The organism is Shewanella sp. GD03713 (assembly GCF_029843705.1).
Taxonomy (GTDB): Bacteria; Pseudomonadota; Gammaproteobacteria; order Enterobacterales; family Shewanellaceae; genus Shewanella.
This window is the reverse complement of sequence record NZ_JAOCIW010000002.1, coordinates 173015-230685: the sequence shown is the minus strand read 5'-3', so window position 1 is coordinate 230685 and position 57671 is coordinate 173015. Positions and strand designations below refer to the sequence as shown.

At 42.4% G+C, this 57671-nt stretch carries 49 protein-coding genes and 1 pseudogene (2 of these 50 running past the window's edge); 28 read left to right on the top strand and 22 right to left on the bottom strand.

What is annotated here, in order from left to right; genetic code table 11:
• The 3 genes and pseudogenes from N5E87_RS22350 to N5E87_RS22340 all read left to right on the top strand — a co-directional run.
• A pseudogene (locus tag N5E87_RS22350) lies at positions 1-1974 on the top strand (Tn3-like element ISKox2 family transposase) (its annotated part extends 279 nt beyond the left edge of the window); the annotation flags it as partial.
• 111 nt (positions 1975-2085) lie between these two features.
• Positions 2086-2565, top strand: coding sequence for a hypothetical protein (locus N5E87_RS22345; protein ID WP_279776040.1), 480 nt, complete (start codon positions 2086-2088; stop codon positions 2563-2565).
• A complete protein-coding gene (locus N5E87_RS22340; RefSeq protein WP_279776039.1) occupies positions 2540-3091 on the top strand; it encodes a hypothetical protein in 552 nt (183 codons plus the stop codon). Before N5E87_RS22345 ends, N5E87_RS22340 begins: the two co-directional genes overlap by 26 nt.
• A 72-nt stretch (positions 3092-3163) precedes the next feature.
• Here N5E87_RS22340 and N5E87_RS22335 read toward each other — a convergent pair whose 3' ends face one another.
• Positions 3164-3535, bottom strand: a complete 372-nt coding sequence (locus N5E87_RS22335) for a hypothetical protein (RefSeq protein ID WP_279776038.1) — start codon at positions 3533-3535, stop codon at positions 3164-3166.
• A gap of 198 nt (positions 3536-3733) precedes the next feature.
• Here N5E87_RS22335 and N5E87_RS22330 point away from each other — a divergent pair, with 198 nt between their 5' ends.
• Both N5E87_RS22330 and N5E87_RS22325 read left to right on the top strand, forming a co-directional pair.
• Positions 3734-5032: an EAL domain-containing protein gene (locus tag N5E87_RS22330; RefSeq protein WP_279776037.1), complete on the top strand. Its 1299-nt coding sequence runs from the start codon at positions 3734-3736 to the stop codon at positions 5030-5032.
• An 831-nt stretch (positions 5033-5863) separates the two neighbouring features.
• Entirely contained in the window at positions 5864-6211 is a 348-nt protein-coding gene (locus N5E87_RS22325) for a hypothetical protein (RefSeq protein ID WP_279776036.1), read from the top strand.
• Positions 6212-6291: 80 nt separating this feature from the next.
• Here the strand turns inward: N5E87_RS22325 and N5E87_RS22320 are convergent, their stop codons facing one another.
• The gene (locus N5E87_RS22320) at positions 6292-6795 is read right to left on the bottom strand and encodes a hypothetical protein (protein WP_279776035.1); all 504 of its coding nucleotides are present in this window, start codon (positions 6793-6795) and stop codon (positions 6292-6294) included.
• A 13-nt stretch (positions 6796-6808) separates the two neighbouring features.
• Positions 6809-8014 (bottom strand): hypothetical protein, encoded by a 1206-nt coding sequence (locus tag N5E87_RS22315; RefSeq protein WP_279776034.1) that lies wholly within the window; start codon positions 8012-8014, stop codon positions 6809-6811.
• Between the two features lie 743 nt (positions 8015-8757).
• Here N5E87_RS22315 and N5E87_RS22310 point away from each other — a divergent pair.
• Positions 8758-9399 carry a hypothetical protein gene (locus N5E87_RS22310; RefSeq protein WP_279776033.1) on the top strand — a complete coding sequence of 214 codons (642 nt, stop codon included), beginning with the start codon at positions 8758-8760 and terminating at the stop codon, positions 9397-9399.
• A 172-nt stretch (positions 9400-9571) separates the two neighbouring features.
• On the opposite strand, the gene dsr1 is transcribed toward N5E87_RS22310, so the two are convergent.
• Positions 9572-13402, bottom strand: a complete 3831-nt coding sequence (gene dsr1, locus N5E87_RS22305; protein WP_279776030.1) for an anti-phage defense-associated sirtuin Dsr1 — start codon at positions 13400-13402, stop codon at positions 9572-9574.
• A gap of 448 nt (positions 13403-13850) precedes the next feature.
• Positions 13851-15185, bottom strand: coding sequence for a site-specific integrase (locus tag N5E87_RS22300; RefSeq protein ID WP_279776029.1), 1335 nt, complete (start codon positions 15183-15185; stop codon positions 13851-13853).
• Positions 15186-15483: 298 nt separating this feature from the next.
• Between N5E87_RS22300 and N5E87_RS22295 the strand changes: the two genes are divergently transcribed.
• Positions 15484-16422, top strand: coding sequence for a chemotaxis protein (locus tag N5E87_RS22295; protein WP_279776028.1), 939 nt, complete (start codon positions 15484-15486; stop codon positions 16420-16422).
• 162 nt (positions 16423-16584) lie between these two features.
• The gene (locus tag N5E87_RS22290) at positions 16585-17070 is read left to right on the top strand and encodes a hypothetical protein (RefSeq protein ID WP_279776027.1); all 486 of its coding nucleotides are present in this window, start codon (positions 16585-16587) and stop codon (positions 17068-17070) included.
• 68 nt (positions 17071-17138) lie between these two features.
• On the opposite strand, the gene N5E87_RS22285 is transcribed toward N5E87_RS22290, so the two are convergent.
• On the bottom strand, positions 17139-17732 hold the full coding sequence (locus N5E87_RS22285; RefSeq protein ID WP_279776026.1) for a hypothetical protein: 594 nt from the start codon (positions 17730-17732) through the stop codon (positions 17139-17141).
• A gap of 1399 nt (positions 17733-19131) precedes the next feature.
• Here N5E87_RS22285 and N5E87_RS22280 point away from each other — a divergent pair.
• From N5E87_RS22280 to N5E87_RS22270, 3 genes are read left to right on the top strand one after another with little or no spacing between them, the layout of a single operon-like run.
• Entirely contained in the window at positions 19132-21819 is a 2688-nt protein-coding gene (locus tag N5E87_RS22280) for a DNA methyltransferase (RefSeq protein ID WP_279776025.1), read from the top strand.
• Positions 21809-23860, top strand: a complete 2052-nt coding sequence (locus N5E87_RS22275) for a DEAD/DEAH box helicase (protein WP_279776024.1) — start codon at positions 21809-21811, stop codon at positions 23858-23860. Before N5E87_RS22280 ends, N5E87_RS22275 begins: the two co-directional genes overlap by 11 nt.
• A gap of 15 nt (positions 23861-23875) precedes the next feature.
• Positions 23876-25129 (top strand): GIY-YIG nuclease family protein, encoded by a 1254-nt coding sequence (locus tag N5E87_RS22270; RefSeq protein WP_279776022.1) that lies wholly within the window; start codon positions 23876-23878, stop codon positions 25127-25129.
• A gap of 345 nt (positions 25130-25474) precedes the next feature.
• On the opposite strand, the gene N5E87_RS22265 is transcribed toward N5E87_RS22270, so the two are convergent.
• The 4 genes from N5E87_RS22265 to N5E87_RS22250 form a co-directional block, all read right to left on the bottom strand.
• Complete coding sequence (locus tag N5E87_RS22265; protein WP_279776020.1) at positions 25475-26047, bottom strand: hypothetical protein; 573 nt, start codon at positions 26045-26047, stop codon at positions 25475-25477.
• Positions 26048-26155: 108 nt separating this feature from the next.
• Positions 26156-26851 (bottom strand): hypothetical protein, encoded by a 696-nt coding sequence (locus tag N5E87_RS22260; RefSeq protein WP_279776018.1) that lies wholly within the window; start codon positions 26849-26851, stop codon positions 26156-26158.
• Between the two features lie 152 nt (positions 26852-27003).
• Positions 27004-27570, bottom strand: coding sequence for a hypothetical protein (locus tag N5E87_RS22255; RefSeq protein WP_279776016.1), 567 nt, complete (start codon positions 27568-27570; stop codon positions 27004-27006).
• 733 nt (positions 27571-28303) lie between these two features.
• A complete protein-coding gene (locus N5E87_RS22250; RefSeq protein ID WP_279776015.1) occupies positions 28304-29695 on the bottom strand; it encodes a hypothetical protein in 1392 nt (463 codons plus the stop codon).
• A gap of 357 nt (positions 29696-30052) precedes the next feature.
• On the opposite strand from N5E87_RS22250, the gene N5E87_RS22245 reads away from it, so the two are divergent.
• Positions 30053-30988, top strand: coding sequence for an ATPase domain-containing protein (locus N5E87_RS22245; RefSeq protein ID WP_279776014.1), 936 nt, complete (start codon positions 30053-30055; stop codon positions 30986-30988).
• A gap of 205 nt (positions 30989-31193) precedes the next feature.
• On the top strand, positions 31194-32255 hold the full coding sequence (locus N5E87_RS22240) for a tyrosine-type recombinase/integrase (protein ID WP_279776013.1): 1062 nt from the start codon (positions 31194-31196) through the stop codon (positions 32253-32255).
• Between the two features lie 283 nt (positions 32256-32538).
• Here the strand turns inward: N5E87_RS22240 and N5E87_RS22235 are convergent, their stop codons facing one another.
• Positions 32539-33006, bottom strand: a complete 468-nt coding sequence (locus tag N5E87_RS22235; protein WP_279776012.1) for a hypothetical protein — start codon at positions 33004-33006, stop codon at positions 32539-32541.
• A gap of 144 nt (positions 33007-33150) precedes the next feature.
• Here N5E87_RS22235 and N5E87_RS22230 point away from each other — a divergent pair, with 144 nt between their 5' ends.
• Positions 33151-34452 carry a DUF945 family protein gene (locus tag N5E87_RS22230; RefSeq protein WP_279776011.1) on the top strand — a complete coding sequence of 434 codons (1302 nt, stop codon included), beginning with the start codon at positions 33151-33153 and terminating at the stop codon, positions 34450-34452.
• A gap of 77 nt (positions 34453-34529) precedes the next feature.
• Here N5E87_RS22230 and N5E87_RS22225 read toward each other — a convergent pair whose 3' ends face one another.
• Together N5E87_RS22225 and N5E87_RS22220 are read right to left on the bottom strand one after the other, a co-directional pair.
• Positions 34530-35054, bottom strand: a complete 525-nt coding sequence (locus N5E87_RS22225) for a hypothetical protein (RefSeq protein ID WP_279776009.1) — start codon at positions 35052-35054, stop codon at positions 34530-34532.
• The gene (locus N5E87_RS22220; RefSeq protein WP_279776008.1) at positions 35044-35715 is read right to left on the bottom strand and encodes a hypothetical protein; all 672 of its coding nucleotides are present in this window, start codon (positions 35713-35715) and stop codon (positions 35044-35046) included. The genes N5E87_RS22225 and N5E87_RS22220 overlap by 11 nt, the downstream gene beginning before the upstream one ends.
• Before the next feature lie 75 nt (positions 35716-35790).
• Between N5E87_RS22220 and N5E87_RS22215 the strand changes: the two genes are divergently transcribed.
• Positions 35791-36192, top strand: a complete 402-nt coding sequence (locus N5E87_RS22215) for a hypothetical protein (RefSeq protein WP_279776007.1) — start codon at positions 35791-35793, stop codon at positions 36190-36192.
• Complete coding sequence (locus N5E87_RS22210; RefSeq protein ID WP_279776005.1) at positions 36189-36677, top strand: lytic transglycosylase domain-containing protein; 489 nt, start codon at positions 36189-36191, stop codon at positions 36675-36677. Before N5E87_RS22215 ends, N5E87_RS22210 begins: the two co-directional genes overlap by 4 nt.
• 49 nt (positions 36678-36726) lie before the next feature.
• Here the strand turns inward: N5E87_RS22210 and N5E87_RS22205 are convergent, their stop codons facing one another.
• Positions 36727-37038: an integration host factor subunit beta gene (locus tag N5E87_RS22205; RefSeq protein ID WP_279776004.1), complete on the bottom strand. Its 312-nt coding sequence runs from the start codon at positions 37036-37038 to the stop codon at positions 36727-36729.
• A gap of 854 nt (positions 37039-37892) precedes the next feature.
• On the opposite strand from N5E87_RS22205, the gene N5E87_RS22200 reads away from it, so the two are divergent.
• Positions 37893-38390 (top strand): H-NS family nucleoid-associated regulatory protein, encoded by a 498-nt coding sequence (locus tag N5E87_RS22200; protein ID WP_279776003.1) that lies wholly within the window; start codon positions 37893-37895, stop codon positions 38388-38390.
• Between the two features lie 170 nt (positions 38391-38560).
• On the opposite strand, the gene N5E87_RS22195 is transcribed toward N5E87_RS22200, so the two are convergent.
• From N5E87_RS22195 to N5E87_RS22180, 4 genes are all read right to left on the bottom strand, one after another.
• A complete protein-coding gene (locus N5E87_RS22195) occupies positions 38561-38935 on the bottom strand; it encodes a hypothetical protein (RefSeq protein WP_279776002.1) in 375 nt (124 codons plus the stop codon).
• 59 nt (positions 38936-38994) lie between these two features.
• Positions 38995-43305 (bottom strand): hypothetical protein, encoded by a 4311-nt coding sequence (locus tag N5E87_RS22190; RefSeq protein ID WP_279776001.1) that lies wholly within the window; start codon positions 43303-43305, stop codon positions 38995-38997.
• Between the two features lie 130 nt (positions 43306-43435).
• Complete coding sequence (locus N5E87_RS22185; RefSeq protein ID WP_279775999.1) at positions 43436-43909, bottom strand: hypothetical protein; 474 nt, start codon at positions 43907-43909, stop codon at positions 43436-43438.
• A 159-nt stretch (positions 43910-44068) separates the two neighbouring features.
• On the bottom strand, positions 44069-44323 hold the full coding sequence (locus tag N5E87_RS22180; RefSeq protein ID WP_279775998.1) for a hypothetical protein: 255 nt from the start codon (positions 44321-44323) through the stop codon (positions 44069-44071).
• A gap of 275 nt (positions 44324-44598) precedes the next feature.
• Between N5E87_RS22180 and N5E87_RS22175 the strand changes: the two genes are divergently transcribed.
• Positions 44599-45453, top strand: coding sequence for a hypothetical protein (locus N5E87_RS22175; RefSeq protein WP_279775997.1), 855 nt, complete (start codon positions 44599-44601; stop codon positions 45451-45453).
• A 64-nt stretch (positions 45454-45517) separates the two neighbouring features.
• Positions 45518-46594 (top strand): hypothetical protein, encoded by a 1077-nt coding sequence (locus N5E87_RS22170; RefSeq protein WP_279775996.1) that lies wholly within the window; start codon positions 45518-45520, stop codon positions 46592-46594.
• A gap of 105 nt (positions 46595-46699) precedes the next feature.
• Here N5E87_RS22170 and N5E87_RS22165 read toward each other — a convergent pair whose 3' ends face one another.
• The 3 genes from N5E87_RS22165 to N5E87_RS22155 are packed head-to-tail and all read right to left on the bottom strand — an operon-like array spanning position 46700 to position 48498.
• Complete coding sequence (locus tag N5E87_RS22165) at positions 46700-47197, bottom strand: hypothetical protein (RefSeq protein ID WP_279775995.1); 498 nt, start codon at positions 47195-47197, stop codon at positions 46700-46702.
• 13 nt (positions 47198-47210) lie between these two features.
• Positions 47211-47762: a metal-dependent hydrolase gene (locus N5E87_RS22160; protein WP_279775994.1), complete on the bottom strand. Its 552-nt coding sequence runs from the start codon at positions 47760-47762 to the stop codon at positions 47211-47213.
• 13 nt (positions 47763-47775) lie between these two features.
• Positions 47776-48498, bottom strand: coding sequence for a hypothetical protein (locus tag N5E87_RS22155; protein ID WP_279775992.1), 723 nt, complete (start codon positions 48496-48498; stop codon positions 47776-47778).
• A gap of 386 nt (positions 48499-48884) precedes the next feature.
• On the opposite strand from N5E87_RS22155, the gene N5E87_RS22150 reads away from it, so the two are divergent.
• The 6 genes from N5E87_RS22150 (at position 48885) to N5E87_RS22125 (ending at position 53793) form a co-directional block, all read left to right on the top strand.
• Positions 48885-49568 (top strand): hypothetical protein, encoded by a 684-nt coding sequence (locus N5E87_RS22150; RefSeq protein ID WP_279775991.1) that lies wholly within the window; start codon positions 48885-48887, stop codon positions 49566-49568.
• Between the two features lie 71 nt (positions 49569-49639).
• On the top strand, positions 49640-50509 hold the full coding sequence (locus N5E87_RS22145; protein WP_279775990.1) for a recombinase RecT: 870 nt from the start codon (positions 49640-49642) through the stop codon (positions 50507-50509).
• Between the two features lie 224 nt (positions 50510-50733).
• Entirely contained in the window at positions 50734-51714 is a 981-nt protein-coding gene (locus tag N5E87_RS22140) for a recombinase RecT (RefSeq protein ID WP_279775989.1), read from the top strand.
• Positions 51715-51777: 63 nt separating this feature from the next.
• Positions 51778-52056: a hypothetical protein gene (locus N5E87_RS22135; RefSeq protein WP_279775988.1), complete on the top strand. Its 279-nt coding sequence runs from the start codon at positions 51778-51780 to the stop codon at positions 52054-52056.
• 9 nt (positions 52057-52065) lie between these two features.
• Positions 52066-53211: a hypothetical protein gene (locus tag N5E87_RS22130; protein WP_279775987.1), complete on the top strand. Its 1146-nt coding sequence runs from the start codon at positions 52066-52068 to the stop codon at positions 53209-53211.
• 33 nt (positions 53212-53244) lie between these two features.
• Complete coding sequence (locus tag N5E87_RS22125; protein WP_279775986.1) at positions 53245-53793, top strand: hypothetical protein; 549 nt, start codon at positions 53245-53247, stop codon at positions 53791-53793.
• Between the two features lie 23 nt (positions 53794-53816).
• Here the strand turns inward: N5E87_RS22125 and N5E87_RS22120 are convergent, their stop codons facing one another.
• The gene (locus tag N5E87_RS22120; protein ID WP_279775985.1) at positions 53817-54062 is read right to left on the bottom strand and encodes a hypothetical protein; all 246 of its coding nucleotides are present in this window, start codon (positions 54060-54062) and stop codon (positions 53817-53819) included.
• A gap of 121 nt (positions 54063-54183) precedes the next feature.
• Here N5E87_RS22120 and N5E87_RS22115 point away from each other — a divergent pair, with 121 nt between their 5' ends.
• The 3 genes from N5E87_RS22115 to torS form a co-directional block, all read left to right on the top strand.
• Complete coding sequence (locus N5E87_RS22115; RefSeq protein ID WP_279775984.1) at positions 54184-54861, top strand: DUF2913 family protein; 678 nt, start codon at positions 54184-54186, stop codon at positions 54859-54861.
• Positions 54862-55002: 141 nt separating this feature from the next.
• Positions 55003-55761: a two-component system response regulator TorR gene (gene torR / locus N5E87_RS22110; RefSeq protein ID WP_279775983.1), complete on the top strand. Its 759-nt coding sequence runs from the start codon at positions 55003-55005 to the stop codon at positions 55759-55761.
• A gap of 524 nt (positions 55762-56285) precedes the next feature.
• Positions 56286-57671, top strand: partial view of a TMAO reductase system sensor histidine kinase/response regulator TorS gene (gene torS, locus N5E87_RS22105; protein WP_279775981.1) — the start only. The gene runs 1524 nt beyond the window's last position; the window shows 1386 of its 2910 coding nt (coding positions 1-1386); its start codon is at positions 56286-56288; its stop codon lies off the right edge, out of view.

Here is a 57671-nt window from a genome sequence, read left to right as displayed (position 1 = left end):
CATCTGTTTGTTGATGACAGTATCGACGATAATCAACCATTTGCAACGGTTAGGCAACAAGCATTAAGTGTAATGAATAACCAAGATATAGAAACGCTATGCCTGTACTTAAAAAAGCAAAAACGCACGGTAGAAGAATATCAATGGCAATATTATGATGATCAAAACGGGTTAATTGAGCAGTTATTAAGGCCCGTGTTTCTATGTCTTGAATGCCAAGCAGGTAAAGGCTCAGAAGCATTAGTGACCCAGCTCAAAACCACAAAAACAGAACTATTAGCAGGTAATACATTGCAAACAATGGATAGTACACTTATCCAACAAAAACATCGTCCATGGTTAATTAACAAGGATGTTGTTCATCCACAGCGATACGAATGGTTGCTTTACCGTCAACTGGCTTCTCGGCTTAATGGTCGAATTTACTTATCAAACGTCACTAAATATCGTGCGCTAGAAGACGACTTAATTGCATCGTCAATACAGCCTGATCTATTGGCATCATCAACATTGGAAAAGCTAAAGCAGCCGATTCAGAAGCTACTGCAAGTAAAACAAATACGCTTAACAACATCCCTAGAAGATGTTGCTCGTCACATTGATAATGGTGATAACCGCAATGTGATCATGAAGAGCCGAAGTGGCACACGATGGCGACTGCCAGTTAAAGGCTCCCAATCACTTGTCAACAACCCTTTCTTTAAACAAATGATCCCCGTCAGTATTGCTGATGTGTTGCGTTATGTTGAACAAGAAACCAACTTTATGCAATGCTTCGCACACGTGCTGCCAATACAAAAACAAGTAGGCGCCAATCAGGATGATTTATTGGCTATTCTAATTGCGAATGCGACACATCGCGGCGTATATGGGATGGCACAAATATCTGATCGCAGTTATGAGCATCTAAGCACTATACAAGCTAATTATATTAGGCCTGAAACCTTGCAAGAGGCTAGTGATATCATCAATAACGCAGTAGCGGCACTCCCTATTTTCCGCCACTATCACATCCAAGAAGACGTCCTGCACGCCAGTACCGATGGGCAAAAATTTGAAACTCACCTTGAGACTTTTAAAACTCGCTACTCCTCGAAATACTTCGGCACCAACAAAGGTATTACGGCCATGACGTTAGTTGCCAATCATAGTGCGTTAAATGCCCGTATCATAGGATCTAATGAGCATGAGTCCCATTATATTTACGACTTACTACAATCTAATACTAGTGATCTTAAGCCAGATGTCCTCTCAACCGACACCCATGGTGTTAATCATGTTAATTATGCCTTATTGGATTTATGCGGTTATAGTTTTGCGCCTAGGTATGCTCAGTTCACCAGTGTGATCAATGACCTATTTAACGTAACTGAAAGCGACGACGGAAACACGCATCTGGCGCTGAAAAAGCCGATAAAAATGAATGTGATTGAAGAAGGCTGGCAGGATATTCAGCGTATTGTGTTATCCCTTCAAGAAAAACGCACAACACAGGCATTGCTAGTACGCAAATTATCTGGTTATCCATCTAGACACCCTATATTACAAGCATTAACGGAATATAATAGGCTCATCAAAGCCCAATATTTACTTGATTATATTGATGATGCAAGTCTGCGCCAATATGTTCAACGAGCACTGAACCGAGGCGAAGCCTGGCATTTCCTCAGGCGAGCTATTGCATCGGTCAATCGTGACCAGTTCCGTGGAAAAAACGAATCAGAAATAGTCGTCTGGAACGAGTGTGCCCGTTTGACGGCAAATGCTATTATCTACTTTAACTCGATGATCCTAAGTCATCTATTACTGCACTTTGAAGAAGTTGGTGACGAGGAAAAAGCAGCAATAACTCGACAAGTATCACCCGTTGCATGGCAGAACATTAATCTGAGCGGCACTTATCAGTTCGCTAGTAACCGCAAACTACCTGATTTACAGGAAATAACTAGGCCTATTGTTGAAAATGAAGTCTAAAATGAAAGGTAACCCAGCTCCACAAGCCATTAACTGCGAGGGTTGTGGCGATTTATGTTACTTTAGAGGGGAAAATCCCTAGAACCCCTAGATCATTTAGAAGATGGCCAGGTGCTGACTGTTGCTATGGTTGCTTATCTTTACTTTCACCCGGAGCCGTTATCGCTTATTTCTTGTGAGCGGCCGAAGGATGGAGTAGTAGAAATTCCTCTATGGTTAAATCTTGATAATGGCTCAATTGCGTGTCGGCAACGTAAGAGCCCAATGTTACGAAATAGAAAGGGTATGCTGCGTTTGCCAGATACTATAGTGCCGGTCGAACGTCTTGCATCTCAACACGACTTGACGATGCCTAATGGAAGGACTGAATTTGTCCTGTCAGTGCTTAAACACTTAATAACCAATTGGTGGTCTTCTGATATCGATCACGAAGAATTTGGTATCGACCAGGAAGCTTTTTCTGTAATACGTTCCAATTTATTGCAACCAGTATTCACTAAATATGGCGCACAAGCCCCTTCTCAAATACTAGAAAATGTAATTATGCCAGTTCTTTACGATGGGCATGAAAGCATGGCAACTGTTCACTAAAGGAGATAGCAGGAATATGCTTGTTCTTCCATTCAAAAAAATCGACAAGGAACGTGGGGCGCCGGCATTTGGGTTTAGCTTGTGTGGCTTCCCTAAACCTGTGCTGTGGCTGTCTGGCTTTTTGGGCATAATAGCCCTGAGCAGTACTTATCACTCGCTTCTTTATGGGTACACAATGCCTTCCTGGTCAATCCCTTTAGCTATTTTGTCAGTATTTCCATTTGGCTATCGTATAAAGGTTGCCCTAAGTAACGATAAGACCATTCTATATCGCCAAAGCTCATTATTTGGCATGAAGGTCGTTGAAAATGTGTGGCAGTCAAGCTGCTTCGATAAACTGGTTATTAAGGCCACAGAGGCAGTGGAACATCAGTTCTACATTATCGTGACCGGGATGGAATCAGATGTTTCAGTGCACTTTTGCAAAATGAAGCGTAAAAATTTATTAGCTACCCAGCATAAGTTGATGTGCATGCTAGGTCTACAAATACATCTTGATAGGCAGGATGGGGAGGCAAATTGTTAGTATGAAGTACCATGGGTTTGTTCAAATGTTAGTTCTACAATATCTGCCTTATTGTATGATTCAGAGCCAATTTTAAAGCGCCTTTACTAGTACACAAAGCTGTTGGCCTACAAGCTGCTCTTCAACAACCTGAACAGTTGGTGCATCCCCCATTGTAATGACTTGAATGGTTTGTTCATATTTTGATGAAGAAACACCGTCATGATCCGAGGCTAAAGAGCGTTCGAAGCCTCCCACTTCTTGTCGTTCTACGCCATTGCCGAGTGTTATGCCAGCGTACAAAACGGCAGCTTTTCTGGCAGACGCATGCTCTGAGGTAATGGGGATGCAGTAAGAGCTATGACCATTTGGGGTGTTTAGTACCCATTCTGGAAAGTTATTCACTTCTTCAGCTGCTTCTGCTCCTGCTGTAAGTAGTAAGGTCGATAGAATTAGGGGGTGCATAGAAATTCACCATCATTTAGTCGATTATCTTTAACGAATTACCTTTGTTTAGTACCAATTTACACAAATTAAAACTATCTGCAATTGAAAATAAAGAGGATTTGTAGCTGGTTATAAATTACTGATCTTACGCTTTCTATTTAAGGCGTATATAATGATTTTTTTTCTTCGGCCACATAAATTAAAGGCTAAATCTCTATGTGTAATGGTATTACATCAAGCATTGAATCCGCAGGTGAATGTGGCTATGGACAACTGCTTTCATACGGTAAAGATGGTGTTATTACACGACTCGAGATGTTTGCAGAGATAGAGCGGCAAATTAAGGCAATGCAGCCGTTTCGACTTGTTATTGCAAAGATGCTAAACCAACAGACATTAAGCTCTCAATTGGGCTATATGAAAACCGAACAGGTCATCGAAGAGTCCCTTTTATGGCTTAGTAAGCAGGTAGTTCAGGTGTCGAAACGAGAATGCTTCAATATTTCTCAGTTTGAGTCAGGTACGTTTGCGATTTTAATTAGTGGTCGGTCGCCTCACGGAGAAATTGGGATTTTTCGAAGAGCTTTGTGTCAGGGGTTTGTCAGTCAAGATTGTTTGCCTGGCTGCAACCCAATTACTGTAAGCTTTCTTGTGGGCATTTCTAGATTCACGGAAGAAAATTGTTGTGTAAACAGGATTGTTAAGAAGGCTGAAAAAGATATTAAGTGCCATGAAGAGGCAATTTGGAACGGTGGCCGTGAAAGGAATGTAGATGCGCTTTCGTTCTCCCCGTCAGACCTAACAAAAGCCATTGATGAGGACCAGCTTGAGCTTTGGTATCAACCTAAAGTGGACATGGGCACCAAGGATATCATTGGCGTAGAGGCGTTAATTAGGTGGCAGCATCCAGAGCATGGCTTGTTGTTGCCAGCCAGCTTCTTGGGATGGTTTAATGCGTTCGGCTTATCCGGAAAGCTAAACCATTGGATCATATTTGAGGGGTTCCGAAAATGTCGTGAGCTTATCGATGATGGAAAATCCATGACAGTAGCCCTAAATATTGAAGCCAGTTCGTTTACTGACGGTGTAACAATGAAAGCGATCGAATTGGCTCAAGAGCGTTTCAATGTTCCTCCAGGGCTAATTGAGTTCGAGATCGTTGAAACAGTGGTCATCTATAAGGGTGATAAGAGATTTGATGCAATAACCACCCTAAAGCAAAATGGGTATAAAATCGCGATTGATGACTTTGGCACGGGCGCAAATAACATTGCTTATCTGATGTATATTCCAGCCGATACAATAAAGCTTGACCGTATGTTCTGCAGCACGATTGATGATGAGCGCACTCTAGCACTAACAAGAGCTGCCATTGATATGGCCAAAGCATCTAACCTGACCATTGTTGCTGAAGGAATAGAAACAGAAATGCAGGGGAATATAATGGCAAGTTTAGGTTGTGACATGGCGCAGGGATATTTTTATGGCAAACCGAGTCCAGTAATCTGTATTTAATAAATTTGAACAAATGGCACCAATCACGTTATCTTATGCACTGATATCTATTAGAAGCTCTATATGCCACAGATGAGTTTGTTAGTTGAATATAATTAAAATAAATAATTAGTTTCGAGGTCTAAATGAAAAGCGAAAATAAAAGTAATAATGGAAACGAAGCATATAGGAGAGCAATTCTAATTATTTCCTTGGTGATATTTTTCGCTTCAGCGATTGCTTTTATTTATTTATTCGTCAGTGATTATAATTTTAATTGGGCGATGGTCATGTTGTCGGGGGTGTGTTTTAGTGGCCATGTTGTGTACTTAATCCTAAAGCAAAATGAATTAGATAAAGCGCAATTGTAAAGGTATCATACGAAATGAAATCGCCGAACCCGCGAATCTTCATAGGGACTCAACGTATGTGGTATAAGATAATTTTAGTAACTAATAATCATGAGTATGATTCGGGGGCAATATAATGATATGCAATACAGTAAGAAATGAACTGGGTGAATCACAATTTACTGTGTTTTCTTTTCAACTTATTGAGCTTGTTGAGAGGAATCTAGGCTCTTCAGCATCTGCTAAAAATATCACCAATGTGATCAAATCACAGAAATTGTTAAGGGACTTTCAAGCTACGACTGCCGAAGAGGTTAGGGCCGAGTTCGCTCCATTTTTAAGATTGGATACAGTGTATTATGAGCAGAGTATCGCCGAAACTATAACGGTATTGTATAAACTTATGGCTAGCTCTGAAACTCGTTTTGATGTTTAATCAAAGGTAGGGCTTAAACCCATAGATTAGAACACTATAGATTCTACAGTATTACAGAGGATATTTATGTTTAGTTTAGAACCAAGCCTTTTGTTAATTGTATTGGCAATTGTTATATCAATTTACTTACTATTTTATACAATAAAAAAAATAAATACTGGGAAATTGGAGCAAAGTATTTCATATTTGCTTGAGAATAAAAATAAGCCTGTTGATGAGGCAGAGGTCGAAGTTTTCATAAAATTTTGCAATTTAAATCAACAAGGCAAAGCTGGATATGAGGCTATCGATTTAATTAAAAGCAAGTATGGAGATAACGGTTTGTTATTCGGTCATTTAGCATTATTGATTGCGTTATTACGCGAGGACAAATTAAAAAGTATCAATATTAAGGATTTTCCTTCCTCATTCTAAATTTTTGTTGCACAGTATTAATTGGTGATAAAGTTATATTTGGGAATGGCCGCAAATTCAATATCAGCAGCCAACCCTTTTTATTTTTTGATTGATTCAGGTAATGCAGTAATTACCTCTTGGGTATTTGGGAATGTGCCGCAAAGCATATGCAGCTTATCACCGACAACTTTATATGGAACAAGCCAGCCCGCAGATTCGAAGTTGTGCTGACAACAGGCTACGCCTGAAAGGGATTCGTCATGGTTAGAATATGTGCTCATTGCTATAGGCCCTCCATCCGCACGTTGAACATGGTTGCAAGAGTTACCGCCATTTTCGCCCAACTTTGAATCAAGATATATTGCAACAGATGCCAAGTCGCCTGTTGGCGCATAGGGCATCGCTAGATAGGAAATAGAATCAGCTATTTCTCCTGGCCCATAAAATTGCTTTTTCTCATAATTGGTTGCTATCAAAGTACCAAATGAGATTAATAACCAAGCGGTATATACCGTCATTAATGCAGTGATAAATTTCATACGGAAAACAGCCCATAATATGACGGTGGCAATTATGTATAGCGCGAAAGGTTCGAATTCCATTATAAATCCCTTGTTAGTCTACAAAGTGACAAATTGTCAGCTCCCAGCTCTCATACAAGCCGGTGGACATTAAACTTTGCAGCGCAGAGTCCGACTTAAGAAAACGAGCGCTGGGGTTATCGTTGAGGCCGCATTTGTTAATTAAACGGTCAATTCCATGGTCTTTGAATTTTTGATTGTACCCTAACAGGCCCGTTAAGCGATTGAGTCCTGTTTCACCGAAGTCTGGTAGCGTTCTGATTAGAGGGCGGATATGTGAAGCTTCTTTTGGGTTGAACAAAGAAGATAATCTTCGAATATCATCTATTGATTCATCCGTAAAAAGTTTGACCAAATTTGAGAAATAGGATTGTTCCGAGCCATTTAATTCAAAGCCGTTCAGTTTGAAAATTTCATTAATATCATTGGTGTTTAACCAGCTATTTAAATGACCAATTGTGGCAATCTCAGGATTGAGTTTAGTGAAGGTGGAAACTGAATCTCGAACAGTTTTTTGGCTGTCAGAAGCTAGATAAGAGATCACATCAACGACAATTTCCACGACAGACTTATATGTCGTATGCGGAAGCAATTTGAAGCCATCTATCTCAAGGAGATACTTGTAAGCTGTAATCGCGCAAGGTTGTTTTTCATCCATTTCTCGAATGTAGTTGTATACCGAACCCCTTGAAATTGATAGAAGTTCACTGATTTGAGTTGGGTTGTGGCCACGCATCTGCAACCCTTTTGCTTTGAGTTTTACGTCTTCACTGTTACCCACTTTGCCGCGGTATTTCTTCTTTTCAGCCTCCCATGGATAGAGTTTTGAATCTGCTTCCATTGCTTTCCTGATGCCCTCATGTCTTCTCGCCCTTACTACACGTTGTTGCAGAGAAAAGACACTCTTAATTATAGATGGAGCAAGGTTTAATCCTCCAATGCTATCAATAAATTTCGAATCTTCATTGTCATGTATGTGCAGTGATATGCCGATTAATGAAAATGATTCCAGAGATAAAATCACATCATTCATTGTCGAACCAATATGCTCAAGTGATTCAATTGAAAGTTTATCACCGCTAGACATTGACTGCGCAAGCAATTCTAATTTTGGTCTAGATTCATCATCGCTCAGTTCCTCGATGAAGATGTTTTGTTCAGGTGTGCCAGCAAGAAAAGCCTTTTTGAACTCTTCAAATTTGCTCTGGTCATTTCCAAAAAAGTACGCATAACAATCCATGCAACCACCTTTGCAAGTGTCAAAAAACGTCTAACCCTTATTATACATGTATAGGCGGAAATCAAAACCCACATTTCGGCATTATTGGAAACTGGATTTTACTTTGGCTGCTATAGAAATTGGCCGTATTTTGAACGTGTTCAATTAGGCACTGAACCATATTGAACAGTTTGTACTTCAGTTTCTGGGCTGCTATATAGAGGCATGTGAAAATCGGCACTCACAAAAATCAATGATTCATTCAAGATTGAGGGCGATGCCGGATGGTTCTACCGCCCTCAGCGCCGGGCTGCTCTTCATTAAAATAGGTTGCGATAATTGTCATTAACGTAAGTAAATGATGTTTCATTCAATTTGGATTTTTTATGTTATTGATATTATTGTAATTGTTGTTTTGGTTTTCAGTAGCATTGACTGTCAGGTCAATTAGTGAGCTTTGGAGGTATTTCAACTTAATCACTAGTTGATATGATCTCTGAGTATTGAAATGTAGGTTGTACAATGACATGTCGATTATGAATTTAGGGACATTTTTTCTCATACACGACAGGAGGGTAAAAGGGCAAACTCTTAGCCCTGTGCCAATCGACCTGTTTAATTTCGAAGTCATAATACGACAGTGCTTAGATACAAGCCATGTGTGTTTATGATTCATTCTTATACTGAACCCTAAAAAATAGGATTTAAAATCATGAGGTTATATCGATATTAAAGAGCGAACTCTATCATTCTTAACTGAGATTTTGGAGTTTGAATTTAGCTATAAAGTTCAACTCTATATAAGAGGAAAAATTGAAGTTGACCCTGATCGTTTCGAATCGGAACAATCGATAAATGGTGGCACTGTAAGGGGGACGGGGGTCATTGCTTCCATGGCCAACATCGAGAGTTGGTCTGAACGAAATGAAACTTTAATTATTGGTGATCTACTTGTTGACCCTGTTAAATCATCTGAAGCAGTGTCTTTCTTCCCTTTAGACTCGGTTTCGATAGTGTATATATATTCCTTACTTGAAGCTTACGGCAATGATATTGTGGAGCACCTAGGGAGCAACCCTTCAAAAAATCGATTTAAAGCGTGGCATAGTGGGGTACACGCTGATGCTGATCTTGATGACCCAGCAAAAGTTCAGTCAATGAAAAAATCATTTTGTCACTCTTTCGGTTTTAAGACGGAATCAGTTACTGACACATTTATAGAAGCTCTAGTTCGTCTAAAATTAGAAAGAAATAAAATTGTGCATCAGCTTGAGCACTCTCTTAATTTTTCTGTATGTTTTCAGCATGTTGTGTTTATAGCGTGCTGTATATATTTTCTAGCCGCTAACGACCATGGTGAACTCAAACTTTTCCCTTGGACAGACTTTGAAGGAAAATTCGAGTAAACCAATACAATTGGAACATGAGAATTTCTCAACGCATAGCCTAATTTTCTATGCGTTGTGTTCAGAGTTAAATATAGTGTGGGAGCTTCGGGATAGAGTTGGCGACACCAAACCTGGGCATTACTCCAAAGGAATCAAGCCTTAGGGTATCGTGGGCTAACTCCTTACACTTTTATATGCCCCACTTTCGACAGTACTCATTTAACCGTTTATACCTAGCGTCTTGCGCAATCAAAGGGTCTGCTTGAACGATATCATTCAGGCATTGACGTAACCTCCTTACCGGCCATTGTTGGTCAGGTATCACAGCACTTAATAGAAGCAAAGAGTCCCCTGGAAATTGATTGCACAAACCAGATTCTGCAAGTAAGTGAAGAACATGGTGCGGGTGTTCAATGGGTTTTAACCAGTCATATACTACTGCAAGGGCCGCAGGAAATTTCCGTCTGGCTGCAATAACCAACTTGGCAAGAGACTCCGCTACCCGAGTTGTTGCCTTATCCCGCGTCTTTGGCCAGATATTTTGCCAGAATGGTAGAACACGGTTGCTCCAATAGTCCTCACGTTGATTGGCAGCACCTTCAAGTGCCTGTGAAAGTGCTTGAGCGCACTCCTCGAGGCCATCGTTTGGAAGAGTGCCAATAGCCATTTGAAACTCATCATTGGTGAACCCGTCTGGAGAGCTCAACGCCACATAGGTCAGGAATGCTGAATATTGGTGGCGAAGGTTCCCAAGACACTTGTAGTGAATTGCGCATTTCAAAAACTCGGCTTTCAATGAAAACAACAATGGTTGGTACACGCGCGGTGACCATAGGAATCCCTCCCAGAGCGCCTTAGCTTCATCTCTATTATTCCAACTAAAAAAGGGCAAAAGATATTGTTCTGTCCATGGTCGGTCGACTCGGTAAAATGCAATTATCCGTGATCCCAGCAGTACCCTACCATGACGGAAATGGACCTTTTGTATGTCACACAGAGATGTGAAAATTGTCTTTAACTCGATTGGAAGCAGTTCGTTGTCATTTGGGTTCTTCTTGAACCATAGATTGATTAGGGCTTGAGTAACATGTCCAATTGGATGGTTTATTGCAAAACTGACAGGGTCATAAGTATCGTCATCGAGTAGGGTGTTTGAACCAGAGAAAGCTTCCTGAGGCAGAGAAAGTACACGACAGCACATCTCAACCAGAATATTATCATTGTAGTTGATTGATTTAGAAACCGCTTCCATCCACCATGTAGCTCCGTTAGCAATTTCTTGTAGTACAGAATTAGGCATTTTCAGAACTAGTGGTGCAGCGTATCTCCAGGACCGCAATACTGAACCATCATCGGACCAAGCTTGCAAAGCTTCACTCCAACGATCAGCTGGCCATTCATCTTCCAATGCAAGATCACGTAAAGCGAGTAGAGCGTGGAAAAAGCGTGTGCTGCAAACATCTCGCCACGTATCTTCGTCGAGTTCTTGCTTATTGGGTGTCTCATTTCTGAGCCATGTTACTAAATCATTTCGTTTGCGCGGAGCAATGTTCACTTTGCGACTGTCCTCGTAATCGGGGTCGCCAGTTCCACTCATCCAGCGTGGGAATTCATCACTTTCATTAGTGGCTAATTCCCATTTCGGGTATAAAAGTGAAATTTCCTTAAAGCGAGTTAAAGCATCTACCCCAAGAGTGAGGCCTGAAGCGTTCAGCTTGGCTAAATGTAGCCAGACGGCGTGTGCCATCAAGTCTTGCAATCGGTCCTGATCCAGATCATCACGATACATACCGCGTGGGGGCCCGGCTAAGATGGTTGCTTCCAATCTTACTTGATCGGCCGCGGCCATATGCTGAGCCTGCAGCACTAGTAGTCTGTACACCTCCCTTCTCGTGCTAATTGACCAAAGCCATTGGGCGCCATCGGTCAACAACCAATCCACCCACTTATCAGGTGGAATGCATCCATCTAGACTAGCTGCAAACAATCCTAGACGTTTGAAGGTTGGATACGGCAACTCAAACCAGCTATGAGCAATTCGTGTTGCTTCTGCGCTATCGGTGTCACGAACCGCTAACCAAGCATTGCGCAGTAGCTCGATTAAGGTTACCCAGTTTTGAAAGCCTCGATTCTGCCAATGTGGGGTAATGGATGGAAGATCCCAGTAAGACCTGTCGCTGTTGTTAGCGTCAGCCCCGCCTAATTCACATAGCAAATCCAGTGCATCACGCACCAACTGTTGAAAATCCTGAAGCAGGAGTGGAATAGACGATTTCCAGCGTTCGTCGGCCCAGCCACATAAATCAAAATTTGCATGATCCGCTGCAAGGGTTAGCTTCCAGTCTACCAATTGATTGATCCGTACAGGTTCTTCATTGATGTTTGAGACTTCGCTAAGTCTAAGCGCCTTCTTCAAGACCACTTTTGGTGCAAGCAATTTCCGCAGCTCTAATCGCAGCGAAGTGGTTAACCCTTCCTGTTTTAGCCTGCTTTTCCAGCGAAATAGGTCAGGGTCATAAGTTGAGGATTTAACCTGACCAGTAAGCAACAGGCGCCACAATGTACGCATTGCGTGGCTTGGAATTGATTTAGGTGCGTGGAAGAGGATTTCTTCAAGAACTGCGGTTCCACCAGCATCCTCGAGAGAGGTAAACTTATCCAGCTCATCTTCGATCAGCAAGCGCCACCGGTTGTCGACATTTCCGCCACGATCTGCAATCCAGATTATTAATCTAGGATCATTCAGGTGACGCAGCAGCCATCGAGCCAAATGAAACATCACATCATCCCATGTGCTACTTGTTAGGCCGCTGGTGGCAAGCAACATCGGTGCTGCTCGGTCATAGGGGGCAGGGCGCCGTACTAGGCTAAAGTGCAGCTTCGAGTCAATTTCATCATGTGGTGGAACACCAAAGCGAATAAGGTCGGCGTGCTTATATTGCTCGAGCGCGAAGGCATCTAGAAGCCAGTCTAGTGAAGGGGTGGGATTGAATTCGGCGAAGCGTTTTGCCGGCAGGCCTGATTTATCAGAGAGAGCCCACAATAATCGACCCACAAAATCGTCCTGCTTTGTGCTGTCTTGTGGCATGGCAAGGGCATGCTTTATGACAATAGCTTCTTTACCCTGCACACCGTCACGGTATGTTTCTGCCCAAGCGTGCAAAGTCATGTGTAGCGCAGAATGGTCGCCGCTACCAGCAGGTACGGAGTAAAGAATAGGAGTTACACCCTTGGATTTCCATTCGTTAGTTTTGGTATCTTCTTGCCCTGGCACACAATCACCCAGCGCCCAAGCTTGCTGAGTGACTTCCCCAAGCATTCGGTCGGCCGCTAGCGCATCCATCATGTAACGGAGTACGGGATCATTTATGCTGTATCCTACGAAGCAGACCACGTAATTGCGAAACAGTTCACTTACAAAGCGTGCTGCCCAGCGTTCAGTGAGATAGGCCAGACCAAAGTCACCGCTTGTGACAACTAGACGATTCAGACTCGTGTCGTCAGTTTTTTTTGGTAGTAGCCCGTGCAAAAAAACCAGACCATTCCAACGGCTTTTTTTAGGGATGGGTAGCATCGGGGCTGCATACTCAATGAACGATTGTCCTATTTGTTTGGCAGCGGCGTGAAATATGCGATCAAAGTTTGTGGTTACCAGCCGCAAAGAGCCCTCTCTGCTACGTGCAAGATGCAACAGAGCCGCTTGAGACATAGTTGCCCCTTTCCTGCGGAGATTGGGCTTCAGAGCTTTGGCTAGTGCGCTGCGCACAGCAAGACGCTGACCGGGCAGACGACGCTCTAACAGGTCAAGTGTTGCATCAAACTGACCTCGATTGATTGCTTGTTGCTCGATGTCCTCAGGTTTCGTTCCGCTCAAGCGGAAAATTTGATCGACAAGTCCACTGAAACCTGGCAAACCTGCTGGGTAGGAAATTCCTGCTCCGCAGAAGAATACGACGCGGCCTTCCTCGTGCGCCTGCAAGAGTTCATCTGGAATATCAGGGCCGTTAGATATGAATTGCATTCCATTACTTCCTATACTTAGTTCTCTATGTACAATAACATTAACGAAAGAATGCAACCCGTGATCTAGATTCTTCCTGAATAACTATTGCCCTTCAAATCACCCGAAAATTGAACCATCGTTTTACTCACTTATGGTTAACTGCATTCAGGAAGGCCCTATCATTACACCGAAATATGTGATTTTGAAGGGCAACTTTGGAAGCCTAGCATTAACCTGCCGAGGTCTAGCTTGTTTCTGGCCTAAAGCCGAAATACCGCCATAACTGCATGGAAATGCAGATGGATAAGTATTAGCCCCGAGAATTTTCTAACATATCGAATCTTTATGCACCGTTTATTCAAGTTGATGAACGGTTTTGAATTAGAATCGCCGTTTATATCGTATTAACTTTGCACTTTAGTTGTGTCGCGAGGCCTCCCTTTAGGAAGGCCCACAAGGAAGGATGTTAATCGAGAGGGTTTAGTTTTTTTGTCCTAGCGCTTTCATGCCGCTCAGCTCTAGTAGTATGTAGGTATCGAGACGTCACTTCGATGCTTTCGTGGCCAGCATCTGCTTGTACGTGTGCTAACGGCCTTCCTTGGGCTATGTCGTGTGAAATCCCTGTGTGACGGATACTGTGTACAGTCAAGACTTTCACTTCGCAGGCATCTTCATTGAAGCCGTCTGCTTCGAGTCGCATAACCGCCTTTTCAATTACGTCTTGTACCAACTCTCGAATATGCCTGATTCCGAGGTTTGCATTTAAATCCCCAACGTTTCTTCCATGAGTTGCTGCTTTGTGTCGGACAAACAATGGAGCGTCTTCTCCTGGTGATGGAATATCTGAGAGTTTTCGAAATCTTCTATATCGGATCAATGCTTCTTTGAGTTCATCGGAAACCGAGACAGTCCTACGCTTACCGCCTTTAGATTTCGGAATGTAGAATCCGAGATTTCCAGTTTTTTTATCACGACGAAACTGGGACATTATTGGAGCGTAACCTGGTCGGGCGCCGATTTCAGAAATACGGCAGTAGGTGCCATACAGCAGTTTTATAAGGAACAATGTTCGCTCATGTGTGACAGGGTCTTCTTTTGCCATTTCCTCGACAGTTTCAATGACGTAGCTCCATTGCAGGTCTGAAAAGAATTTCAATTCATCATCATCTTCACCGGCTGCAGTAGCTTGGCTCTTGCTTTTGTATTTACCAAATTTAAGAACGATGGCTGCCGGGTTTGCATCACAATACTCTTCTGCATTCAAGTATTGGAAAAACATACTCAGGATACTAAGCTTGGTAGAAATTGCAGAGTCGGAAAGCTTGTACTTAACCTCTGAAATATCGAGGCCTGAACCCTTTGGCGCTCTCTTAGTGAAAGGGCGCCATTTGGCGTTTGGCACGCATTCTCCAATCCCCTTGTTGAATACGAACTGGGTAGCATTGTAGGAGCCCACCAGCTCTTGCGGTGGATTCTCACACCATTCAATGTATTGACGCATGTATGCTCGATTTACCATTGAGACAGACATTCCTTGAACCGACCAGCAGTAATGAAGAAATGCATTCAATTCAGCACGGTACGCTTTAAAGTTGTTGTAGTTATCTTTTTGTTCAATCAACCAATCAAGGGCAAGTTCATATAGCTCTCCCGCGTCTTCGACAATATTAACCGTTATAAATGCAATATGGTCATTGATGAATCTATTTGGCTCATTCAAATTTTCAGCAGAATCGAAGAGAGGCATTGCTGGAGGAAATGGAACGGATGTTGTCATCGTCAAAATCAGAGTCTCTTGCATACGGATACCCCACAAGCATAGAGACTTTAGTCCATACCCACAACGTTGACGGTTGGCTTATAGGGTTGTTTGGACCATAGATCTGGGCGTGGCTGAACAGAAATTCACGCTGTGAGCCTCACAAAGCCATGGTCAGACCAAGGCTTTTTCATTTAAAACTTGATCCCACATTTCCAACGCTCGATATTAATTGCGCAAGCAAATTGCTGTATCATTAAGAGCATAATGGTGTATCTCGTGGGAATAGGACGTTGCAAAGAGGGTATTACCAAAACAGATTAAAAATAAAAGGTTTGATATGAGCGGTATGACACACGTAGTTGCTAAAGGCATACAGCAGGTGGAAGGGGGGAGAGTAGAGCTTCTAACATTCAAGATGAATAGTGATCAAGTATTCGCAATCAACGTTTTCAAAATTCAGGAAATTATACGCATTCCTAATATCAGTAAAGTTCCGAACCAACATGAACATGTCGTTGGAGTGGCATTCTACCGAAATAAATCAATACCGATTATAAACTTAAGTCACGCTGTCGGTTTTGCTCCTCTAGAAATATCAGATAACAACGTAGTGATAGTCACGGAATGTAATATCTCCATTCTGGGCCTTGTTGTCCATAGTGTCGACCGGATTGTGAAAAAACCTATTTCTGAAGTGCGTAAACCGCCTAAAGGTGTGGCAGGAAGTCGGCTTGTAACGGCTGTTACAGACTTAAACGATAAGATGCTTGGGATCCTGGAAGTCGAAAACATACTTACCCAGGCATCTCTATCTAATCATAACAATGCTATTGAATTAGATAGTGATGCAATGGAAATGGCCAAAGGCATGGATGTACTAGTCATAGATGGTTCACTGGCTGATATAAACAAACGCTCAACACTTGAAGCACTAGGCTTAAATGTCATAGAGGCTAGGAATGGAGTCGAGGCATTACGGATCCTTCGGTCTGTACCTAAGTTGATGCAATCTTTGTTGATGGTTATCACGGATGATCAAATGCCTGATATGGATGGGTATCGATTTGTACGAGAAATCCGAGATGATGCAGATCTAAAGGGGCTTTATGTAATGCTCTGGCCATCGATAAGCTGTTTACCAAACGAAGACCAACTACAGAGAGTTGGCTTCGATTCTTACTTAACCAAGTTTGACGTTAACGCAGTAGCCTGTAAGGTCGAGGAAAGCACTCGTGCTTACTTTGGTCTACCTATGGGGGAATCTCAAGCAGCATAAAAATGTCAAGCTAATTGCTGCCATCGGGAGTATACCTCCCCCCTAAAAACCTCATTGTTGATGAAGGGATATCCTCCTTAAATTTCCATATGCAGCAATAAAACTAATTCTCTCGAAACTAGAAGTCGTGGTTTAACAGAACATGAATAGAGGACAATTGAAGTGAGCAAGAGATTTGGCCGATGGGTAGAGCCGAAGCAATATCTACCAGAAGTCGACGGCGACTACATGTGTTTGATCAAGAATGGAGAGATGGAGTTTGAAGACGTTCGTCGCCTGATCAATGGAGTTTGGTTTGGTGGATGTCGCCCTTTCACGGAACACGAGGTTGTAATGTTATGGTATGAGCATCCGGTACTGAATTTATTTCAGCAACAGCTACAAATTAATCGCTCTCATGCTGTCAATTATGATTTTGCATGTCGAATTACCATTGCAATTGAGCATCTTACCAATAGGCAAGCAGATATAAGAACAGTCCTCCGAGTAATGGAGAACCAATTGGAATTATATGAATTGGAAACAAAGGCCTTAAATATGGAAGCTTCTACTATAGTGGAGCATTGCAGGAGTGTTGATGGTGTTCTTTATCAACAAATGCTGGCTTATCCAATTGCAGCACTCAAGAAAGCTAGCCTTTCAAGTTAGAGGATGTAGGACATTGATGGGGTGAAATGCCACCCCTTGATTAGATCTGCCGTAAGGATGGAAACACCCTAAGTTGAAACCCCTGGCATAACTACAGCCAGAACCACATCATTGCCGGTGTCAAAAACCATGGACACAAAACCGCGTTCGAATCTGTTCGCGCACTCATGAGCATCAAACTGGCCAGAAAACATTAACGCATGTTTTGGTACCTCTGTTAGGCCCACACCGTCAGGTGAGATGAACATTCCGTTTCCATTACAAACTACAAATCCAAGGTGTTTAGTATGCGCCGGTAACCCGCCATTTAAAATGATGTCTAACGGTTCTACGAGTCCATCTTCGTACGCCTCTTGGGCGGTATCGAAGCTTTGGGGGCATTCAATAATTATGAAGCTTCCATCCTTACGCCTTTTTACACTTGAAAGAATTCCTTCTTGAGTCAGCTTTGCCATTTCTTCCTTTGTCCTATCTACATCATCATGATGTAGATAGGATAGGGGAACGTTAGATTGATGAACCAACACCCCCCATTCTATTGATGATATAGAACGGCCAAATTGGACACGGCCAATATTCGACTCGGTTATTGCGCGCTTACGAGAAGCCTCTTTTACTTTTTTCGCCTGTCGCTTCTGTCGTCTAGACGCCTGTACAGCCATAACAATAAATTCCTATATAATTAATCAACAAAATATATTGAATGCGTAAGACTATACAGGATTAAGATAGTAGCTCGATAGTGCACTTTGATTTGATGCGGGGTAAAACACTGTTTTGCTAGAAATGCTGGTGGCTATATATAACGCATAATTTGATAGTTTTGCATTGGTTAAGTGGAATGCCAATCACTAACAATAGATGTATGTTGTCATAATCTTACATTCTAAAATTAGTGTTGAACTTGTACGGTTTGGAAACCGTAACCGTCGAATTTTCCCCATACCAACTCAACCCCAGTCACGAGCTGCACCCAGTACGCTCAAATGAATACTACTCGAGCTCCAGGCAGGGGTGAGCTTAGGCTTGATGTAATGTGCAGAGAAATGGCAGCAGAACGCGGCTTCGAGGCCAAGTTTCAGCTGTATTTCAAAGCTGGACAGACAGGTAGGTAAATCATTAGAAAGGTGACAGATCGTTTCGGGCCTGGCTATAGTGCCGCGGCTTATGGCTTAACGCCCTCCTAACGCGAGCACCTCGTGGCGAGTCGAGCGCCCAACGTGCGCGTTTTTGATAGCGCTTGTTATGTGTAATATCAAAACGAAGCTTCCCGCAAAATACTTTTATGCAACCGACATCGCCTTCAAGCTCAAATCCATCGTTTAAAACTATGAAAGAATCTATGTTTCCATAATCAACTGAACCGCTAGCATTGTTAAATTGCATCTAAATTTGATCCAATTCAACCCGCATTTTGCATGTGTGACAGACCCACAAATCTCACCATCAATGACAAAATATCAGTTTGTTAAGGTATCCTAGGTAGGGTCACTTTTCGATGCAAAGGGTGGATCAGTTTTGAGTGCAAATTAACAGTTCAGGGCTCACAGTTTCCTCGGCGCATTTTAGCTTTCAACAAAGGACGAATTGTCGACCGGGCGTGGCTTTATACTGCTATCATCCGCGTTCAAACTTAAGTTCACATTGTCGGCTCTTCGGTGGACTATGGTTAAATAACCAAATTAATGAGGAAACGTGGTTTACTAAACAGCCACTTAAAAGAACTCTTGAGGTGCACTCTCACAAACTACTCACAAGGCTTCACGAGGCCAGATGAATTTGTCAGCATTAGTAATAACTAATTTGTATTTAGTGACTCACTCTCAATCGGACATCAGTGGAATTTGAAATAATGCAATCCTGACCGAGAGAGCGGCTCAAATGAGGGCTAATCAGGTTCCATACTTATCGGATATTTACAGTATTATGTTTTTAGATAAGAAACTGAATTTTAAAGATTAAACAGTCTTTCAAATTAATGTATGTGATATATTTATACTCAGAGTGTTTTTTAGAGAGCTAAGCTGCGGATGCGGTATGGGTTCTATCAGGGAGTTTCAAATGGCTTTTGACCAGTCCAACGCGTTCATTCAATTAGAAAAATTAATTAAAGAGCAAGATGAGGAAAACTTCTTCTTTGATTTCATGCTCGCATTCAACACACCTCGTGCAACCGTAACAAAGCTAAAAAAAAATATTGGTTCGGATGTTTCATCCACCGATGGTGAATACCGCCTTAAAAACAGAATCCACTTTAAGCAGGTACCTAGAAGCACTGATTTACATGCTGAATGCGATTTTTTAAAAAGCTTATCCAGCACCTCTAAAGAGAAATTACGCTTTATACTCGTTACGGACTTCCTAGATGTTGTTGCTTACGATACGAAAGCAAAAGCTTTACTAGATGTTGAATTCGTCGACCTGCACAAGAATTATGCTTTTTTCTTGCCTCTGGCTGGCATTGAAAAGTATGAATTGACGGATGAACATCCAGCGGACATCAAAGCAGCATACAAACTTGGACAACTATGTGATGTCATTCGGCGTCATAATGAAATTAACTCTCCAGACAGGGTTCATGCCTTTAACGTATTTCTTACCCGTTTACTCTTCTGCTTTTACGCTGAAGACACCGGTATTTTTTCCGACAATCAGCTTATCAAAGCGGTCCAAAATACAACCGAAAAAAACGGAAGTGATTTAGATAGCTTCTTTGAAATGTTGTTTCACGTCTTAAATCTTCCGAATGATTCTGAAGAGCGACGTGTTCTACCTTCGCATTTTGCCTCTTTCCCATATGTTAATGGTGGCTTATTCGCGAGTGATGAGTGGGTACCCAAATTCACTGGCAAAGCCAGGCGCATGATCATTGAGGCCGGCTCTCTCGAATGGGACCAAATTAACCCTGATATTTTTGGGAGCATGTTTCAGTCCGTAATCGAGCCTGAGCAAAGGGGCAAGTTAGGACAGCATTACACTAGCGTCCCAAATATCATGAAGGTTATCCAGCCTTTATTTCTCGATGGGCTAGAAGAAGCGTTGGATAAAGCAAAGACTAGCTCCAGGAAACTCCAAGCACTGCTCATGCGAATTCAGCGCATACGGATTTTTGATAGTGCTTGTGGCTCTGGAAACTTTCTGATCATTGCCTACAAGGAATTGCGAAAGTTTGAAATGAAGGTAATTAAGGCTTTGGATGACCTAGGTGAACAATCAGTTATATTCATGAGTGGCATAAGACTAACTCAGTTTTATGGCATAGAGATTGATGATTTTGCTCATGAGATAGCGTTGCTTTCCCTATGGCTTGCTGAAAATCAGATGAACAAGATGTTTGAAGCAGAGTTTGGCTATTCAGAGCCAATGTTGCCGTTAAAAGATTCAGGCCATGTCATTCATGGGAATGCGCTATGGCTCGACTGGGATAAGGAGTGCCCAAAACAAGATGAACAAGGTGATTTGGAAGTATATGTTTGTGGCAACCCTCCTTTCCTTGGCGCTAGAGTTCAAACACCAAATCAGAAAGAAGATCTCGCTTTAGTTTTTGAAAATCATAAGGACTATAAGGATTGTGACTATGTATCTGGTTGGTTTATCAAAGGGGCTCAGTATATCGGCAATAGTGGCAATGTGACTTGCAGCTTTGTCGCTACAAATTCAGTTTGTCAGGGCGAGCAAGTTGGTTATATATGGTCTCGTATCTTGAAAAATAATGAAATTTTATTTGCTCATCAGTCCTTTAAATGGAGTAATAGCGCCCATGACAAGGCAGCCGTGATATGTGTCATTGTCGGTTTTGGTAACTCAAAAGAAAGAAAGAAGATTTTTACAGATGAGAAAATCACATACGCTCAGCACATATCTCCATATCTGATTGAGAGCAAGTCAACTTTTGTGTCACCTCGCAACGTACCATTTTTTGGCACAAAAATGGTAATGGGAAGTATGCCAAGGGACGGCGGGAACTTGATTCTTTCCCCTTCAGAAAGACAGAAAATGATAGATGCAGATCATAGAGCAGAAAAATTTATCCGTCCGCTTTACGGAGCCCAAGAATTACTGTCATCAAGTCCTCGCTTTGCTATTTGGATTGAAGATAAGGAAGTCGAAGCGGCTTTAGAAATCGAAGATATTGCAGCCAGAATTCAGAGAGTAAAAAGTTTTAGGCTGGCATCCAAAGCCAAAACAACAAATCAATATGCTACCGTACCTCATAGGTTTGCTCAGAAAACACCACTTGCAAGCAACACTATAATTATACCGAGCGTCTCATCTGAACGTCGCAGTTACATTCCAATGGCATATTTTTCTGAAGAGACCGTTTCAACAAACGCAAACTTCGTCATCAACAGAGCAACACTCTATGAATTTTCAATTCTGACCAGCGAGATGCATAACGATTGGATGCGAACGGTTGCGGGTCGACTTGAGAGTCGTTACCGATATTCAGCCACATTGGTTTATAACACTTTCCCATGGCCTGAGGTATCAGAGGTGCAAAAAGCAAAAATCAGCGCTATTGGTGAAGAAATTCTGCTTACTCGAGCAGATTACCCTGATAAGACATTGGCCCAATTATATGACCCGAACAAGATGCCAGAATCATTGCTTCAGGCACACAGAAAGCTAGACCTTGCTGTGGAGCAACTATATCGCGCCAAGCCATTTGAGGACGCCGCAGAGCGTGTTGCGTTCTTATTCAAACGTTATGAGCAACTCATAAATACCAAGGAGGGTAATGATGCCTAATTTAGTAAATGTCCAATTCGACACGACATCAACAAATAAGAGTAATGAATTAGGTATGCGGCCCATGCAGGCGCGAGTTTTCGAGCAAAGAAATGAACCATACATACTCGTTAAGGCTCCCCCAGCTTCTGGGAAGTCACGTGCGCTGATGTTCGTTGCATTGGATAAACTCATTAATCAAGGAATAAAGAAAGCAATTGTCGCAGTGCCAGAGATGTCAATTGGCAGTTCATTTAAGTCAACTGACCTTACATCCCATGGTTTTTTTGCCGATTGGCACATGCCTGATAAATACAATCTTTGTAATGACGGCAATATTAGTAAGGCTAATGTCTTCCGTGAGTTTCTGTCATCACCGAATGAAAAGGTTTTACTGTGCACTCACGCCACGTTCAGGCTTACGCTCAAGGATATCGACGTATCTTTACTGAATGATACTGTTATTGCAATTGACGAGTTTCATCACGTGAGTGAATCCACTGACAATGAACTAGGGAATGTACTCAGTGAAATAATGGCAAACAGTAATGCCCATGTCATCGCTATGACTGGGTCTTATTTCAGGGGGGACCAGTTAAATATACTGAATTCTTCAGATGAAGCGAGGTTTAAACACGTTACCTACTCATATTATGAGCAGATCCAAAGCTATCAATACCTGAAATCACTTTGTATCGGATATCACTTTTATCGCGATGGGTATTTGAGCGGTCTAGGTGAGGTACTTGATGTCACTAAGAAGACAATTATTCATATCCCCAATGTCAATTCACGAGAAAGTACCGGCGACAAATACAACGAACGATCCGCTATTCTCGACATTATAGGTGGGGGCCATCTGGAAGAAATCTCCACCGATGAGAACGGCATTTATCTTGTCCCTGCCAAATTACCTGATGGCAGTGAGCGTGTTTTAAAAGTTGCTGACCTAGTTGACGACGGACCCAATCGAGTTCAGGTACAAACCTATCTGAAAAATATAACGAGTGCGGATGACTTAGACATTATTATCGCTCTTGGCATGGCGAAAGAGGGCTTTGACTGGGAATATTGTGAACATGCACTGACCATTGGCTTTCGCAGTAGTTTAACTGAAGTTATTCAGATAATTGGACGTGCAACACGTGACTGCAAAGGGAAAACACATGCGCAATTTACCAATCTAATTGCTGAGCCTGACGCGACATCAGAAGAAGCTGCGTATGCGGTTAACAATATGCTTAAAGCAATCACTGTATCCCTTTTAATGGAGCAAGTATTAGCCCCTAAAGTCAACTTTAAAATACGGGGAGAAGTCATTGGTGATGAGGATGGAGATTACGAGATCAGTATAGACGATTGGCCTAACCCACCCAGTGAGTCGGCGAAAAAAGCAATTGAAAACAGTGATACGATTATCGCCAAGTTAACAAATGATAGTAAGAAGTTGCATTCGGTACTCACAGGCGAATATGAGCCAGAAGTCTGGCGTGATTACCATATCCCCAAACTCCTGAGAGAGTCATATCCGGACCTTGAAGAAGAGGAAATAGAGAGACTATCGGAAGTATTTTTAACCGCAATGACCGTTTCTGCCGGCGGCGCAAAAGTAGTCAATGGCGATAAAATACCTGAAGACGCAAAACCTCATATTGAAGATCCGACTGAACCGTATAACGGCCCATCAAGCGGTGCGGAGGCAGATCCTAACAAAAAGTTCTTACTGATGGGGGACAAGTTTATCGCTGTAGACGATTTGAACATAAATCTAATTCATAGCATAAACCCTTTCCAGCAGGCCTATGAAGTCATTTCTCGCGGAATAAATGCTCAGTTACTTAGTGTAATTCAAGCCCAAGTGCGGGCAATGCAATCAGACATGAGCATTGAAGAGGCAAAAGCACTTGCCCCACGGATTAAGGAATTTCAGGCTGAGCATGGCAAAAATCCCGAAGTTGGTAGTGCAGATGATATAGAGCACAGGCTAGCCATTGCTTTACAAAAGCTATTTCAGTGGGCACAAGCGAAGAGAAATCAGGAAGTATCTCAAACCGAGATATAAGAAAGGGATATTTTTATGTCAAAACGAGTTGGTCGTCATTTAACGAGACGCTCATTAAGCCTTGATGAGTTTTGGGAACAAGAAAAAGATGATCTGTTTAAAGATGTCGTTGCAAAAACACCAAAATCAAATGGAAGCTCAGATCCAGCAGTCCAAACACTAAATGATGTAAATGTTTTTTTCTCTAAACACAATAGAGAGCCCAAACTAGATGGACCTCTCGAAGAAAAGGTACTTGCCAGAAAATTGAACGGTATTAGGAAGCTCTCTGGCCGGAATGACCTAAGGGAGGCAGATATACACGGGCTGTTATTTCTAAAGATAAGTGATCATAAAGCAGAAGAATTAAATGGGCCGATAACACCACTCATCGATATATCAAACGACGATGCTCTCGCTGATAGTCTTCTAGGTATGCTAGGAGGTGACAATCTCAAAGGTCTCTTTGACACAGAGGTCTTAAAACAAGCGAAGCCCAAGAACACACAAGACCGTGTTGGTCAGCGCACCCCATGCTCAAACTTCACTCCTTATATACCAATATTTAATCAGATAAAGGACAAAATAGACAATAGTCCGGACTCCATAATTCCTTTTAAAGGAACGTCTAAATTCAACGTCGGAGACGTCTTCATTTGGGGAGGCATCACGTGTTTTGTCGAGCGTGAATTGAAAATGGAATACGACTCAGAAGGTAAGCCAAACCCACGATTAAAGATCATTTTTGATAATGGAATGTATGCAGACATGCTTTATCAGTCTTTCTCTCAGGGAATGTATCGCTCACCTGGTACTAGACGAATTAGATTAGATATCTCTCATAGTTTGGGTGACTTGAGCAAGCCATTAGCAGAAAGGTATGGCAATAAGACGGGCGAGATTTACTTTTTAGCCTCGCATTCAAATGCTCCTGAAGTAACAAAGTTTAAAAATCTAATTAAGGTAGGCGTTACAACAAACCATACACCACTTCGAACGCGCAATGCTGATTCAGAAAGCACTTACCTTTATGCGCCAGTGAGAATACTAAGAATCCTGCCTTGTTATAACATCAATGTTCAGGGGTTAGAGTCAATGATCCACACCCGACTTCACGAATTCCGTAAGGAAATAAAGCTACGAAACAAAAAAACAGGAAAGGAACTTGTTGCAAAAGAGTGGTTTGACGTCAGTTTAGAGAAAGCAGTGTCCGTCGCTATTAATATCGTAAGGGACAGTATCGGTCATATTACTTTGGATGAAAATGATAATTTGTACTCAAACGAATGAATCGCCACTTATGAACTAGTCACTTTGTAGCATTACTAAAATTAGGTCAATCTTTGTGGGCTAGAGTTAGCCGAAAGTCACGAGGCTAACTCATTTAGAGGGAGAAATGGCTTAGGATGATCGCTCTAATACTTACGAAGCCAAACCATGCAAACTTAATATGCCCCTTAACTAGACCTGCATTGGCCCAATATGATAATGAGACTAGATCACTTAGAGTATGCCTAACGCCCGCCTAAGGGGCTGGCAACACAATACCACCAAACTAAAACACAGCAACCATAACCACCACAGCTCCATGGGACTGAAAACGCCACGCGTTGGAAGTCCCTCTTGAAGCGTTTGTTATGTGCGAGCTTTAAGTTCACGAACCAAAGCCTCATCACCAGCTTCATGTAGCCACAAACACCAAATTGTAATCGAACCATTATGCTTGCTGTATACAATCCACTCACCAGTTTTGTAGTTGTTCGAGACTGATTCAATTAACGACTGGTACATTGTTTCGATGTCCAAGTCTTGATCTTGTAACTTGGTGCACTTCGCGTGATTAGCCCAGTTTTCAACAATAAATGAAGAATGTCCAAAATGAGTATGCAGGATCTTAAAGCCCACTTGGTCGGATATATTTCTCAATTTACCCCGACCGTTACCGATATCACTGATGCGCTCCAAAACCGACAACACCGAAGTAACGGGAACTGCGACTGCAATGTTTTCAATAACAACATACCCTTGGTGATATAACTGCGATATTTGTAGTTTTAAAAGGTCACTAACCTTACATGTAGGGCAATGAAAAGACAGTGCCTCCTCAACCATATGCTCATAATCACCATATAACCAAGTCGACTCTAGAGCTATATCTCTACGAACTTTCACGTCAGTTGAACGGATTATTTGTTCGACTCTAGTCATTACTCCTCCAGATCACATAACGCTCGCTTAATCGGCGCAAAATAGCAGGCTAAAATTAGCGACGAAGGAGCGCAAGCCTGCTGTTTTCGTCCTTGGTTGAAGCGTTTGTTAGGCCTTCTTTTCGTATGACTGCTTTATTGATTTGTCGAGTAAGTTTATGTATTCGCCATAACTTTGAAGAACATAGGCTAGGTAGCCCTTGCCGATAACTACTTCCTTCCCATCATCATGAAGATACTCAACCTTTTCTATATGACTCTGTATGGGGATAATCTTTCTACCATTTTCATCGTGAGTCTTGCCATTCTGATGCACAATAGCATTTCTTAAGACTTGTATATCCTTGATGTTTTGCCATTCAATGCTCGTTTTGTACACATTAAACCCACAGACTTTCTCTAGATATTTGGTCGATCTTTCTAAACCTTTACCTGTAATATCATTCAACTTAACCGTTGAGTCGTTTTCTTTAGCATAGCTATCACATAATTGATCTAATTCATGCTCAAACATACCAGTAAGAGTCAACAGAGCAGATTTTCGTTGCAAATTGGGGAAATAATCTCGAAAGATCCCATGAATATCCCATGTTTCGTCATCTAACCCCTGAAATACAGTTACAGCACGTACATGCCCTTCTTCTGGGTGCTCTTCTAAGACGTGAGTTTCTTTACCTTCTTCAAATTTCTGAATACTCAGTTCTGCTTGTTCTTCAATACCGTCAATATAACTCCTCATCAGTTCAAACGTTGGGGAAAGATAACTTTCATACCAACTTTTTAGAGTGGGCTTCATTAAAAACACTTAAATACTCCTGATGATCCTGCCTAGTAGGCTTAACGTCTAATTAAGGGGTGAGCAACGCTACCACCCAACTTAAAGCATTGTGCCATAAACACTAAAATTGAAGTAGAAGCAAAAATGCCAAGCGTTGAGAATCCCTTTTAAATTGTTTGTTATGTAGCATTTCGTTTGAATTTAGAACATAACTCGTTTGCTACTTCTTGCCCTATGTCAGGGTAGTGCTCCATCAATAATTCGGATGTGAACTTAGAAATCACAAACTCGTGTTCTCGTAATTTCTTGATAGCAGATTCATCTAACGCGATTAGTTTGCAAACCAAATTATATGCGTTATGGTAGCTTGGAAGATTAACTTTTTGGTCAACCCCAAACTCTGACTTAACATAGTCCACTGCAAATTTAGTCGCCAACCCCTCTTCTAAAACACTAGCACCACGCTCACCAAGAGGAGATAGAAGATGCACAGACTCATGCGCCAATTCGTAGCATCCATTTATAAAATCATTACTCGCGTTCAAACTTAGCTGAATGGCGATATAATTTGATGAAAATGGATACCAAATTAGTGGTCCATTTTTCTCGAATTCGATTCTTAATACTGTATAACTAGTATCTCTAGGTCCATAAATTCCACTCGACTTTTCGAGCATATCAGCAAAACGACTAACTAAAGTCCAGCTATACCCGCCTTTAATCTTATTTGCTACCATTGTATTCAAAATGATGTTCCTATTACTGCTACATAACGTCTTATTAGTGCGCATGCGCGTTTTCCAAACCTATTAACTAAAAGTCAGTCACTATATTAATAGATTTTATGGAATTTTATTTATTGCGGCTGGAGTTAGTGCGCACTGTTCTTGTCTTAAAATCACACAAAAAAACCTAAATTTAAATATGACTGTATACCCATACATTGTAAGTCGATTTCTGGTAAGGCCAAACATAGGCAAATAGATAAGAATTTGTATGGCAGCAAGAGTGGGAATTTTCGATTGAGCTAACGAACTGAAACACGGAATGGGGCATAAGGGATTTAGAAATGGCAGCGTACCTATGTGAGCTCTACCATTCTAGTATGATACTTTAATGCTCAATATGAGTCTTATTCCTCTCCCACAGTAAAGGATTTCTCAGTACTTCGAGTCAATCATTTCAGCCACACAAAGTTGATCATGACCAGCGAGCTTTAATTCGCACCGAAGGCTAGGAAAAGAATGACCACTGTGGTTTTGACAAGCCTTACTAACACACAGAGGATTAGCTGCTTTGGTGCGCTTCTGAGCCGATCCCCCCTTGCAGCCCTGGTGCACACCGCTCACCTGCATTAATAATGTGCCGAGTCTGTGTATCTAATTAGTTCATTAACCGGGAGCTTCGGTAGGTCAACGGCGTTGTCGGCAATAAACCTATGAAAATGGGTACCAAATACTCGACTTCATGCCTAACTCCTCACAACCATTTGGGCTTACGTATAGTGACGCTGGGAAGGCCATTGCTCGACTTCCTGATAGTCACATCAGGAGTAGCCTTGGCCACTGCATCTGCCGCTTGTCTACCAGCAGTCGCAATTGCGTTGTCCGTGTTCGAGATCGCCTTGTTGATTTCTCGATTCACGTTGCGCGTTGCTTCAGCCATCTTGTATGGGTCCATCGAGAGCCGTGCAGCCTGCCAGGCGAGGAACGCAACGCTGTTTGCTCCGAGGACATTGCTAAGTTGGCTCTCTATTTGATTGTAGGCTAGCGTGATCGAGTTATTGGGGCCAAAGCAGCCGTTGGTTGTTCCTATGCCACCGGAGAAGCATTTATCTAGTTCACGTGCCAGTAGTCCACCGCCCGCACAGGCCACGAAGAGTTCAGGCTCGCCACCCGTCGTAGCAGCGCACTCTAGTGCGATGGTGAGCTCAGGATTAGGGTTGAATAAGGACTTGGGAAGGGCACACAATCCCATTGTCCAGTAGTTTGGTGTCTGTCCTGACATAGTTTGAGTGCGCGCACAGTTGATTAACCGAGCAGCTTCTGGCGGTGCATTCTTCATGGCAAGACACTGAGGATAGGCATTCCACTGTTGACCGTACTGTGCGTAGCAGTTAGCAGCATCCTGAGCAATCTTTTTGCTACCGCTTCCCAACTGGTCATTAAGGATGCACATGCCCAACTCGATCCTGTCTTTGGCATTTTGGGCGCACTCCATCGCGGCCTTCTCACGTGGCCCAAATGCGCTACCTGCTACGCACGAATAGAAAGCTGACTCATCCCCGCCGGCGCGAGTGTAGCAGGCTCGAGCCTTCTGCTCGTCAAACATTGGAGGGACGCCCGCATAGGTACCTTCACTGAACGCGTTCGTGGGAATTGCATTTCCAGCAAGCTGGTTATTGATTATTTGCGGCGCCTGACCGGAAATCGGATAAAAAGAAACTTGGATTACCGTCTGCGGAGTTGGCATGAACGGCGCCGGGAACTGTTGCGCCCATATTTGATCGAATTGACATTGCCCGAGAGGGACCACCCTGGTTGGCTCAACTGCGAACAGGATTCCGTTTCGCTGGATCCAGAACTGGACACCAGGCACTGCCGATCTCACCTGCATCAGGTTGATGCCAGTAGGATCAGGACGCATATCGTACGCGGCATAGCTGTGGCCCGATAGATTTGGTCGAATGAGCTTGCTAAAGACTGGTGTTATCCGGCCGACCGCAGGGTTAAACCACCGAGTCTCGACGATATCGAGGTTCTGTTGATGAACTTGGTCGATGCACTCTCCGACCTTAACGTCTAACGCATTGGCTGTGCCAAGAGTCAAACAGCAACATAACCCAATTAGAATCCGCATCACACCTTCCATAGTATTTCCCCAAGTCAAATAAGAATGCAGCCGCAGGAGCCCAAATTTGGACGTAAAAGCTCCTGAATTTGATCGTATACACGGTTAAGGCGAGACTTGACGTATTAGCCCTAACCCTGGACGTATTCCGCTAGATTCCGTAGATGTTGCGTCAGATAGCTAACTCAACGATTTGCGGCCGTAATGGGGGATCCGCGCGACTGACCGGAGTACCAGCACAAGCTTGCTAGTGCATGCAAGATAGTTAATTAAGCAAGCATTGAAGATGGTCCATCATTCTAAAATAGTCAAATCCCCCCTTGCGCGATTTAAAATCGGTGTAATGGTAAGAACAACCTAAATTTTGTATAACTACCTATGCAATTTGTATCCAGTCCACGATTTAACCCCAAGCACATCAAGTCGCATTCAACTGGCTCTCTATCACTAGATCTGGCTCTTGGCACTCAGGGCTTTACCTATGGGCGCATGGTCGAAATTTCAGGTGAAACTGGGGTAGGGAAGACAACGCTAGCACTCAACTGTCTAGCGGCTTGTCAGCAAAATGGAGGTAATGTAGCGTACCTAGACCCCGAGTTTGCACTCAACAGAGAGTATGCAAGAGCTGTTGGCATTGACGTTAAAAAGTTGGTGTATTCTCAACCTAGAACAGCTGAGCAGGCATTCGAGATAGCTATCTCACTCATCTCATCTGATACCATTGATGTCCTGGCAATCGACTCAATTGCAGCGTTACTTCCAAAGCAACATGCACAACAGCCTATAGGGATAACTTGCGAAACAGAATTGGCTCACTCTAAGGCGCTTGTTAAGGGATTGTCTGCTCTCAGGTTAGCATTGAAGGGGAAATCGTCCACGGTAATATTTACGAATCAACTAAGGCAAAAATATGAAAATGCTTCTGGTCGGTTTTTCCCAGAATCGCAAGGTGGAAGACCCGTTTACAATTTCATGGCAACAAGGATACGGATGCATTACGGCCACATGATAAAAAACGGGGATAGTGTAATAGGACATCACTGCCTAATGAATGTGCTCAAACACAAAGACGGTAAAACTGATGGCAAGGCATCATCGCCTGTTATTTACGATCGAGGAATAGCATCCAGTTATGAAACGCTGACCGCAGCCTTAAATGCAGGGGTAGTAGTGCGTACTGCAGATGGATTATTCGCGAATGGCAGTCGGCTTGGTAGGAATGGGGCCGCGGCTAAAAATTTCCTAGATAAGATGCCTGCAATCAGATTTATGCTGAACAGAAACTTGTTGATGAGAAATTTTATAATCAGTTAATTATTCAATTGATTACAAATAAATTGGTATGTTGAGAAATGCACAATTGGAGCCGACAACCCCATTTGTCGGGCCCATCATTTAGTTTACAAGAACCATCAGGTTAGATTTTAATTACCATATGATTGTGAGCAAATAGAAGATATGACAAGAGAAATGAAGTACTTTGTTGTACAGCGTGAAAATATTAGGGAGTGCCATTAGGATGTCCAATTATGAAATCATGGAGAGCATTGGCAAAGCACCGGTGCCCAGCAGACCTGAGGTTATGCGCCATGAGATTTTGCATGATCTAGACCCAATTGCCACGCGATTCATTAAAAACAATCATTCTTTAAACACTCAGAACGCGTATCAGTCTGATGCCCGCATTTTTACCGAGTGGTGCCTCCTCCAAACTCCTGAGATAGACCCGGGCTACGCTACTGCAGGTAATATTTGCAATTTTCTTGGTCAACAGGCAGTCGGTCATTTAAGTCGCTGGGTTTGGAAGGACAAAGCCAATAATATTGGTACGCTAGAGAATGGTGCTCCACTTGCCTACTCTACTATTTACCGTCGATTTAATGGGGTTAAGTTCGCGCTCCGTCAACGTGGCAGATCATTCAACCACGCAGAGCTCAATATTTTCAAGGAGCTACTCCAAGGTATCGCATCAGAGAATGGCACAGAGAAGAACAAGGTGAAGGGCATTGGTGCAGAAGAGTTAAGGTTGATCTTTGAGAAGTTCAACCTCAAAGACCTGATAGATCTAAGAGATAGAGCAATAATTATGCTGCTCTATGCTGGTGCATATCGTCGTTCTGAGCTTTCTGCGATGAAAACAAAGCATATCAAGTTCGTTCAAGGCAAAGGTGTTGAAATCAAGCTGGAAAAAGCAAAAAGGAAAATCAACGGAATTACAAAGTCGATCGTTGCAGGGAATGAGCTCTGCCCTGTTAGGTTTCTCCAGGAGTACATCGCTGCAGCAGGTATTCAAGATGGATTTCTATTTCGGCGCACCAACAGATCACGCAAGATGTTAGACGCCCCCTTATCAGGGCACTCAATTTGCAACATCATTCAGGATCGCTGTAGAAATGCTGGACTGAAAGGTAGATATGGAGGTCATAGCGGGCGCAGAGGTTTCGTCGACAGCTCCCTACGAGCAGGCAGGCCCATCAATAAAGTAATGGAGATGACTGGTCATTCCAATATACAAACTGTTCAAGAATATTTTGACGAGAATGAGCGCTGGAAAGATAATGCCGGCTCTGGTTTGTATTAACCTCTACTACAACAAAGCCGCGTAAACCGCGGCTTTATTTTCCAACTTTACTTCTTCCTGAAGCCAGGGCAACCTGTCTCGTGATGCTTACTACACCCCCAAAAGGGTTTACCTTCAAACCTCCCCCTTCCGGCGATTCGAGTAACCATTGTGGATTGGCATTTCGGGCATTTTGGCACCCTCCCCTTATCGGTTAGAAACCTTTTCAACAAAAAACTAATTGCTATGGTCACAAAACCAATGAGTACAGCGTTAAACTCAATGTAACCCTCCATGCCATTACCTAATTGTTAGGGGATGGATGAACAGCTTTGCCAGATGCAAGAATCTGGATCTTATTATTGGTTAGAGCATCTAGGCTTTCTAGGGGGGCAAAGCCATTTGCAACTAGAGCCTTTTGTGCGGCTTGATATGTACCGCCGATGATCTCGAGTGGCACTATTTTCGGCAAGTTATCAGTTTCCTCAATTCTATCTTTCAGATATTGCTCATAATAGTTTCTGCAAGCCTGCTCATTTACTGTGCCAGCATTTAAACTACCTGAGCAACGAACGAAGCTAGCCACCCCCCGTGTGTCTTGTGCTAAAAGCGTGGAGGGTTGCTGCATATAAAATCCAAATGCCGCAACCGCAACAAGGGTGCCGAGCATGAAACGTCCTCGCGTCCGGCTCCAAGTATTCCAACTGTGTTTCTGTTTGATTTCAGATGCAGGAGTATCAACTCCTTCGTTCTGTACGCTTATATTACTCATAGGATACCTTTCGCATTCAATGGTTAATGTTAGGTTATAAACAACTCCAATCAATACCGAGCGGAGATCAACCACTATTCTATAACGCTACATGTTGAATATGTAGTATTATTGATGTGTTTTTTAACTTCAAATGGAAAGACCGTGAAAATTAAGACAAAAATGATTCTAGTCGCATCGACGTCCGTGCCACTCGTTTTAGCGGTCGGCGTGCTTGGGTATCAACATTTTTTGAGTTCTAAGTATGAAGCTGCAATCGCGGAGTTAAATAAGCTTCCTGGTATTGCCGCCACCAGCAATGGCCTAACCTTTGGTGTTTTCGACGCGAAAGCAACAACGAACATATTGATTAATGATGAAAATCTTGGAATCTTCAAAGATAGGTTAACCAGTGGTGAAGAATTGGCACTTGAGGTTGAGCACAAAGCAAACCTACTGACATACCCTATTGAAGTATCACACACCGTGTTTTTGGGGCCACGTGCCTCCGCAAAACTCGGTGAGTACATGGAAATTGATGAGGAGTCATCTAAGAGATTCATGCTACCAGTCCAACTTGTTAGTCAACACAATACAGAAACACAGACTCTCTTGGGTATGACTGACCACATCAAGTATGGGACGAATATTGAAATCGCTCCTATCCGATTTACCGCTGTAGTTCTTGAAGGTGGTAAAGATGCAGCATTGTTTGCGACCACCAAGTTAATCACTACAAGCAGTCAAAATACCTCTTCAAAACTCTCCATTGAGAATGCAGCGTATTCTTGGAATGGTTCAATTGCTGAATGCAGCACATTCTGTACTGGCACAAGAAATTTTGAAGCAAGAAAGCTATCACAATTCGACTCATATGGTGCACTGGAACTGGTAACTGAGAACCTATCTGTGGTAATGGGAACAACCCTGCAGAATGGTGAATACCGCTTCACATTTGATACATACGCAGCATCACTTGAAACGGCGACTATCGATTGGGAAATGTTCGAACTACAATCAAGCACTGAAGAAGTGCAACAAGCAGCAATAGAACAGTTTAGTGAAAACCTTGAGAAGTTGGTGATTGACCAGAGAATTTCAACCCTTGCACAAAACCACCTACCTGCAATGTATGCTCGCTTTCTGCAGTCTGGGATGACGTTAAAGTGTAAGTTTAATGCCCTTTCCGGTAGCGGAGATATTGACGGTTCAATAAGAATCAATTTGCCAGGAGATAGCATGCCGGATATGGTCAATAACCCAATGGGCCTTTTAAAAGTCCTAAATGGTGAATTGCAATTAGCTATTCCAGCTAATGAGTTCAATAACTTGCTAGGTTCGGATGCTGCTGAATCAATTATCTCTACGGGATTTGCAACAATCACTGAAGATAAAACTAAGCTAAAATCAGACATCTCAATTGCAAATGGAGCTGCAGTAGTTAACGGGCGGCAAGTATCACTCTAAGATGTATGGTTTATTAGAAAGCGGTCGAAGGCCGCAATGCGGCCTTCTTTATATCGTTATTAAGAATTATTATGAATTTATGGCTTTGAGTTGGGCGCTATGGGAAAGCCATCGGTAAGGTTTTGCTTAGGAAACTCTATTTGTATGCGATTAATTAAATCCGAAGCAACCGAACGCGTCTCCTGATATAGCCTCTTTGTATCTTTCATTGGTCCGATATAATATTCAGCCATATAGTCATATTGTCGCAAAGCAAAACCTGCAACTGGATTCTGATGTTTAACTCCAAACTCCTCTATCCCCAAAATTTTAATGCCGTTCATTTCTAGAAGAACAGCACGACTCAACTGAGATTCCTGTGTGTTATCAATTGCAATTATGTCATCGATAGGGTTGGACACCACCCCCAAACATAAAGAGTAAACCCTGCCACATTCAGGGCAATCCCATACCAAAATATTCCACCCCACACCGCGAACTGAATGGCCGATATCAATTTTTGCACAATCGCCATCTATTTGCTGTACGTCACACCCACAATCACAATGAATCTCAAATTGATCTAAATTGAATATCTGCTCATGGTCAAAATTATTTGTCATTGTCAGATCCATTACTGTTGAAAAGGAAGTAGTTTGCCGGTGCAAGCATCTCATTAACCTCTGGTGGGTACGCAAGTAATTCGTACCCCTCAAGAAGTACATTTTCTCGGTTAGGGCAGTTTAGGTATGCAATATAACTATCAGGTGTAATACCGCCATCGGCACCATCCAGGGCGCCTTCAACAGTTAACTTACAGTCAGCCCACGTACCAGCCTTCTCAACCATGGTGAATTCAGCCATAAAGCGAATAGCATCTAATTTAAAGCGTGTGATTGAGAGGAAGTTTAGTGGAAGCAGAAAATCTGGATTCAACTCTCCCTTCTCTTTTGTATAACGCACAAATGAACTGCTAAACACACCTATTGGGTCAGAGGTTAATGTGGGTCCTGTTGCCATGGCCTCTTGGGTATGGAGTTTGATCCAACGCCATATGTCATGAACTTCTTCGCTTTGAAGTACAAATACTGCAACAACAATGGAGCTGGCAACAAGAGCTAATTTATAATCACCAATTCTTCCCACAAGTCGGTCAAATTTTGAATGGTCTGGCATAGCATTCAATTGATTTATGATGTTGTCGTTACTCTCTTGAGGAGCTGAAATGTTAGGCTCCCCTCTCCCTAGCGTAGACTTTGTTTGATTTAAGTTATCCGCCGTCATAGATGGCACTCCGAGCGCTAGTAAACAATTGTGTAGATCGTATGCTCTTGCTATAGTTCTTGCAAGTTCAAAGTTATGCGTTATGAAATTATGGAAAAATTAAAAAAAATTGATAAAAGTAAATTCATGAGGAAGCGCGATCTTTACACCACATTTGCAATGTGTGGTATGTATGCGCTGGCGGGCCTTGCAGGCGGTCAGTGGGGGTATATGTTCTGTAGTCTCACTATCTTCCATGTCGGCTTACTCTACATGTCTATGTATCGAAATAGAGCATTTGGATTCGACATCCTTCCACTTTTGCTTCCAATTGGAGGCATAGGTTGGTTCTTTTACGCAATCGGAGCCAAGACCTATATGAGCACTGGACTTGAAAATATAATTCAAGACAACATGGTTGCATGGCTTTTCATGGGTATCACTCCGCTTTTCATCCAACGTGCTGTCCATCATGTGCTATCTGGTCGTAAACAATGATTGTAGATATTCCATTAGAAGCAATATCCCAAGGCACGCCGGTCGCTCCAATAGTGATAGAGCGAAGCGTAGAAAAAGCAGCCAATAAGTTCGATTTCGACTCTACTTTGTTGATGGCCATTCTCGATGTAGAACGCGGTAACAAATGCGCTGTCATTAGAAACGAATCCAATGGGTCTCACGATCTTGGTCCTGGACAGGTTAATACAATACAGTTCGAGGAGAGGTGGTTCAAAAAAGAGTACCCTGATGTCACATGGAAACAGCTAGCTTGTGATGTTGAACTAAATCTTGAAATTGCTGGTCGAGTATTGAGTCAACGCTTAAACGAGCTGGAGCCGGGCCAGTCAGTATGGAATGCAGTTGGCCACTACCATTCCAAGACTAAAGATTTCAAGTTGACTTACCTCCAAAAGGTAATGTCGGCATATCGCGTTAGAGCGGAAAAAGAGGGACAAGGTTATCGAGTATCTTGGTTTCAATAACAGAGACAATGGAAAAAATGGGTGATTCAATCACCCATTTTTCTTGAAATTACACTGCATCCAGTTTTAATCTTTCCTTCAACGTTTTCCCCGGCTTAAAGTGTGCTTTCCCGCGATAACCAGTGACAACACAATCCCCTGTTTTCGGATTTCGTTTTGTATCTGGCTCATAAACACATGCTGTGAATGTGCCGAAACCTCGAAGCTCTGTGCGATGACCTAACTCGATACCATTCGCGATCCCTTTCAAAACTACTTTAATCGCGTGTTCACATTGCTCAATTGATAAGTGGTTATTTTTTTCGGCTAATCTTATGGCTAGGTCTTTAGTGCAGAACTTGCCTCGCATCTCTAAACTCACTGCTTACCCTCCTCTGTGGTCTCACGAATACTATATATAGCGTTTTAAAACGCGCAATACCAATCACCAGAAGATTTAAGCACTTATTTGTTTACCTTTGTTGCCAAGTCTCCTTGTTATACAACAACGACTTGAAACACCACTATTTTAAAAGGTATTCTTACCACACATTCAAAAGTGAGCGTTTTATATGTCAGATAATAAACCTAAGTCCACCAGCTTCCAGTTTACAGAATGCTCCAAGAACAACGTTAATGATTTCAGAACCGCAACTGGTCTCACCCAACCCGTAATCATTAACAGAATTCTTGAAAGAGTAACTGAAGAACAAGTCGTATCATGGTGTGCAGACCTAATCGAAGAGAAAATTGCTCTAGAGTTCGAAGCCCAAAAGAGAGCAAGTGTAATTGCTCGACTAAGCAAGCTTGATCTAGCCGACCTAGATAAGTTGTTGGATGAACAAAGTCGATAACACAACAGTGTGCTGGCAGAGAGACCGGCAACAGTTTTTCGCATTAGCAAAAGAGGCTGGAATGGTTGATTCCTTAGCACAGATTGCTAAGGTGTTTGGACGATTCCAAAGTGCTTCCATTGAGTTGGCTGATGGAAGGACAGCGAACTACACTGTACCCACATTTATTCATTTACAACCAATTGACATGGCCGCGCCCGCCCCATGCGCATCACAACAATCACATAAAGAGAGTGGTTCGAATTACGCTAAGGTCAGAGGTAAATAACAATTCTCAAAATTGCGGTTTTTAAATTTTCAATGATTAGTTCCCCATGCTTCGGATATACTACGTAATGTATAGTAATCAGTATTTTAAAACATAGAAATCAATGGGGCACTTATGACTGGAAATATAAAAGCAGAACCTGTACCGGATTTTGCAACCGAGTTCAAAGATGTCATGGGCCGCGAAAGACGCATGAGAAAGTATCTACGCGACCATAATTCTGATGATATTCAACAAATGATTGATAAGTTAGTAAAACTTAAGCAAGAGAAGGTTGAACATGAGAATGCCATAAAGGCCCAGCACGAAGCGAAAAAACGGAATGTTGCGGCTCTACGAGAACTGATGGAAGAGAAAGGTCTAACGGATGCAGATCTTACAGACCCAGATTTAATTGATGATAGTTCAGCGGCTAAACCGCCACGCAAACCTAAGTATCTATACATAGACGGCACAGGTAATCGGCATGAGTGGACAGGGAAAGGCCGCGCACCTGCAGTATTCACTAATTTGATGAAGAATGGTGTAAACCTAGATGAGCAATGTCTTGCTCGAATTGTAGAAGAACGAGTAAAAAACAACCTTAACCCTCACGAAGGTTTAGGGATATAAGTTAATTTTCATACCAAAATCCCCGCATTTGGCGGGGAATCATCTCCAGTTGTTGGTAGATTTTTTCTAGGGCAATCATGGAGAGGGATAAAGTCTGAATCCTTGGTGTTTTATACCTCGCCAACCACTGAAATTTCATGTGCCCCGGATTGCTCTCCCACAGCTATTTATTAATGGTTGTGGTCGATCGTTCCAAAACCATTTAAGTGGTCGAAGTGGTCCAAGTGATCGAAGTGGTCATGCGTACTATCTGTGCCAAATATGTTTCCAGCAACATCTACATTGCCAACCATTAGGAGGCCAGTCGCCGGATTAATCATTGTACCCATAGTAAGAGGATCATCCTCATCATTCATAAATGCAAGCACTGAAGTAACAGGATCATCCTCATCATTCATGAATGCCACCACAGGAGTAACAAGACTTGGTGTCGGGGTAATGTTATGGCGGACTCTTTTGGGTGCCTTTTCATCCACCCAGATAATGAGTTTAATTACCCCGATAAATGCGGCAGCAAACAGTAAAAATTTTAAAAAACCCATCATTATTTCCTATTTGTATTTATTTGGAGGTGCAGCACAATAATACCCATTCGATATTTCGCTTATCGATTCGCCTTTGCTTCTGTGGTTAATCTAGGGCGCAAGTCTAAAAGGTGTACGTATAAATAAGTTCCACCTCCGTAAGCTTGTTGCACTCTGTCTGCCTCAGCTGTAAGCAGAGAAACTAACTCATCGACATTGATCTTATGTCCATCATCTGGATGTTCCCATTGACGTTCTTTTGATAGAGTCACTAGTAAAGCCCCTGCTTTTCTGAATTCAGCTGCCATATATTTCTTAACAAGCTGATTTTCTATGGTATCTCGTAAATCTCTCGCGCTTCGGTTATCGGCCAGTTTTAGTTCAATCACAGCCTCATGGTTTGAACTCACTGAGCTCAAACGTATGTCAGTTTCCTTCTCATCAGCAGTCACTCCCTCTTGGTCTACTTTATAAACCGATTTAGCGGTAGTTGTAAGCTCACGTGCAATCGCTCGGCGCATGATCTTCTCCTCAGAGATACCAGCCCAAAGTTCTCGTTGTGACTCATCAGAGAGAAGCAGCTCTTCAAGGTCCGATAACCTATCCTTCATAATCGAAAACATGGCTTCATTTGTTGTGGCCGGAGCATCACCTTCAAGCTCAAGACTTACAACTTGAGATTCTTCAAGTGCCAAAGCATCAATCTCTTGAGCCCAACTATTTTCTGCGACAGCCAAAATGCGGTCCTTGAAATGAGCGCATTTTGGTTCTTTTGCCATCTCAAGTTTTGCTAAAAGGCCCTCCTCACCCTTCAGGTTGAACAATGCCAACACAATGTTATCACGGGCCCGTTCCGCTTCGTATCTAGTATCAATTGAACTGGACTCTTCGTCGTGCGCATCATCTTGAATTAGAACGTGGCCATAAGCCATTCGGAGGAGTCGTAGAAGTAATTTCGGTGTAAAGCGTTTATCACTCAAATTAATTACATCTCGCCGATTCCCGAATAGAGCACTAAAAAATTTAACAGCGTCTGACAGCTTTGATGGCACAATCTCCTCTATCAGGTCCGCGAGTTTATTTACGCCATCGGTCGGGTCAATCCGCATTAAAGTAGATAACCAAATCACGCTTAGCGAAATCGGCAATGGTTGTTCCAATCTTTGCAGCGCTTGTTTTTGAAGCCTGTGAATTTGCTGAGCATTGCCATGCTGCACAATAATATCGGTAGCCTGACGAATTCTTTCGGTCATTACGTGCGAAATATGTTTTTTGGCATAAGAAGTCTGCCTGCCACTAACTTCAAGCCAATCCTCAAGCCGGGGAAGGAATAATTTCACAACACGTGATTTCGAATAACTCAAACTTTGAAGTAAGTTCCAATGCTGGTCTTCACTGGATGGACGAGTCAATGCAAATGACAATTCATTACCAATTGTTCTATCAACTATGTGTGGGTGCGTATCCCCAAGTTGTTCGAGCCAGAGAGGGATACCAGATGCAAGCGGAACGTATCGCGTTGCTAACTCTGCTTCTAAATCACTTAGTTTTGTAGACCAATCGGGATCCTCTGCTTCCGCGAAGATCCCTGTGAGGCCGATTTGCCATGATTTCAGAATTATGCCGCTGTCATTTTTCCTTTCTCTCGGAAATGTTGGCCATTCTTCTCTCCAAAGCCTCATGAGCACCTGACGATACTTTTCAGCGATTTCTTTACTGAAATGAGATTCAATAAAACCACGATTCCAGCCAGACCTTGTACTGTCTCCGTCCTGATTTCTCATGGCTCGCCACAAGTGCTTTGCAGTGTTACTGTATTCTTTAGTGTAAAATGCATCCTCAGGTTGATTAGCAACCTTTCTCCATAGATCAATTAACCTATTCTTGGAGTGGAGTTTCTGAAGTTCAGCTTGATTCCTTAGTTCAGCATCCTTCTGTTGCCATTCAAGCTGCTTTAGGTAACCCGGTGATGGTTTAAGCCATTCATCGATTTTCTGAACGAAGGATATTTCATCCATAATGAGCGGCCTCAATCCCTCAACATGTTCACTCCATTTTTCACGATCCAGAGGCAGGCGTAGGGCAGCCTCCAATAACATTGCCCGTTGTTTTGCATTCCGAGTCCTATCTCCTAGCGCTTTGCTAACCCAAACCAGATCACGTTCATGACTTAGCTGAACCGGAAAATTAGTAATGGAAATTTGTTGCAACATTTCCCAAGGGTCATTTGTTTCATTGAGCGACTGATACAATGAGTGAACAATCCAAAACAGTCGTTCATTGGTCTCTGCATCGAGATTGAGCAACCGTTCGCTAAGCGACTTGATAGACTCATCACTATCATTGGAGGGGTCCTCCAAACGCAAAGCAATCACACTAGCGTGCAACCATTCGTCTGTTAGATATTTGTCGACGCCGAGTACGCATGTTGCTGCCAATGAGCGGTTAAATTCAGGGTGGTCACTCGTTAGTTGCAACCGCTCATCCCATTTAAGGCCTTTTGATACATGGAGAAGAAGATTATCCCGAAGGTCATGAAGGACTGAGTACTCGAGAGTTAAATCAGAAATCAGGGTTGGTAGTTGAAAGCTAAGGTCTGAAGGGGAGTTCTGATTTGTTTTAACATTTTGAATTATTTTACAAAGTTGAGCAACCGACATAAAATCAGGAAAGAGGATTAGCACTGCAAAGCGGATTATGCTTTCCGGCCAATCACTATCTGCTTCCGTCATACTGGCAGAAATACTTTTTAACCTCTCATCACCAAGTGATGCTAACGCATTAATAGCTTGGTTGCGTTCTTCCGTTCGCGCAGCATTATCTAAGGCAATATCGTATACAATGCTGGAACAATCTTCTATTTTACCTGCCTCGATAATGCTGACTAATATTTGACGCACATCTGGATTTTCTATTCCGCAAGACCAAATCCTTTTGATTTCTTCTGCCAAGTCTTTCGAGGCAAATCGATGTACTTGAATACTAGGTACTTGAAGACCTCTCCACCCACCAACGCCATGTCGTTCCGCAAATGCACGAAGAGCTTGTTTTCGCTGCGATGGCGTTAAGGATTCAGGATCTCCCTCATTTAAAAGAACTGATGGGTCATTGTCTCGTAAGATTTCAAAAATTCTGGTTTCCTTCAAGGCTAACCACCCAGCAACGGCCCGCTTGGATGGACGAACGATGAGCTTGCCGCTGTTTTCAACAAAAATTATTCGTTTCAACGCACCTAATGACATCCCATTATTTCGGAGAGTCACAAGGTGATTTGCAGCTAGGTACTCTGCTACTGACCGATGATGGAAACGCACTCTGCCATATGACGCGAAACCAAATAAGGGACGTTCCAACAGTGCTTTTCGCTCGCTTGGCTGCCAATCTGATAGGATGATACCAGGATCTAAAGCCGGATCCTCGTTCACAGTATCGGCCGCTGCGCTGTGTCGAATGGTTAGACGACGTGTCATCTGAATAGCAAACGCTAGTCGGCTAGAGCCCTCAAATGCCTTGTCTGCAGATATTTCCGCAGGCTCATGTCTTTCTTCTCTAGGAAGCAATTTCACACGCACATTCGTGGCTAATTGTTCGCGATGCGTCCGGATGCATTTATGCTCTTGCCAGTCAACGCAAAGTTCAATAAGGTCCTGTGGCCTGCGTGCAAACTCTAGTGCATCACGGCCAAATAAATCATCAAAAAGAAGTTCAGGATTGCTCACACCTTGGTTTCGACAAAATTCCACAATGAGCTTATCTGACAACGACATAAGAGTTACTCGCCGCCAATCAGGTGATTCATTGTTCGTCCTACCATTATTAAACCGATGATCAAGCATTGCGACCTTAGCAAACACCTCTTCATTGGTGTCCGATGAGGGCGTCATAGGTACAGGAAGGATTGTTCGAACCAACTTTTCGTCGAAGGGCGTCGGGCGAGTCGTGATAATGATTCTTGCCCTGTGAAGTTGGCCTCCGATAAGCTTTTTTAGTCGGTTGAGTGCACTTTCAAATGTCCCCCTCGTCAATTTAAGTTCATCAATTGAGTCAAGAAAAAATGTCGCAACCTCATTAGCAGACTTTGTGAAAAGCCAAGAGTCCAACCTAGCCTCCTCATCTGCACCTAACAGACTTCGAGGGTCATTAGTTGCCAAGGAAGCCAATTCAATGAAAAAAGCAGGTTCACCTTTATCCCATAGCCGCTTCGCCTGCATACGGCATTCATATGTTTTACCAGCACCAGCCTCGGAAACTATCAGAACTCGCTTAGAGCACAGCAAATCATCCCATGTGTACCCTTTCGACAAACCAAGAGTGACCAAGTAATTGTCTAGGTCAATATCAGTAACCTTACCAGCAGGAATATCGTTAAAGGTCCTTTTTATCTTTACCATTAGTCCACCAAACTACATCATTCTCAGCCGGAATTAATCTGTACTAATAATTAACTCAAACTGCAAGTAACGACTGATGTCAATTTTCTTCATTCGATTGACAAGAACCTGAACATGCCCGAGCTGATAATTAAGATTCTTTTATCTTAACATAGGGTTGAAGTAAGGTTGGGCACATTTTAATTAGTTCGATAGTTGCGCTGATGCAGGGGTCTTCCTGCTTTGTTGGAGTTTCTACTTGCTGTAACCACTTAAGGACTTCATATGGAATAGTGTAGTTGACTGGGACAATATTCGCCTCCGACATGGTACGATGAAGCTCGGCTGGAATGGTGTAAGCTTTAAGAACACATTTTTCAAATGCTATATCACTCTGCCTGTGAATGTACGATAGATCTTTTTCGTCTTCGTAATTCTCGCGCAATGTCACAGTGTATTCTTCGTAGCATGCTAGTTTCCGATCACCAAGAGGATCTTTTAATACCAATTCTATACCGACGCCTAACCCATTGAGCTCAATGGTGAATTCATCTTTAAGGTTCTGAGCTGCTAGCAGAAAAATAACTGGTGCAACAAGCCAGCTTACCAATATCCATGTTTTCAAGTGCAGCCCCAACTATCCTTGTTAATTACTTAATTATATTAATATTAACTCTCATATCAAGGGCCAATGTGTCTTAAGAAAACTGAAGTATTAGGAGGTAACGAAACTGTATTCAAACTGAACTATACCTCAACGACGCACAGATAAGGATTGCCTCTTCTATAAGTAACTATTTAATGAACGCATTATCGCTTCAAACTGTGCTTCGGTTACGTTATCACCATCTCCATTCGCCAATTCAAAAATTTTTCTGGGACAAAGACCTGATACAGATAAATGAACCCATTGGTGTTTCACATCCTCAATGGTGATTAATCTAGCCGAGTTATCCATTGCTGATTTCCCTAAAATTGCCAAGCGTAATCTTGTTGCTCTATCCAATTTTCCGTCAAGCAATACAAACGGTATAGCCATATTCAGTTTCCAATTATTCGCCTACTGCAAGGTCTTAATTTTTAAAGGTTACTAGTCAATTATGTTTTATTATTTAAATCTGCCCAACCCCATTTTAGTACTTTTTCACTATATTCTGCATCGACCACCATTCCAGTGGTTTCCGAACTGCATCTGACTGAGGCTTATCGTCAATGAATCTATGAGCAACATCTCCCCTCTTCATGTCATTTACATTTTGGTTAAGGTTTGTGTCATAATCCGACAATCTTTGAACTCGTAAGACTGTCATGTTTATGAAATTTTCTGTTATTAGTCTAAGTATGAATGCACAAAAAGCTGTTGACTGCTCCACTCAAATGAATGAGATGTCAACTTTCAGGCAATTTAAACACGGATGCAATCTGATTGTTGCTGGTGCTATCTGCGCCTTTAATTTTCATGCAAATGCTGCACCTGCGACCCATGCTCAAACAGAAGAGTGGCAGCGAGAGGTCAAGGAACAGCTTAAATTGAAGCTTGATGAGACAATGTCAGGCACCAACAGTAAGATTTACATCTCCAAAGAGCGAATGGCAGAGTTACAGAACCAGGCGAAAACTTTAGCCACTCAAGATGGAGCCTTTAACCGGCACCAAATCGGTCGCTACTGTAAATATGAGATTTCTTCATTTTGTCGCAATAAAGACCTATCCGACCCGACGCTAGGGGAGTGCCTTATAAATAATGTAGAAAATTTGGGCCCTCAATGTAAGACCGTCACTGCGGATGGGTTTACAGGAGAACCCACTAAAGGCGATTTATATCACCATGACGTGTTGATACCAGCCAGAAGTAAATTCTTTTATTTACCTAATATCCGAAGTATTGGGGTGAGGCTATCTCGCCCAACCACCTTCGATAGGCTCCAGATCAAAACTGAGATTACTTGGTACGAAGGGGGGAGCATCCGGTCATTTATTCCTGCAGATAACCCCGTGAAATATGGCTCTTTAACCTTTGCCCCTAGCCAAACACTTGTATTTTTCCCAAACGGGCAGGTAAAGAAAGGCGTTCTTTACGAAAGCATAAACATCGACAGCCTGCATTTACCTGCCGGAACAGAAATTCAACGAGCTGACCATCATTCTACTTGGTCTATTAAGCACTAAAACTTATCCACAATTTCGGTGGAAAACCAGTAAAGAAAGCTGTGACCAAATCAACGGGAACTTTATGAATAACAACTCTGAATCAAATGCAACTCAACAATCTCCGTTTATTGGATTGAGAGATAACCCGTCCTTCCAGCACTATTTGTTTAACATTATCTCTATTCTACTAAGCGCTTTAGCTATCACTTTCGTTGCTAGTGAAGGTGAGCCTCATGACGTGTCCGAACTTACTTCTCTGATTTATATGTTTACTGGGTCTCTTTGTTCGGTGATCCTGCTCATTCGCCCATTAGCCTTTCTCTCTGAAAGACGAGCTCAACCTCTTGGAACTGTTTTAATCCAGCTAATATCGTTTGTGCTATTAATGCATACCATCAAGAACGATGGCGACGGGCTGATTGAGTTAGGCAAGCAATACCCCACACATGTTTTTGCTTTTGGGCTATCGGTAATATTTGTTCTATTCATTAACAAATTGGGAAGCCGCTACTTCTATGTTCAAAATGAAGCGTACACTTCCGCAAGTTATTCAATGTGCACTCCCAAAAGTCAAATAAAGCCATCCCATCGTGATTTAGAAGTTGCTCGGATTCATGAAGCTGGCCACGCACTAATTTACGCAGCAACAAGTCCCTACCCATCAAATTTACAGGTAACTGTGTTCGAATCATTCCAAGGTTCCGGGGTTCTTGGCAAGACTACTTTCCCAAATACATGTCACATGTACTACCAGGCAAATGAGCTCAATATTTTTATGTATCTTACTCTTGCAGGTCTGGCTGCGGAAAAAGCCTACTTCAATGATCATTTTTCTGGTGGTTCGAGTGATCTTACAGTGTGGGAGTCGTTTGCAAATCAATACCTTGCAGGAGGTTTTAGCCAAATCCCTTACATTTTAGCGCCAAAGACTAAACAAGAAGTGCTGCTGAACTCAAACTCATTAAATGAATTGCGTTCATACCAACTAGATAACCTTCATGAATTTTTCGTCACTAACCGCGTGGTACTTCTTGATTTATCTCACGCTCTGAAGGAGGCCGGGTCAATCGATGCTGAAGCCCTAAGGCCATTCCTTGACAGGGTAGAACTTCCTGAGTGGTTACCTGAAGTAAATCTTCAGGATGAAATGAAGGTTTGATCAGAAGATTGTTGCATATACAGGGGCACATATTGCCCCTGTTTGTTGTTTTAAATGCCATCCTGAGGCATAAAAGGTGATTTGGTCACCAAGCCAAATTGGATGCTATTTACAAACCAGAGCGTTTACGGTTCTTAAGTAGGCGCTGATTCTGTCCATCAAGTTCAATACAGGGATACCGTATGCTAAATAATATGCCTCTTCGACAATCACACGACCATCTTCGATGTAGAACTTGATGTGCGGATGGAGTTTGTTCATTTGCATAACAACATCACTGGTGTAGTTACTTGAGTCTGGTAGAAGTGCCCTAACAACAAAGTAATCAGTTTTAGTCTCAGAGTCCCAACCATCAAATGGATTTATGTTCACCACACAAAAATCAGCATTTATGTCGCTGATTAATAGTTTTAGTACACCATGTTTACCGTCGACGGCGAAATTCAAGCCAGAATCCCCAAATTCAGGCACTATACTTTTGAAGAGTGACAACACTTCCTGTGGAAGAACTTCTTCCAATGCTGCGTCAGATTCAAATTCTTCAACAGCCAAGGCTGTGATTATCCCCTTGATATTAATTTCGCTTGTTTCGCTTTCTTGCATGACCTATCACCTTTTATATGTGCGCTACAAAGAAACCCTCTACTTCTTGCAGCACATCTATACCTAGCCAGTGCATTACTGCACCTGTGACCAAAATCATTGAGAACAGATACTCTATGAACCCTCCGGTTCGAAAAGTAACAGGACTCCTGAATGTTACTGTTAGCGGCCATAATAAACGTACACCAGCAGGTGTTAACGCATCTCCGATCAGATGAGCAACGAAGCCAAATGCTAAAGCAATTGCAACCGTTGACTGACCTGATAAAAGCCAAATACAACCGCCCAATGCCCAAATAGAATGAGTTATCCCACGGCTATGAGTACTCTCACTCCAAGGCAACACCCTCCGATCTCCTTGCAACAAACTTAATGGCACTGAGATAAATTTAACTCTGCGCCCCAGCAAGGAATCAGGGTGATCTATGTCCGGGAGCATTGCTCCCAGACCTACAACGAGTAATAGAAAGAGTGCTTCGAGTGGCTTTGGGCTTTGGTTTAATAAATATGGCTCAGCCAACAACCAACTAGCACAGGCAGTAACCACATGGTTTCTTCCAAGCATCTACCTCCCCCTATCAAATCGTGTTCATTGAGCTTGTTCCCAGCTCCAATACCTTATCTGTCTTTTCACCAACTTCTGATTGCGAATCTTCTTTGAAATTTTCCAAGGTACGCATATTACCTACGGCTTCTTTACGCTCATCTGCGCGACGACGGAGTTCAGCTTCAATTTCTGCGTATGCTTCTTTCGCACTAATCCGAGTTGTGTTAACAGCTTTTCTAGCAATGATTTCAGCTTGCTGTTCGAATGACAGATGAATCAGTGTGTAGACAGTGTATTTCCCATCATTTAGTTGCACTTCATTATCAACAGTGTTCACACCAACAATGTCGGCCGAATCGACAAACTTAGTCACAACAGACTCAGCATCTGACTCAACGTTTCCCTTTGAATCTGAACGCATGAATGCACGTTCACGGCCAGAAACTTCTTGATTTAAAGTTTTTGCCAGCGAGAACTCTGCATTGAGTTTTGCATGGTTCACCGAAAATTGAAGGTTATTGCTGGTGGCAGTACCTACTGCGTAAATGCCTGTACTATCGTTATGTGGCGGGTTAAGGAACCACTCAGGAACTGCCTCGAAGACTTTCTGTTCTTGAGCCACTTTAGCTTCATGAAGCTTTTGCTGTTGTTCCGCGTACTGTTCCATTGGTGAATTGCTTGAGCAGCCACTGACCAATAGACCAGAGAAGATTGCTGTAGCCAGAACTGTAATCTTAATATCCTTAATCATCATTTGTTCTCCGTCGAGTTGATTAACTCCTTCTATTTTACTCAGTTTGAAAATCGCGCAACCCCATGAGAAACAAGTGCCACAGATGAAATTCAAAACCTCGCAAATGCACCCACACTTAATCAAGGGGGGGCTGATTATGCCAATAAATTTAGAATGTGTAGTTAACAGATATGAAAAATTGTGAATAGCCAAACGAATCTACATGAAGTGCTTCCTACAGCCTCATAAAAAACTATTACATTCATAAGAGACCACTTTCGGCGCAACTCTAACACCTTCAAAAGTAGTTAGTAAACACTTTTAATCTATTGCGCGTTTTACAAGTTAAGCGAAGATTGATCTTAACAAGCTTACAAACTGACTTTTTTCAATTTAAGGCGTTTTAAATGACAAAGCCATTTCGTGATTTCATATCTGAACTAGAAGTGAAGTATGCAACTTCTTCATTTTTACTCTCTAAGTATGCTGGAACCCAAAAAGGTTATGTTGAGGCAGCAATTCGAGATACTAGTTGTAGCCTCCCTCTTAGGATGGCTGGCGCTGAATCAATAACTGATGCAGTTATGTTAGCGGGTAAGTTAGGAGTAAATCTTGACCCATCGGAAGGACTCGCTGAATTAGCGGCTTTTCAATCTAGTAGAACTAAAACAATAGGTTGCGTCTTAAACCTTAGTTTAGAAGGCATGATGGACGCTTTCTCACGAGTCAATGGGATGAAGGTCCACAGTTTGCAATCCGCAAACGATAGCCACCAGCTAAATTGGAAAGTTAATGAATTGAACGCATCGGTTTCAGTACCCAAACATCCGAAATCTGCACATAACTCAACAGGTGCTATTTGTGTCATTGAATTAGATACAGGTGACCGAATCCCAACAGTAATTAGACAAGATGAAATTATCCAATTAGCCAAATTAGCAAACCTTTCGCCAAATTCAGTATCTGAAGATTTTGCTCTTAAACAAGTTTTCAAGCGGGCTTTAAAGACCCTCGTTTCTCCATCAAACAGCCAGCTTAGTTATTTACAGCAAGCAGCAAAGTTGATTGACATATATCTATTTGAGCATTGATTTATTTGCCAAGAGAATTGCGCATCCTCACTTTAAACTAATGACAAAATCTGAACTCGAGACATAAGATCATGAACACATTCAAAAATGCATTACTAGCGATTGAGCAGGACTACCGTTCGATCGTAGCTTCAAACCGCTTCTTCCATTTAGATTTCGATGTAGAGTCTAAACTAGCTTTGCGAATCGTAGAAAACTTAGCTGATAGCCGTTTTCAACTTTCTAAGATTGATCCAAACAGCCTAGCACATGCTCTTTTTAATGCTGGCGCCCTTGGCGTGTCATTGTCGCCTGCCGTAGACCACGCGATCATTGCTGCAGAATTGACTGAGAATCGTGGCCGTTCAATTTGCCGACTCCACCTAACATACAAAGGCCTGCTGCACTTATGTTACGAAGCCGGTGCAATCTCGCATGTAACAACCTGGGTAATTCACCGGAACGACAAAGTGCGTTTGAGTAACGATATTACCTGTAAGCCTCAAGTTGACATTGAAGACCTATTCGGAGACCGAGGCCCGGTTGTAGGTGCTTTATGCACCATCTGTGTACCGAATGGAGATTACATAACTACAAAAATGTCCGCGGATGAACTTGATCAGGTTGCCATAATGAGTGGGAACGACGCATGGTTCGGTCCATTTGCAGATGAATTTCGGAAAAAGCAAGTTTTGAAGCGAGCATTAAGCACCATGGCAAGTACTCACCACGGCCGTTTGTCAGAAGCATCGAAGCACCTAAGTGAGGGAGATATGGATCTGTATGAGCGCACTGAAAGTAAGTCTACTCCGGCTAGTAATCTTCAGCTGTGTCCGACAAGAAATACCCACAATCATCAAACGCGAGGTGAAGCCGCATTTAGGTCTGGGAAAACTCAGAATGAAGTGCAAGTGGTACAGGGCAATAATTTACACCACCCTACCGGGCTCTACATTAATTGAAAAATGCAAAATTCATAAAGCCCAGTCACTTGACGGGCTTTTTTATTGGTTAAAAAAGGGCGATACATCTAATTGATAACTAATTGCATGAAGAGCAAATTCTTGAAATCAACAATTTATATTCGCTTGGGTACGAATCGAGTTCTATCGAATAAAAATAGGGACTTGCGCGATCAGCAACTTGGTTGAATCTATGGGTATCTATGTTAACGGGAACTTCAAAAATGCACAGACAAAACGGCGGCTCAGCTCCTATGCCGCAACCTTATTCAGATGGTCAACGGCAGCCTCACAATCATAATCAGCACGCATCACACGAGTTGTATGCGGCGCCAGGCTATCAAAATCAACAAAACCAACGACAAAATCATTGGCCACAACAAGGTAGCCCTGGGCAACGAAATCAGCGCCCTGTTGCTCAACCCGACTTCTCTGTGGTTAAGCGTATCTTGGAAAGCGCAAGGGACTGCTTTGAGAAGATCACAGCCACATCTGGGTTAGACATCAAGTTCTTTGAGGAATGCATTTACGCACAACAACTGATCGAAGCTAACTACAACAACTCAAAAGACAAGGCCTACACATTAGCATCAGCCCACGAAGATTCGATTCGAAATGCGCTGATCTTGGTTGCCAATAGTGGTCTTACTTTGAATCCTCAACTTGGACTTGCTTACCTAGTACCAAGATGGAACAACAGAGCTCAACGACTCGAGTGCCACCTTGAGCCGTCTTACAAAGGGTTGCGTCGCCTTGGTATAGACAGCGGCGCGATAGATTCAGCCGTTGCCGAACTTGTTTACGAACATGATGACTTCAAATGGAAGGACCGATTTTCCAAGCCACATCATGAGTTTGACCCATTCTGTATTGACCGCGGCCAATTGAAAGGAGGCTATTGCCTCGCCCGGCGGCTTGATGGAAGTTTTATTTGTACTCCAGTAAACATGGTTATGGTCAACAAAGTCCGCGCTCTCTCAAGGGGTGGAGTCTGGAAAGATTGGTTCGAGCAAATGGTAGCTAAGAGCATTATTCGTCAAGGGTTTAAAGATTGGCCAATCAACAGTTCAGGCCCAATGGCATTAAGGGGTATTGCAATGCAAGACTATCTTAAAAACGTCGATTCAAATACCGAAGAAATGGATGCGCTGAATCAAGGCAGTAGTTCAACTCTGCAGCATTTCAACGACCAGCATGTAGCATAAGATAACCCAAGACGAAGAAACACTTAGCCTCGAACTACGGGGCTAATAAAATGAGAACAAAATATGATTTCAGCGAAAGAAACTGACCTTCTGGCCCAAAAACTTATTACCATTTTCCTTAAAGATGTTGGGGTTAATTCTGCATCTGACGCTCAAAAAGCGCTTAATAAACTGGTTGCCGTCGCCACACAGTCAGTCGAAGTGGTTGTCGACCATAATGCTGCTTTGGACATGTTGGATGGAGTTCGAGCTGCAGCACAGACAAGACAGTACATTACTAATTTTGGTATTAGCCCATCAGCTAGCTCCATATTTTCAATCGCTCCCACAGCAATACAATGATGGTGAAAAATGAAACTTAAACTTGAGTGCTCAATTCTCTTTAAAAATGATAATGGCGACGCTGTAGAACTAAGAAGCCTGGAAGGTAAAAAAGGATTCCTAATTGAACTCATTTATACCAACGTTGCAGGAAATGTGACTAAAGATTTTAGTGAGCATACACCCTGTCCGATACCCGAAGGCAAAATCTATGCGGCGGTACTTCTTCAAGTTAGCACCCTCCTAAAGCAACAGTACAAAATACTTGATTCATCAATCCCCCTAGCATTTCCTGAGATTAGTTTTGATGACATTTCGCTACCGTTAATTGCACAAACAAAAGCTGAAGCAAGTAATTATGAAGTTTTAGCATCAACGGGTGGATACGTAGCTCAAGCGGTAACAGTTGGTGAGCCTGTTCGCTTGTACATTACCGCTAGCAATAAACACTTTGTGTGCATGAATGACAGGTTTGGCAAAGTAATGCCAATTCCTTGCATTTTGCTATCTACACTGGCCAGTTGGTTCGTAAATGGTGGAGTTTGCAATGCTATTTTGGAAGGCTATCTCACTCATCGAGGAGAGCTCTCGCTGACAGACATCCTCTATAACAATGGGTCTCTGACACAGCTTTCGACATTGGCTCGGTTTAAGATTTTATCCAAGGTGTCACTTCCAAAAGGATGTATATCGTTAGCACCATTCGGAACAAGCAAACAAGAATTTGATCAGCTAAGGCAGGCATGTTTCGATAGTGGGAAATCCATTATTCTCTCTGGAAACACTAATTTTAGTGAAGAAACAAAGAAGATCATTATTGATTTCAAAGAAGAAGCACAGCTGATGGTGATGGCCATCGACTACAACAAATACGAGGTAAAGCTTTGTGCAACCATAAGTAATGTTCCTATTGAATTGGGTCGCGCTCCGATTCCGAAAAAGATGGAACTACACCCATTAGACTGCGTTTCTATTAAGTATGGCAAAGTTGATGCTGGCCAACTTGTGCACGTTGAAATCATGACCAAACTTGATACAACAGAGCAAATCCCACTGGACCCAGTGCTCGCATATAAGCTGGGATTTAATATTCGACCAACCGAGGTAAATTCAAAGAACAATGAATCCCCACGACATATAGGCATACTTTCGGCATTGGATGCGGTACATGAATGATGTAAACTTCGCATTCAACAATGAGCGTTATATATGTCAGAACTAGCCAGTTATTCATCAATTGTAGTGTTGGGGGTCGGAACGTTGATCGCCCTCTATAAAGCATTCATCCCCCGACGCTCCTCCAGAACAGAGCAAAAGGAACAGGAGAATGCAACGAAATTCATGCGTAGAGCATTGCCAGAAGACGAATCTGAAAAAAAATTGTATCTGGCAATTCTTGAGCAACTAGGAGAATGCTTTCAAGTACAGTTCGGCACGAGCATCTCAACAGTGCTCGCCCCTGTGGGAAATTCAAACCTGCATGACTTGCCGATCGACATCCTGTTGGCTGACCCATCCTCACTTACTCCAAAGCTAGCGGTTTTCCTTACTGCCGGTGGCCGTGTTTGGTTGGGTAGCGGAAATAAGCAACTTGATGCTGTAAAGGCTCTCGGTGATTGTGGAATTCCTGTTATTAGCTTACCAAAGCAAGATTTTTACAATATCGATAAGCTGATAAGTGAAATACTCGACGCCCTAAGTCCGCCCTCTAAGAGGGAAGAGTTTTTCCAGAAAATTTGTGAAACAACTGAACCATAAATGGGCTAATCAGTGCCAATAAATTAGGTATCTGAAGCTTTAACAAACACTGCAGCCGCGGCGCTTACCAGTCCACCCGCGATCACAATGAGAAAATAACCGACCTGCTGTGTATCTGTTGGTTCTTCTTCGAAAGTGATACCGAGTGCTATCAATCCTCCGGTCAAAAGCGTCGCTGAAAATCGCTTAAGGAAAACTGGATATTTAAAGTAACTACAGAATGCAATGAAAACTATAGTGCTACATACAATCATGATCTCAACAAACAATTGAACGCCTCCTTATGGACATCATATTTTATACTGTTGCAAACCAGAGTCCGTTCAAGGTCTTACGCATTCTATATTTAAAGTGTTGTTTGCGTAAATGTATTTTTTAGGAGTTTAAGTCATGAACAATTTGTTCAACAGAGGTGAAGCTGCCAACAAGCTTGGGCATATGGCCTGGTGCGCCCTTGTAGCATTGCAAATGGCTCGAAAATACGATCAACTCCCCATTAATAATAGAGTAAAAGCTAACAAGTACCTTGGGAATTGGGCGAAAAAGGCTCTACGCGAAACTCGCTTCGGCATTATCATGAATAAGGAACTTGAAATCTGGGTTCACACGGGACTCATGAACGCCGGCATTTCAAATTTAGAGAAAAATCTTGAAAAGGTGTATCAACAGCATATCGAGGTTTCTCGAAAATCAGCCTGTTTTCCTGCAAGCTTTAAACGGCGAATTCAGAATGCCGCGGGAGAACTGACAAAGCTTGGATGGGATATCAAAATTGGGCTCATCCGAAACTGGGAACATGAGGGGGAATTCGTCCCTGAGAATGAGCATACTGCCATCATTCTTAAAGAGCATATTGATTTGTTTGACAACGTTGGTCGATTCGATAAACCAATAGCATTAATGGTAATCAGCAATGATGTTCAAACATTGATAGATATTTTTTATCACTCAGGCATTCTTTTATACCGCCAAGGGCGAAATACTATTAACGGAAGGAAGCAATACAACTTCAGCATCTGGCCTGGCAATCAAGCGCCTCAAATGCTGAAAGCTGAACTAATCTCATAACCCATCTGACGGCCCGATATTCGGGCCATTCATGCAAAGTAATCAACCTCTTCACCTCTTTTATATCGTTAATAAGACGATCGGTATATACTACCGTCAATTATTTGGCATATCGAAATTGCTGTGTTGGGGAAATTTCATATGAGCTATAAAGCTCTCATTGTTGAAGACGATCCAGTTTTACGGACGAAAATAGCTCACTATTTTAAGGAAGAAGCCCAGTATGAAGTCTTCCAAGCCGACAATGGTGAGAAAATGAGAACGATACTCGCGGAACATCGTATCGACCTTATTTTACTAGATATTAATTTACCAAACGAAGACGGTATTCTGCTCACAAGGCATCTACGTGCAACATCTGACATAGCAATAATTATGGTCTCCGGCCGTAAAGATCCAATCGACCGTCTATTAGGGCTTGAGATGGGAGCTGATGATTACGTTACTAAACCGGTTGAAATGAGAGAGTTACTTGTCCGAGCTAGGAATTTACTCTGGCGGATACAATTAACACGCGACGCACTTGAGAAAGCTGAAGCAGCATGGGCACAACTTGAAAAAGATGAATCTAAATTCCATTTTTTGGACTTCGTTTTTGACGTACAAAAAAGGCAACTGTTCAAATGTAGGGAATTGGGCAGTCAGTTAGTTACTGAAGAAGTCAAAGTCACTAAAGCAGAATACGAGTTGCTGGTAGCGTTTATCACTCATCCAAATAGAATATTGGGCAGAGAGCGCCTTCTTAATTTGATATCTCATAGAACCGAGTCTCCTAGTGACCGTACGATTGATGTGCTAATTCGAAGACTTCGAAACAAGATGGAGATAGATGCAAGAAACCCTAAGATTTTTACCACTGTACATGGTGAAGGCTACATGTTCGCGCCAGAGGTATTCTAATTTTGTTTTTTCCGTGAGACATAGTAATTGGGCTGAAATCCTGCTTCGTTTAAGATAAGCGAAGAAAAATCCCGCAAATTTTCTTGATTGTTCTTCAACACATCTGGCCCCATATTTCTTCAGTGTTTTTACGATCATGGTGACGAACATCTTTGTTTACTGAAAGCATCCCTAGTGCAACCATTTGGTCTGTCATAGGTCCACAAAATTTGCCTCTGATTAATCCATTTTAAGCTGAAAATCCTAGGCAATCGCTCGAAAAGCAAGGACATTCACGCGGTGAGCTAACACATAAATTAACCGCTGTTTCGAAGTTCCCTAACGGATGCGCAATTTTTCTCGCACATTTGAGATTGACTCGAATGGAGGTTCGAAACACTTTACAGTCCCTGCTAGGCATGATCCTGATAGTTATTGAACTGCAACTTTGAAGCTTATTGCGAAAGTGCAAAGCATATAAATGAATTGCTGTTTTATAATCGTGCATATTCGGTTCAATTGCCATTACGTCTTAATTATGTCTTTTGTGCCTTTATTATCGAAAATTACATTCTGATGGAGAAGAAATTCTGAACATAAATTTAAGCATCGGACCAAGACTAATGGTCGCTTCCTTAGTTATATTTTCGCTTTATGGATTGGCTTCATTTGTCTGGTGGTATTCCTTTGCAAATATTAACGCCCAAGAGAAGACGATTGTTGAAGATACATTCCCTGGTCTTTTGATGGCAAAAAAATTAAACGAACTTAATGACAGACTTATGTATACAGCTCTGTTAATGAGCGCGGCTGATAACGATCGCGAACTTTCTGATAACAATGATGCAATATCAAAGCTTTCAGAAGATCTACATCAAATAATAACTCAGCTCGAACCTCGTTTGAAAAATGATTACTTAAAAATAACATTTAACAGATTCGTAAATGAACTCAATGGTGTCTCTTTAACTGCTCACAGACTCGTATCAATTGAGAATGAGTTATTGCATATCGGGGCAGAAATTGGGACATCAGTAGCCTTTATTTCCGAAGCTGCTGCAGAGGAAACCACAAAATCAAGGTATTCAGTCGATTCTTCTATATCAGGTCTAAATTTGCTAATTCAGACAAGGAAAAATAATGAAGAGTTGTATAGGGCATTGAATTATTTACGTGATGTAGAAATAGACATGGCGTACCAAATGGTTTTTATTAGTTTTGCTGGACGAAGTATGGAAGTCCAACTTAATGAAGCCGTTCGTGCAAATTCTCACAAGCAAGTTGATGATTACCAACGCCATATCCTACGTCTTCTATTGGAGGTTGAAAATCGAGTTGACTCTATTTTAGACCCATATAAAAAAGCCAAACTAATAGATGCAACAAATCGGATAAGGGGAAACAGTGAAGTTTATTTCAAGCTGCTCAATGCCCGCATTCAGACTCGTGACCAAATTACTTTAAGACAGATTAACCAAACCAAACTCCTCGAGGAGCTAAGTTCGAAGGTTGAAACAATCGTTCGGAATGCTCACCTTGACGCCAAAGAGTCGATAGCTAGCGTTTCAAAGATAACGGAACAAACACTGAGAATGCAGACGTATTTCTCTATTTTCTTCTTTTTGGTTTACGCCCTTACCATCAGGGATATCTATCAAAATGTTATCAAGCGCCTTAACGATATGACCGCAGCCGTTAGAAAGCTTGCAAATGGTGACCTCGGAGTAGCAATACCACAAGGCGGAGAAGACGAAATTTCTGAGCTATCTAAAGCTCTCCAAGTTTTCAAAGGCACCGCTATAGAACTTCAAGTGCATCAAGACGAACTTAAGAACATTGTGCGGATACGAACAATTCAGCTTACAAAAGCTAATGCAGCACTTGAAAAGGAAGTCGGAGAACACGCTAAGGCCAGACAGGAGGCTGAGACG

Bases quoted from the DNA above. Each gene is read 5' to 3' on its own strand.
- N5E87_RS22245 (WP_279776014.1), top strand. From the start codon at position 30,053: ATGCAATTTGTATCCAGTCCACGATTTAACCCCAAGCACATCAAGTCG.
- N5E87_RS22140 (WP_279775989.1), top strand. From the start codon at position 50,734: ATGCACAGACAAAACGGCGGCTCAGCTCCTATGCCGCAACCTTATTCA.
- N5E87_RS22130 (WP_279775987.1), top strand. From the start codon at position 52,066: ATGAAACTTAAACTTGAGTGCTCAATTCTCTTTAAAAATGATAATGGC.
- N5E87_RS22235 (WP_279776012.1), bottom strand. From the start codon at position 33,006: ATGAGTAATATAAGCGTACAGAACGAAGGAGTTGATACTCCTGCATCT.
- N5E87_RS22115 (WP_279775984.1), top strand. From the start codon at position 54,184: ATGAACAATTTGTTCAACAGAGGTGAAGCTGCCAACAAGCTTGGGCAT.
- N5E87_RS22220 (WP_279776008.1), bottom strand. From the start codon at position 35,715: ATGACGGCGGATAACTTAAATCAAACAAAGTCTACGCTAGGGAGAGGG.
- N5E87_RS22125 (WP_279775986.1), top strand. From the start codon at position 53,245: ATGTCAGAACTAGCCAGTTATTCATCAATTGTAGTGTTGGGGGTCGGA.
- N5E87_RS22240 (WP_279776013.1), top strand. From the start codon at position 31,194: ATGTCCAATTATGAAATCATGGAGAGCATTGGCAAAGCACCGGTGCCC.
- N5E87_RS22180 (WP_279775998.1), bottom strand. From the start codon at position 44,323: ATGGCTATACCGTTTGTATTGCTTGACGGAAAATTGGATAGAGCAACA.
- N5E87_RS22210 (WP_279776005.1), top strand. From the start codon at position 36,189: ATGATTGTAGATATTCCATTAGAAGCAATATCCCAAGGCACGCCGGTC.
- N5E87_RS22280 (WP_279776025.1), top strand. From the start codon at position 19,132: ATGGCTTTTGACCAGTCCAACGCGTTCATTCAATTAGAAAAATTAATT.
- dsr1 (WP_279776030.1), bottom strand. From the start codon at position 13,402: ATGCAATTCATATCTAACGGCCCTGATATTCCAGATGAACTCTTGCAG.
- N5E87_RS22330 (WP_279776037.1), top strand. From the start codon at position 3,734: ATGTGTAATGGTATTACATCAAGCATTGAATCCGCAGGTGAATGTGGC.
- N5E87_RS22270 (WP_279776022.1), top strand. From the start codon at position 23,876: ATGTCAAAACGAGTTGGTCGTCATTTAACGAGACGCTCATTAAGCCTT.
- N5E87_RS22325 (WP_279776036.1), top strand. From the start codon at position 5,864: ATGTTTAGTTTAGAACCAAGCCTTTTGTTAATTGTATTGGCAATTGTT.
- N5E87_RS22265 (WP_279776020.1), bottom strand. From the start codon at position 26,047: ATGACTAGAGTCGAACAAATAATCCGTTCAACTGACGTGAAAGTTCGT.
- N5E87_RS22295 (WP_279776028.1), top strand. From the start codon at position 15,484: ATGAGCGGTATGACACACGTAGTTGCTAAAGGCATACAGCAGGTGGAA.
- N5E87_RS22300 (WP_279776029.1), bottom strand. From the start codon at position 15,185: ATGCAAGAGACTCTGATTTTGACGATGACAACATCCGTTCCATTTCCT.
- N5E87_RS22340 (WP_279776039.1), top strand. From the start codon at position 2,540: ATGAAAGCATGGCAACTGTTCACTAAAGGAGATAGCAGGAATATGCTT.
- N5E87_RS22215 (WP_279776007.1), top strand. From the start codon at position 35,791: ATGCGTTATGAAATTATGGAAAAATTAAAAAAAATTGATAAAAGTAAA.
- N5E87_RS22225 (WP_279776009.1), bottom strand. From the start codon at position 35,054: ATGACAAATAATTTTGACCATGAGCAGATATTCAATTTAGATCAATTT.
- N5E87_RS22200 (WP_279776003.1), top strand. From the start codon at position 37,893: ATGACTGGAAATATAAAAGCAGAACCTGTACCGGATTTTGCAACCGAG.
- N5E87_RS22150 (WP_279775991.1), top strand. From the start codon at position 48,885: ATGACAAAGCCATTTCGTGATTTCATATCTGAACTAGAAGTGAAGTAT.
- N5E87_RS22195 (WP_279776002.1), bottom strand. From the start codon at position 38,935: ATGATGGGTTTTTTAAAATTTTTACTGTTTGCTGCCGCATTTATCGGG.
- N5E87_RS22285 (WP_279776026.1), bottom strand. From the start codon at position 17,732: ATGGCTGTACAGGCGTCTAGACGACAGAAGCGACAGGCGAAAAAAGTA.
- N5E87_RS22190 (WP_279776001.1), bottom strand. From the start codon at position 43,305: ATGGTAAAGATAAAAAGGACCTTTAACGATATTCCTGCTGGTAAGGTT.
- N5E87_RS22175 (WP_279775997.1), top strand. From the start codon at position 44,599: ATGAAATTTTCTGTTATTAGTCTAAGTATGAATGCACAAAAAGCTGTT.
- N5E87_RS22320 (WP_279776035.1), bottom strand. From the start codon at position 6,795: ATGGAATTCGAACCTTTCGCGCTATACATAATTGCCACCGTCATATTA.
- N5E87_RS22155 (WP_279775992.1), bottom strand. From the start codon at position 48,498: ATGATGATTAAGGATATTAAGATTACAGTTCTGGCTACAGCAATCTTC.
- torR (WP_279775983.1), top strand. From the start codon at position 55,003: ATGAGCTATAAAGCTCTCATTGTTGAAGACGATCCAGTTTTACGGACG.
- N5E87_RS22160 (WP_279775994.1), bottom strand. From the start codon at position 47,762: ATGCTTGGAAGAAACCATGTGGTTACTGCCTGTGCTAGTTGGTTGTTG.
- N5E87_RS22250 (WP_279776015.1), bottom strand. From the start codon at position 29,695: ATGGAAGGTGTGATGCGGATTCTAATTGGGTTATGTTGCTGTTTGACT.
- N5E87_RS22335 (WP_279776038.1), bottom strand. From the start codon at position 3,535: ATGCACCCCCTAATTCTATCGACCTTACTACTTACAGCAGGAGCAGAA.
- N5E87_RS22170 (WP_279775996.1), top strand. From the start codon at position 45,518: ATGAATAACAACTCTGAATCAAATGCAACTCAACAATCTCCGTTTATT.
- N5E87_RS22145 (WP_279775990.1), top strand. From the start codon at position 49,640: ATGAACACATTCAAAAATGCATTACTAGCGATTGAGCAGGACTACCGT.
- N5E87_RS22315 (WP_279776034.1), bottom strand. From the start codon at position 8,014: ATGGATTGTTATGCGTACTTTTTTGGAAATGACCAGAGCAAATTTGAA.
- N5E87_RS22165 (WP_279775995.1), bottom strand. From the start codon at position 47,197: ATGCAAGAAAGCGAAACAAGCGAAATTAATATCAAGGGGATAATCACA.
- N5E87_RS22275 (WP_279776024.1), top strand. From the start codon at position 21,809: ATGATGCCTAATTTAGTAAATGTCCAATTCGACACGACATCAACAAAT.
- N5E87_RS22135 (WP_279775988.1), top strand. From the start codon at position 51,778: ATGATTTCAGCGAAAGAAACTGACCTTCTGGCCCAAAAACTTATTACC.